The sequence below is a fragment of the Escherichia sp. R1 genome (assembly GCF_003000935.1).
Classification (GTDB): Bacteria; Pseudomonadota; Gammaproteobacteria; order Enterobacterales; family Enterobacteriaceae; genus Escherichia; species Escherichia coli.
This window is the reverse complement of the sequence record NZ_PSRU01000015.1, coordinates 1-57,107: the sequence shown is the minus strand read 5'-3', so window position 1 is coordinate 57,107 and position 57,107 is coordinate 1. Positions and strand designations below refer to the sequence as shown.

Sequence of the window (57,107 nt, the reverse complement as noted above, 5' to 3'; positions counted from 1 at the left end):
CGGAACCAGTTCAACACGCTTGCATTTTGAAATTCGTTACAAGGGGAAATCCGTAAACCCGCTGCGTTATTTGCCGCAGCGATAAATCGGCGGAACCAGGCTTTTGCTTGAATGTTCCGTCAAGGGATCACGGGTAGGAGCCACCTTATGAGTCAGAATACGCTGAAAGTTCATGATTTAAATGAAGATGCGGAATTTGATGAGAACGGAGTTGAGGTTTTTGACGAAAAGGCCTTAGTAGAAGAGGAACCCAGTGATAACGATTTGGCCGAAGAGGAACTGTTATCGCAGGGAGCCACACAGCGTGTGCTGGACGCGACTCAGCTTTACCTTGGTGAGATTGGTTATTCACCACTGTTAACGGCCGAAGAAGAAGTTTATTTTGCGCGTCGCGCACTGCGTGGAGATGTCGCCTCTCGCCGCCGGATGATCGAGAGTAACTTGCGTCTGGTGGTAAAAATTGCCCGCCGTTATGGCAATCGTGGTCTGGCGTTGCTGGACCTGATCGAAGAGGGCAACCTGGGGCTGATCCGCGCGGTAGAGAAGTTTGACCCGGAACGTGGTTTCCGCTTCTCAACATACGCAACCTGGTGGATTCGCCAGACGATCGAACGGGCGATTATGAACCAAACCCGTACTATTCGTTTGCCGATTCACATCGTAAAGGAGCTGAACGTTTACCTGCGAACCGCACGTGAGTTGTCCCATAAGCTGGACCACGAACCAAGTGCGGAAGAGATCGCAGAGCAACTGGATAAGCCAGTTGATGACGTCAGCCGTATGCTTCGTCTTAACGAGCGCATTACCTCGGTAGACACCCCGCTGGGTGGTGATTCCGAAAAAGCGTTGCTGGACATCCTGGCCGATGAAAAAGAGAATGGTCCGGAAGATACCACGCAAGATGACGATATGAAGCAGAGCATCGTCAAATGGCTGTTCGAGCTGAACGCCAAACAGCGTGAAGTGCTGGCACGTCGATTCGGTTTGCTGGGGTACGAAGCGGCAACACTGGAAGATGTAGGTCGTGAAATTGGCCTCACCCGTGAACGTGTTCGCCAGATTCAGGTTGAAGGCCTGCGCCGTTTGCGCGAAATCCTGCAAACGCAGGGGCTGAATATCGAAGCGCTGTTCCGCGAATAAGTAAGCATCTGTCAGAAAGGCCAGTCTCAAGCGAGGCTGGCTTTTTTTCTTTTGGTACATGGTACATGTTGAACTGTTATCGGATACAGCGTTAAAACTTTATCTGACTGACCAGGGGACGGCACTTTTTAGATGTAGAAGACCGGATAGACGCGTCAGCGTCACATTCGGCAATCATCATTTTAAGCGCGCAGTAATTGTCGCCACGCGTTCACCATATTTCACGGCTGTATCCAGATCGCCCGTAGGGATTTGGTCTGCACCCGCATCGGCTGGAGATTGCACCAGCAAACCGACTGAACCGCCCAGATTGTTTACATCTTCCCTGGTTGACGCAAGCACATTGGCAGGAGCCTGACCTAAACTCACCCACAGACCGCCATGCTGTGAAGCCAGCGTTTGCAGATAGATCAGCGTAACTTGTTTATCGCCATTCAGGCTGGCGCTGTTGGTGAAACCCCCGAAGACTTTATCCTGCCATTTACGTGTAAACCACGCTTTGGAACTGGCATCAGCAAATTTCTTGAATTGCCATGGCGCACCGCCCATATAGGTGGGAGCACCGAAGATAATGGCATCGGCTGCGTCCAGTTTTTCCCACTCCTGCTCAGTGATATTTCCTTCGTTATCAATCGAAATTAAATCTGCATGGGCGCCTTGTGCCACTTTTTCAGCAACCAGTTTAGTGTGACCATATCCTGAATAATAAACCACAGCTATGTTTTGCATATAAATATCCTTTTTACTAATGAATGATTTTTTGAGGCAGGTTTTAAAGATGTAGAGTATTATGCCTTGCAGATATTATTTAAACCATCAAATGATGAACATATTTTTTGAATGAGATAAACATAATATTCGAAGAAAAATGAATCTCCTAACGTAGTAATATCTAAAATAACAGTCTGTTCAGAGATGCTATAAATCAACAACACATTAATAAAGGACTACGTATGCAAGGCATTAAAATATATACAATTCTAGCCTCTTCTCTTATATCTGGTAGTGTTTTTGCTCAAACGGAAATTTCGACTGCAAATTCGTCTACAGTTAATGCAAGTTATGTTGAACCTTCAGCGGAAAAAATAATATCGCCAAGCGATAAACTCAATAACCTTTTTGAAAGAAATATGTCTCAGCCTTATATTTTACAAAAAATTGGCGAGAGAACTTATTATGTTCAACGCTATTTTTATTCCACTACGTTTTATGTCGGAGACAAAGGGGTTTTGCTGTTTGATGCTCCGGAGGGTCGCGGTAAATATTTATTACAGGCAATTCGTGATGTGACTCCATTACCCGTAACAGCGCTGGTTTATTCTCATTACCATGTGGATCACATTGGCGATAGTCCATTTTGGAACGATGAGGCGAAGAAAGAAGGCGTGAATCTGCGTATTATTGCCAGTAAAGCCACTGCTGAAAAAATGCAATTTATGAACAGTCGCTTACCCGTCGCCACTCAGGTTTTAAGTAAAAAAGATGACCAGTTTAAATTTGAAAAGCAGACCATTGAATTACACCGATTTGTTAAAGCAGGACATACCGACGACCATTCTGTATGGTTGCTAAAACAGGAAAAAGTAGCTCACAGCCCGGATCTCCTGAATCCTGACCAACTGCCGATGATGGGCTTCGCCGTATCGGATACGTTGGTTTACCATGACAGTAATTTGCGTCAGGTTGAAATGCTTGACTGGAAATATTTTATTGGCGGGCATGGTAATATTGGTTCACACGATGATTTTAAATTTCAACGCCAGTTTCTTAATGATCTTCGGGATACGACAATTAAAGTCAGAAAAGAAGAAAGTTTTGGTAAATTTATGAATAAAACGGCAAATAATCATGCTGATTTTGCGCGAGCCCAGCGCGAAGCAATTATTAAGAAAGTAACTGAAGTATTACGTCCGAAATATGGCCATATGTATGGCTACGACGCATCTATGCCTGCTAATATCGAAATGGCAATAAGATTGGTCGGTTCTTATTACTAAGATAAAATCAACTTGCAAGAGATTGTAATTATATTGCAAAGTGAAAATTAACCTCGGTAGCGAGATATTACCGAGGTTAATATTGGCATACATTACCCCCTTATCAGGCACTTAAACGATACATCATATCTTATCTGGATTATTAGATGACGAGCCATACGCACCAGGTAATTAAGAATCCGGTAAAACCGAGAATGGTCGTTAACACTGTCCAGGTTTTCAGACCGTCTGCTACCGACAACCCCAGATATTTGGTCACAATCCAGAACCCTGAGTCATTAATATGCGACGCGCCAAGCCCACCAAAGCAGGCTGCCAGCGTCACCAATACGCACTGAATCGGATTTAATCCCATCACCGCTTCTGAGAGTAACCCGCCGGTTGTCAGGATTGCTACGGTTGCTGACCCCTGCGATGCACGCAGCGCCAGTGAAATAATAAATGCGGCTGGTAACAGAGGCAGGTCAATCATTTGTAACATGTTGGCAAGGGCTTTACCGACGCCCGATTCCACCAGCACTTTACCAAATACCCCTCCAGCACCAGTAACCAAAATCACTACCGCCGCAGTGGGAAGGGCAGAGCCCATAATGTCGCTGGTGTGTTGTAAGCTCCAGCCGCGACGTAAAGCCAATAACCAGAATGCCAGCACCAGCGCAATCATTAGAGCTACCATTGGTGAGCCGATCAACTGTAGCGTACCAAGCAGGGGATGCGAAGGCGGCATCAGTGTTGCAGAAACCGTACCCGCCATGATAATCGCGATAGGAATAACAATTAGCGAGGTGACCAGCGCGACGCCCGGTGGATTTATTTTATCGCTTAATTTTGTCGCGCCTTCCTCACTGGCCGGAGCCAGTTGCATCTGTTCCAGTACCTCGACCGACATCGCATATTGGCGCTTATTGATTATTTTCGCTGCAAAATAGCCAACAATCCCTACGGGAATAGAAATCGCAATACCGATGATGGTTAGCCAGCCGATGTCTGCGTGGAGTAACCCCGCTGCGGCGACAGGGCCTGGATGCGGCGGTACCGCCACGTGAACAGTGAGCATGATCCCAGCGACAGGCAGGCCAAATTTGAGTGGTGATATTTTGGCAACCTTGGCAAAACCGTAAATGATTGGCGCAAGAATAATAAAGCCGACATCAAAGAAGACGGGAATACCGAGGAAGAACGCTGCCAGAGTCAGCGCAGCGATAGTTCGTTTGTCACCTAACTTGCGACTGAAATAATTAGCCAGTGACTCTGCACCACCAGAGTGTTCGATCATACGCCCCAGCATAGCGCCCAGACCAATAATAATAGTGACGGAACCAAGTACACCGCCCATCCCAGCGATCATCACTTTACCCACTTCGCCCGCCGGTATACCCGCCGCAAGTGCGACTAACAGGCTGACGAGGAGCAGAGCAACGAATGGTTGTACCTTTGCCTTGATGACCAGTAGCAACAGCATGATTACGCCAGCTAACGCAATGCATAACAATGTAATTGTGGACATGGGAAACCCTGTCTGAAAGTTATAGTTAACCTACCCCATCCGTAGATGGGGGGATGTATGGGTACGTTGTAATTAGGGATTGAGCGAATTAGCGCCAGGCGTCAAACCAGCCAAGCCCTTCTTCGGTGAGGCCACGAGGTTTGTATTCACAACCGATCCAGCCCTGATATCCCACTTCATCGAACAGGCGGAACAGCCACGGATAGTTGATTTCTCCATCGTCCGGTTCATGTCGATCAGGTAGTCCGGCAATTTGTGCGTGCGCATATTTCCCGGCGTAGTCGCGGATTAAATGTGTCAGGTTGCCATCTACTTTTTGCGCATGGAAAGTATCCAGTTGAATAAACACGTTATCTCGCGCAACCTCTTCAACAATAGCCAGTGCCTGATACTGGCTGGAGAAGAGATAATGAGGCTTAACGCCGGGGCTGAGTGCTTCAACCAATATTCGCTTGCCGTGTGGCGCAAAGCGGTCGGCAGCGTAGCGGAGATTATCAATAAATACTGCCCGGTACCGTTCAGCATCTTCGCCAGCGGGCACGACGCCTGCCATCACATGGACTTGTTCACAATTGAGCGCCAATGCATATTCCAGTGCCAGGTCGATGTCTGCGCGTGCTTCGTGCTCACGTCCGGGAAGGGCGGATAATCCCCATTCTCCCGCATTAATATCTCCGGGAGCGGTATTGAACAGCGCCAGTGTCAGATGGTTTTGCACCAGTTGCTGCTGGATTTGCTGGGTGGAGTAGTCATAGGGAAACAGAAACTCCACAGCATCGAACCCGGCTTTTCGCGCTGCGGCGAAGCGTTCAATAAAAGGCACTTCGATGAACATCATGGATAAATTAGCTGCAAAACGAGGCATTGCATTAACTCCTTAATTCCGCAATTTCACCTGCGGTCAGATAACGGATCGGGCGGTCACCGAGAATAAAAATCAGCTTTGCCGTTTCCTCCAGCTCTTCCATATTGTTGGCGGCTTCTTGCAGGCTTTCACCGCAAACCACTGGGCCATGATTTGCCAGTAAAAAAGCCTGATTGTCTGCTGCCAGTTCCGCCAGATCCTGTGCGATGCGTTTATCGCCCGGTCGGTAATAGGGCACCAGCGGGACATTACCCATCCGCATCACCACGTATGGTGTGAACGGCCGAATAACGTTATTGCTGTCCAGCCCTTCCAGGCAGGAAAGCGCCGTCGACCACGTACTGTGCAAATGCACTACCGCTTTACAGCGCGGATTGTTGCGATACAGCGCCAGATGAAAGAGCACCTCTTTCGAGGGTTTGTCACCACTTAACCATTCGCCATCCGCGGTGACTTTGGAAAGCCGCTGCGGATCGAGATTGCCCAGGCATGAACCTGTCGGTGTCGCCAGTAAATTCCCGTCAGGTAAAAGCAGCGACAGATTGCCAGCCGAACCGGTTGCATATCCGCGCTGAAAGAATGAACTGGCAATCCGCGTCATCTCCTCTCGCAAAGACTGCTCTACTTTTGCGAAATCGCTCATGATAAAAACTCTCTTTGGGCTCGTGAAAAAAAGGCTTCATCACCGAAGTTGCCAGATTTAAGGGCGAGTGAGACAGGCTTATCCAGTGCGTTTACCCACGGCACGCCGGGGGAAATGGTTGGGCCAATATGAAAACCTTTTATGCCCAGGCTCTGTGTGACTACGCCGGAGGTCTCACCGCCTGCGACAATAAAGCGTGTCACGCCTTCCGCTGCTAACCGCGCCGCTAGTTGAGAAAACAGAGTTTCTACTGCCTGACTGGCTTTTTGTGCACCGTATTGCTGTTGAATTGCTGCCAATGCGTCAGTGCTGGCGGTGGCAAAAACCAGTGGAGCAAGTACACTTTCCTGGCCCAGAACCCACTCTGCCAGCTCGTGTGCATAAGCGGCCAGAATTTCGGTTGAGAGGCAGCGTGCCACATCAACCTCACGGGCTGGTGCAATTTGACGGTAATGTGCCACCTGGCGGTTGGTCATTTGAGAGCATGAACCGGAGAGCACTACGCCGCGCCCAGCGAGCGGACGCCCTGCTTCGCGAGCCTGGTTACCGTTTTCTTGCGCCCACTGCCGGGCCAGGCCAATCGCCAGACCAGAACCGCCCGTTACCAGTGGGGCATCGCGCAAGGCTTCCCCCTGAATTTCCAGATGGTGTTCGGTCAGCGCATCAAGCACCGCGTAGCGATAGCCCTCTTGCTGTAAGCGAGCCAGCTCCTGACGAACGGCTTTCACACCTTGTTCGAAAACATGTGCTGAAACGACGCCGCAGCGCCCTGTGGATTGCGATTCAACCAGACGGGGAAGATAGCTGTCGGTCATGGGATTTACCGGGTGATGGCGCATCCCGGATTCGGCCAGCAGTTGATTCATTACGAACAAATACCCCTGATAAACCGTACGTCCGTTGACTGGCAGGGCCGGAGAGAAGACCGTAAACGGTGTGTCGAGAGCATCCATTAATGCATCGGTAACTGGGCCGATATTCCCTTTCGCCGTACTGTCGAAAGTAGAGCAGTATTTGAAATAGATCTGTTTGCAACCTTGCTGTTGCAACCAGCTCAGAGCCGCCAGCGATTGCTGTGTGGCTTCAACCACCGGACAGGAGCGCGTTTTCAGGCTGATCACCAGTGCGTCGATTGCTTCCGGCATTTTACCTGTTGGAACACCGTTAATTTGTACCGTTGGTAGACCGTTTTCCACCAGAAAACTGGCGATATCCGTCGCGCCGGTAAAATCATCGGCGATAACGCCAATCTTGATCATGATTTCGCTCCCGGTAGAGTGATGCCAGAGAAAATCTTGATAACTGCGCTATCGTCTTCTTTCCCGTAACCCGCGTTACTGGCGCTGGTGAACATATTCAATGCTGTTGAGGCCAATGGCAGCGGGAAGTGCAGGGCTTTGGCGGTATCGGCAACCAGACCAAGATCCTTAACAAAAATATCGACGGCTGAATGCGGGGTGTAATCGCCATCCACCACATGACGCATCCGGTTTTCGAACATCCATGAATTTCCGGCGGCATTGGTCACGACGTCATACATCACATCCAGCGGGATCCCCGCACGGGCTGCAAGCGCCATCGCTTCGGCTCCGGCAGCAATATGTACGCCCGCTAACAACTGGTGGATAATTTTTACGGTCGAACCCAGTCCCGGTTCTGCTCCGATGCGATAAACTTTTCCGGCAACGGCTTCCAGCACGGGTGCTAGTCGTTCAAAGGCAATATCGCTACCGGAGGCCATGACAGTCATTTCACCGTTAGCGGCTTTTACCGCACCACCAGAAACCGGCGCATCCAGCATTTCCAGACCGAATCCAGCCAGAGCGGTAGCAATTTCTTGCGCATCAGCACTGGCGATAGTGGAAGAAACCATTACTGCCGTACCGGGTTTCAGATGTTGTGCAACGCCTTTTTCACCAAACAGCACCTGTTTAACCTGGGTCGCATTGACCACCAGCACCAGCAGAGCGTCCAGTTTTTCGGCAAACGTCGCGGCGTTATCAGAAACTCCGCAAGCACCAGCCTCTTTCAACGTAGCGCAGGCATTGCTGTTCAGGTCTGCGCCCCAGGTAGAAAGACCCGCGCGGACACATGACAGTGCTGCTCCCATTCCCATTGACCCTAAGCCAACGATACCGACATGAAACTCCGATCCCGTTTTCATCTGCTCTCCTTGTTAATTTAAGTGATATTTTGTTTTGTGTTGTGAATATAAGCGCGGAAAGATAAAGATATGGTGAGCTTATTCACAAAAGTTAACATTGCGTGTTATTTTATGTGAACTAAGCGTTAGTTGCGCCGCGCACGTTTCGCAGGCAAATAGCGTAGAATGTCAGCAGGACAAAGGAAGGAGCAAAAGTTGATACCCGTAGAGCGTCGCCAAATCATCCTTGAGATGGTAGCTGAAAAAGGCATTGTTAGTATTGCTGAACTAACGGACAGAATGAATGTGTCACATATGACCATTCGTCGGGATTTACAAAAACTGGAGCAGCAGGGAGCCGTTGTGCTGGTGTCCGGGGGCGTCCAGTCTCCGGGACGCGTGGCGCATGAACCTTCTCATCAGGTAAAAACTGCGCTGGCAATGACGCAAAAAGCGGCTATTGGCAAGCTGGCGGCAAGTCTTGTTCAGCCGGGACGTTGTATCTATCTGGATGCGGGAACGACCACGTTAGCGATTGCACAGCATCTGACTCACATGGAGCCACTCACAGTGGTTACTAACGACTTCGTTATTGCGGACTACTTGCTCGACAACAGTAATTGCACAATTATTCACACTGGCGGCGCAGTGTGTCGGGAAAACCGTTCCTGTGTTGGGGAAGCCGCTGCGACCATGCTGCGTAGCCTGATGATTGATCAGGCTTTTATTTCTGCATCGTCATGGAGTGTGCGGGGGATCTCTACGCCAGCAGAAGATAAAGTCACGGTGAAACGGGCGATTGCCAGTGCCAGCCGCCAGCGAGTTTTGGTCTGTGATGCGACGAAATATGGACAGGTGGCGACATGGCTGGCGTTACCATTAAGCGAGTTTGATCAGATCATTACTGACGATGGTCTGCCGGAGAGTGCCAGCCGCGCGCTGGCGAAGCTGGATCTCTCTTTGCTGGTAGCGAAAAATGAATAATGACCTGCAATAACGCCGGGTTACTCATGCTTCACAGAAGAAGCATGAGACTACTTTATTTTATAAAATGACAGCCGCCCGCTTTTCGGCGATCCGGTATCTATATAAATCTGGTTAGCGAACGTCTGAATGTTATCAAACATCATATGACCAAATATAAAGAAGTCGGCACCGTTTATTTTTTGTAATTCGCTATTAAGTGATTTCTGCACACGATCAACAGGCCAGAGTAATTCATTCTCCGCTATTTCTTTGCCAAACTGATACTCCTTCCCCGGATAATCTGCATGTGCGATGACATATTTTATGGTGTCGTTAGTGATTTCAATAATATGTGGAAGGTGATGGAATTTCAGCAACAGATCTATTGCCTCTTGTTGCTCTGAATCATTTAAATCGAAAAACCAGTCACCACCGCTGGCAAGCCACATATTTCCATCGCCAGTTTCGAATGCATCAAGCGCCATCGCTTCGTGGTTGCCTTTGACGGAGATAAACCAGGGCTGGTTTAACAGGCGCAGCACGTTAAGACTCTCGGGCCCACGATCGATGTTATCGCCTACCGAAATAAGTAAGTCGGTTTCAGGGCAAAAAGAGAGTTGATGTAAGCGGGATTGTAATAATTGATAGTCACCATGAATATCACCAACGGTCCATATATGGCGATAGTGATGGGCGTTGATTTTTTGGTAGCGTGTAGATGGCATGGTTTTACCCTGTAAAATAAGTTTTCCTATTATACAGGGTATTTTTATTTGATTCGTCAGTTGTCGTTAATATTCCCGATAGCAAAAGGCTATCGGGAATTATTATTACACCAGACTCTTCAAGCGATAAATCCACTCCAGCGCCTGACGCGGAGTCAGTGAATCCGGGTCGAGGTTTTCCAGTGCCTCGACCGCAGGCGAAGTTTCTTCCGGTACGGACAGCAAAGACATTTGTGTACCATCCACTTGCGTAGCAGCGGCGTTCGGCGAAATGCTTTCCAGCTCACGCAGTTTTTGCCGTGCGCGCTTAATAACCTCTTTTGGCACGCCTGCCAGCGCTGCAACCGCCAGGCCGTAGCTTTTGCTCGCTGCGCCATCCTGCACGCTATGCATAAAGGCAATGGTGTCGCCGTGCTCCAGTGCATCGAGATGCACGTTGGCGACGCCTTCCATTTTCTCCGGTAACTGGGTCAGCTCGAAATAGTGGGTAGCAAACAGCGTCAACGCTTTGATCTTATTTGCCAGATTTTCCGCACACGCCCACGCCAGCGACAGACCATCGTAAGTGGACGTTCCACGCCCAATCTCATCCATCAACACCAGACTATATTCGGTGGCGTTATGTAAAATATTGGCAGTTTCGGTCATCTCCACCATAAAGGTTGAACGCCCGGAAGCCAGATCATCCGCGGCACCTACGCGGGTAAAGATACGGTCAATCGGGCCAATCTCGACTTTTTGCGCCGGTACGTAGCTGCCGATATACGCCATCAGCGCAATCAACGCGGTCTGGCGCATATAGGTACTTTTACCTCCCATGTTCGGACCGGTAATGATCAACATGCGATGCTGCGGCGACAGGTTCAGCGGGTTAGCGATAAACGGCTCATTCAGTACTTGTTCAACTACCGGATGGCGACCTTCGGTAATGCGAATGCCAGGTTTATCAATAAAGGTCGGGCAGGTGTAGTTCAGGGTATAGGCCCGCTCCGCCAGGTTCACCAGCACGTCGAGTTCCGCCAGCGCGCTCGCGCTCTGTTGCAACGCTTCCAGATGCGGCAACAGCAGGTCGAACAGCTCTTCATAAAGTTGTTTTTCCAGAGCCAGTGCTTTGCCTTTTGAGGTGAGAACTTTATCTTCGTACTCTTTTAGCTCTGGAATGATGTAGCGCTCGGCGTTTTTCAGCGTCTGGCGACGCATGTAGTTGATTGGTGCCAGATGGCTTTGCCCACGGCTGATTTGAATGTAGTAGCCGTGCACCGCATTAAAGCCAACTTTCAGCGTGTCCAGGCCGGTACGTTCACGCTCGCGGACTTCCAGACGCTCCAGATAATCGGTCGCGCCGTCAGCCAGCGCGCGCCATTCATCCAGTTCTTCGTTATAACCAGTCGCAATAACACCACCGTCGCGTACCAGCACCGGCGGCGTGTCGATGATTGCTCGCTCCAGCAGGTCGCGCAGTTCGGCAAACTCGCCCATCTTCTCACGCAGTGCTTGTACCGGGGCGCTATCGACACCTTCCAGTTGCGCGCGCAGTTCTGGAAGTTGCTGGAAGGCATGACGCATACGGGCCAGATCGCGCGGGCGAGCGGTACGCAACGCCAGACGCGCCAGAATACGTTCCAGGTCGCCGACCTGACGCAGTACCGGCTGTAGCTCAGCGGTGAAATCCTGCAATGCGCCAATAGTTTGCTGGCGCTCAAGCAACACGCGGGTATCGCGCACTGGCATATGCAGCCAGCGTTTCAGCATACGGCTGCCCATCGGCGTTACAGTGCAGTCGAGCACTGAAGCCAGCGTATTTTCCGCACCGCCGGCCAGGTTCTGAGTAATTTCCAGGTTACGACGCGTCGCGGCATCCATAATGATGCTGTCCTGCTGACGTTCCATAGTGATAGAACGAATATGCGGCAGGGTCGTGCGTTGGGTATCTTTCGCATACTGCAACAGACAACCGGCAGCACAAAGTCCGCGTGGTGCGTTCTCCACACCAAAACCGACCAGATCTCGGGTGCCAAATTGCAGGTTCAATTGCTGGCGAGCGGTGTCGATTTCAAACTCCCACAGCGGGCGACGACGCAGGCCGCGGCGACCTTCAATCAGCGACATCTCGGCGAAATCTTCCGCATACAGTAATTCCGCTGGATTCGTACGTTGCAGTTCTGCCGCCATCGTTTCGCGGTCCGCCGGTTCGCTCAGGCGAAAACGACCGGAACTGATATCCAGCGTTGCGTAGCCGAACCCTTTACTGTCCTGCCAGATAGCCGCCAGCAGATTGTCCTGGCGCTCCTGTAACAGTGCTTCATCGCTGATGGTGCCCGGCGTAACGATACGGACAACTTTGCGCTCGACCGGCCCTTTGCTGGTCGCCGGATCGCCAATCTGTTCACAAATAGCAACCGATTCGCCCTGATTCACCAGTTTGGCGAGGTAGTTTTCCACCGCATGGTAGGGAATCCCCGCCATCGGGATTGGCTCTCCCGCTGAAGCACCGCGTTTGGTCAGTGAAATATCCAGCAGTTGCGACGCCCGTTTTGCGTCGTCATAAAACAGTTCATAAAAGTCGCCCATCCGGTAAAACAGCAGGATCTCGGGATGCTGGGCTTTCAGCTTGAGATACTGCTGCATCATGGGCGTATGGGCGTCGAAATTTTCTATTGTACTCATGGGGTTAAGTCCGGCTCCCTGATGTTAAATGTAGTGTGATGGTTTTTATTTTCGTTGTAATCACATAAGGCGCACATGATACCGGAGTTAATCATTTCAGGGGAAGACGCGAAAGGTGAGTTCTTGATGTCGGTTCCGCGAAAAATGCTGCTTTACAGCTTTTGCGTGATGACGATGAAACAAGATCGCCAAATTCGTCGGTTGAAGAAACCTCCGCCTTCAGAGACATAGTCCCCTTTAAAATTAAGTTGTAATATAAATGCACCTTAAGAGTATGGAGGCAGCATGTCCGGCAAGCGTATCTCTCGTGAAAAACTGACGATTAAAAAAATGATCGATCTTTATCAAGCGAAATGCCCGCAGGCGTCAGCAGAGCCGGAGCATTACGAGGCGTTGTTTGCTTACGCGCAAAAGCGGCTGGATAAATGTGTGTTCGGCGAAGAGAAACCAGCCTGTAAGCAGTGTCCGGTGCACTGTTACCAGCCTGCAAAGCGTGAAGAGATGAAACAGATTATGCGTTGGGCCGGGCCGAGAATGCTGTGGCGTCATCCGATCTTAACCGTGCGTCATCTCATCGATGACAAGCGTCCGGTGCCGGAGTTGCCAGAAAAATATCGTCCAAAGAAATAAATCTGCCGGAGAGCCATACTCTCCGGCAAATACGGCGCTTACGCTTTGGTGGCAATCAGGATGGCTGATGCTTTGATCAATGCAATAATGCGCGAGCCAGTGGTGAGTTTCATTTCATCCTGACTTTCATTTGTTACCACTGCCACAATTTCAAAACCCGCATCCGTTTTGATATGGACAGTGGCGTTCACTGCGCCTTCGGTGATTGTCGACACGCTGCCAGCAAACTGGTTGCGAGCAGAGAATTTCAGTCCACAGTCTTCCGTTGCCAGCGTGACCCACGGGGCTTTAATCAGGGCAATCGCTTCTTTCCCTTTCGCCAGACCCAGCGCTTGCTGGCTGCTGTGAGTCACAATTGCCACCAGCTTTGCACCACCTGCCAGCGTCAGTTCTACTTCATCATTCACAGCGCCCATTGCTACTGTGCTAACTGTTCCGGTTAATTGATTTCTTGCTGAAACTGCCATACTGCCTCCTTTCATTGAATGTTGATCGAGTATAACCACATCTGTTAAATCAATGCCGATTTATCAATTCCCAGTCGCTTCATCCGTGACAGCAGAGTCGTGCGTTTCAGCCCCAGACGTTGCGCAGCGCCTTTAGGCCCGGCAACCACGCCGTTTGTTTCTTTCAGCACGCGAACAATCAACTGATATTCATCTTCGCCCTCCTGGGCGACAACCGTTGCGGCAGGCGGCGTTTCAGGTTCTGGTAAAGCAATATCTGGCAATGACAGCTGCAGCACGTTGCCGCGTGTTAGCAATACCGCGCGCTCAATGACGTTTTCCAGCTCACGCACGTTGCCCGGCCATTCCATGTTGCTCAGGATGCGCAGCGTCTCGGCAGGAATGCTGTCGATATTGCGCCCCAGACGACGGGCAATTTTGAAGGTAAAGGCTTTCGCCAGCAGCGGAATATCTTCCGGACGCTCGCGTAGTGGCGGCAGGTGGATCGGGAATACGTTCAGGCGGTAATAGAGATCGCTACGGAACTCTCGGTCGGCGACCATTTTTTTCAGATCGCGGTTAGTCGCGGCAATTAAACGTACGTCCGTCTGAATGATTTTGTTGCTGCCGAGACGTTCAAACTCCTGTTCCTGTAATACACGCAGCAACTTCGGCTGTAACTCCAGCGGCATATCGCCCACTTCATCGAGGAATAGTGAGCTTTTATCCGCCAGTTCAAAACGACCAATGCGCTGAGCGCTGGCACCGGTAAAAGCCCCACGCTCATGACCAAATAGATCGCTTTCCAGCAATCCGGCAGGCATCGCCGCGCAGTTCATTTTGACCATACGGCGATTATTACGCCCACTGAGATTATGGATCGCGCGGGCAATCAGCTCTTTACCTGTACCAGTTTCACCGAGGATCAGAACGGTACTGTCACTTTGCGCCACCATTTCCACTTGTTTAAGTACGCTGTACATGGCTTCGCTGCGGCCAATAATCTCGCCAAATTCACTATCAACATTGTTGAGCTGCTCGGTCAGGGCGAGGTTTTCATCAACCAGCCGTTCTTTCAGACGATGAATTTCCTGATAGGCGAGGGCGTTATCGACAGCGATTGCCACACGTTCGGCAATCTGGCGCAGTAAATTCAGATTGGTAGTGGTAAAGACTTTCTCTTCGCATTGCGCCAGTTTCAGTACGCCCAGCATGGTGTCGCCAGACATCAGCGGTAACAGGCACAAGGTTTGAATCTGATTGCCCCAGGTGTTGAACAACATGCGTTCATAGGGGGCTAAATCGTCCCGCTCGTGGAGATTAATCAACAGCATCTCTTTACTTTTGAAGACGCGTTCGGTGAGGGTTCCGGCTTCATCGACTTCGCTCTGTTCGTGAGCGGGATGCTGTTTATCAAGATAGTGAGTGGAGTAGATGTTGAGTTTGTTCTTACGGTGGCTGCGTAAGACGATGCTGATATCGTCAATGTCGAAATAGTAATGGATTTCTTTGGCGACTTCGCTGACCAGTTCGTCCATATCCAGGCGGGAAAGCACCGCGTTAGTGATGGCGACCAGGATGCGGAAGTTATCGCGTTCCCGGCATAACAACTCATAGTCGACATTGTTAACGACGCGGCTCTGGATTTGTTCGGTGACGACAGAAACGATCTGCGTAAATGTTTGCAGACGATTGAACTCTTTTTCGCTCCAGGGGCGATCGTCATAACGAATAAATTCACAGCCACCAAAAATATGCCCTTCCGCCGCCAGTGGCATCAGGCAATAGTGACCAAATTTGGGGTATAGCCCACCTGTGGCCAGCTGCGGCCAGGTTTCACAAAATTCTTCGTAACTGCAATGCAGCGTATCAGGGCGCGACAAAATGCTGCGTACCGGACCGTGTGCCAGAACAGTTTCGTCTTCATATTTAATGGGGGTGTCTTTTTCACGCGATGCGTAATAAGACGCACGTTGAGTCTGCGCTTGCCACAACACAATCGCCGCGTTGTCGGCGAGCGCAGAACGCTTTACCAGTTGCGAAAGAGCCTCACACAGCGAGGCCAGATCGGGCTGCTGCAATAGTGTCCGAGTGATGTCGAACAACCCTTGCTGTCCGAGATCACTCATCGGTGTATATGACATTTTGTTCTTCCAGGAAAGCACCGCAAAGCGGTGCAAAAGGTCATTGACTAACTATAGGAGATTTAGAATTTTATTAGCATATACGCGGAAGCGGTTCGGCGTGCGGTAGATCGAGGGTTCGTTTCACGCCATACAGACCGGCAAGACGAACACCTTTACGTTCTACTACTTCGCCAATCAGCGCCGCATCTTTTCCCAATGGATGGGAATGTAACGCCGCCAGCACTTGCTCTGCTGCGTTGCGTTCAACGGCGATCACCAGTTTGCCTTCGTTGGCAAAGTTAAGGGCGTCCAGTCCCAGCAGTTCGCAAACGCCGCGCACAGCAGGTTTAACCGGCAGTGCCGCTTCTGAAAGTTCAATACCACAACCGCAGGCTGCCGCGAACTCATGAACCACCGCGTTTACACCACCACGGGTGGCATCACGCAGCGCTTTCACGCCGGGAATGTCACGCAGCGTCTGAATAAGCGGCGTCAGCACCGCGCAGTCGCTGACCAGTTCTCCATCCAGCCCTAGTTGCTCACGCAGGTTAAGGATAGTCGCCCCATGGTCGCCGAGTGTACCGCTAACCAGCAATACATCGCCTGCGGTTAGCGTCTGTGCGCCCCAGTGAATATTCGCCGGAATTGCGCCCATGCCAGCGGTGTTGATAAACAGTTTATCTGCCGCGCCGCGCTGTACCACTTTGGTATCGCCAGTAACGATGGCAATGCCTGCCGCGCGGGCGGTTTCTGCCATGCTGGTCACTACGGCTTTCAGTGTCTCCATCGGCAATCCTTCTTCGAGGATAAAGCCACAGGAGAGATAGCGCGGAATTGCGCCACTGACCGCAACGTCATTGGCGGTGCCGCAAATCGCCAGCTTGCCGATATTACCGCCAGGAAAGAACAGCGGGTCAATGACGTAACTGTCGGTTGAGAACGCCAGACGGTCGCCTTCCGCTACCAGCTGCGCCAGATCAAGACGGGCCTGATCTTCCTGCTCTGCCAGCCACGGGTTGGCAAAGGCTTCCATAAACAGGCTGTTGATTAATTGCTGCATCGCCTGGCCGCCGCTACCGTGGGCGAGTTGGATATTATTCACGCTTCACTCTCCTGCTGACGATACTGATACCACGCGGCGCACGCTCCTTCGGAGGAAACCATCAGCGCACCAAACGCGGTTTGAGGATTACAGGTGTTACCAAACAGCGGGCATTGATGCGGCTTACATTTGCCCGTCAAGACTTCGCCACAACGCGCACGCGGGTCATCGCAGACCTGCTGCGGTGCCGGGCGGAAATGTGCTTCGGCATCGAATCGTTGATAATCCGGCGTCAGGTGCACGCCAGAAGATTCAATCACGCCTAAGCCGCGCCATTCACTGTCGCCGTTGACACAGAACACATCGGCAATCGCCTGTTGCGCCAGCAGGTTACCGGCATCCGGTACCACCCGACGATACTGATTCTCTACCTTGCTGTGGGCCGCTATTTTCTGCTCCACCAGCATCACCACGCCTTGAAGTAGATCAAGGGGTTCGAAACCAGCGACCACCAGCGGACGATGAAAAGCGCTGGCGATAAAATTATAGGCATCAGTGCCGATAACCATACTGACGTGGCCCGGCGCGAGGAACGCGTCGATACCGTTATCTGGCTGTTCCAGCAAACTGCGCAGTGTCGGGATAAGCGTAATGTGCTGGCAGAAGAAGTAAAAATTCTGCACATCGCGGGCTTTCGCCTGTTGCAGAGTGATGGCGGTGGTCGGCATGGTGGTTTCAAAACCTAAGCCGAAGAATACCACTTTACGAGTTGGATTCTCCTGCGCCAGTTTCAACGCATCCATTGGCGAGTAAACGATGCGCACATCGGCACCGCGTGCTTTTGCCTGCAACAGCGACCCCTGTTTCCCTGGTACGCGCATGGCATCGCCAAAGGTACAGAAGATGACTTCCGGATGGCTGGCAATCTCCACGCAGGTGTCGATTCTACCCATTGGCAGTACGCACACAGGGCAACCCGGACCGTGGATAAACTCAACGTTTTCCGGTAGCAACTGGTCGAGGCCGAATTTAAAAATGGCGTGGGTATGACCGCCACACACTTCCATAATCCGCAGAGGGCGTTCGGCGGTGTAAGAGAGATGTGAAGCACGTTCGCGCAGATGCTCAATTAACTGCATTACCTGTTCCGGCTCGCGATATTCATCAACAAAACGCATTATTTTTCCTCGCCATACAACAGCGCGCCGACATCTGGCTCAACGTCAAACATGTTTTGTAAGGCGTCGAGAGTGTCGCGTGCTTCGGCTTCATTAATTACGCTCATGGCAAAGCCAACGTGAACCAGTACCCACTGGCCCACGCGTGGCTGACCGTTTTCATCGCAGCTGCCGACTAACGTTAAATCGACATCGCGCTGAATGCCGCAGACGTCGACTTTCGCCTGGTTGCCGTCAATAGTGCGGATCTGGCCGGGAACGCCTATGCACATCGCTGTGTCTCCAGCCAGTTCAGCCACTGGTCCATCCCTTCGCCGCTGGTGGCGGAAATAAGGATGATTTCAATTTCTGGATTGACTTCACGGGCGCAGGCGATGCACTTCTCAACGTCGAAATTGAGATACGGCAGCAAGTCAACTTTGTTGAGCAGCATCAGCGAGGCGGCGGCAAACATGTGCGGATATTTCAGCGGTTTGTCTTCACCTTCGGTAACGGAAAGCACCGCCACTTTGTGTTTTTCACCGAGATCGAAGCTGGCCGGGCAAACGAGGTTACCGACGTTTTCGATAAACAGAATACCGTTATCGTCCAGTGGCAGGCGCGGCGCGGCGTCGGCAATCATCTGTGCGTCAAGATGGCAGCCTTTACCGGTGTTCACCTGAATCGCTGGGGTGCCGGTAGCGCGAATGCGTGCGGCATCGTTCACGGTTTGCTGGTCACCTTCAATAACCGCGCACGGAACGCTGTCTTTCAGGCGCATTAAAGTTTCCGTCAGCAGGGTGGTTTTACCGGAACCAGGGCTGGAAACCAGGTTGAGCACCAGTTGCTTGCGGGCAGCAAAGCGCGCGCGGTTGCGTTCAGCCAGACGGTTATTTTTGTCCAGCACGTCAATTTCGACTTCCAGCATCCGACGCTGGCTCATGCCCGGCGCGTGAGTGCCCGCTTCGCCATGACCGTAATGCAGGTCGCCTTCTTCAGTCTGGCTGGGGGTAAATTCAGGCGCTTTAATGCCGGTGATTTTCATCTTCGGGCGTGCCGCCGGGGCAAATGGCGCGCTACGAAACGCGGAATGAGGGTTATGTTCATCACCCTCGATATAGAGGTTGCCTTCACCGCAACCGCATGTTGTACACATCGCTCACTCCTGGTCTATTTCTATCCGCCGAATCTGTAAACCGTCGTCTGCCACAATCTGTAGCATGTCACCATGACACTGTGGACAGCGGCGGACGCGCTGGGTCAGTAGCGTCACATACTGTTGGCATGTTTCACACCAGCATTCGGCCTCTTGTTCTTCGAGGTGCAGTTTACAACCTTCCGCCACGCTGCCGCGGCAAACCAGATCAAAACAAAAGGCAAGAGAGCTGGTTTCGACACAAGAAAATGCGCCAATTTTGAGCCAGACCCCAGTTACGCGTTTTGCGCCGTGTTTTGCGGCCTGCTGTTCGATCAATTCCAGTGCCCGTTGGCAGAGGGTTATTTCGTGCATATCGCCTCCCATTAACTATTGCCAGCTACAAGCAATAATTGTGCCAGTGTTGATTATCCCTGCGATGAATAATGTCGATGATGTCGAAATGACACGTCGACACGGCGACGAAATTCATCTTTAGCTTAGAAATCGCTTTAATAACAATGAATTAAAAGTTGGCACAGAAAATGCTTAAAGCTGGCATCTCTGTTAAACGGGTAACCTGACAATGACTATTTGGGAAATAAGCGAGAAAGCCGATTACATCGCACAGCGGCATCGTCGCCTACAGGACCAGTGGCACATCTACTGCAATTCGCTGGTTCAGGGGATCACGTTATCGAAAGCGCGCCTGCATCACGCCATGAGCTGCGCGCCGGACAAAGAACTCTGTTTCGTCCTTTTTGAACATTTTCGCATTTACGTCACCTTGGCGGATGGCTTTAACAGCCACACCATCGAGTATTACGTCGAAACAAAAGATGGCGAAGACAAACAGCGGATTGCGCAGGCGCAGTTGAGCATTGACGGCATGATTGATGGCAAGGTCAACATCCGCGATCGCGAACAAGTTCTGGAACACTATCTCGAAAAAATCGCTGGCGTTTACGACAGCTTATATACCGCCATTGAAAACAATGTGCCGGTGAATTTAAGCCAACTGGTAAAGGGACAAAGCCCGGTAGCATGAGCTGAGGCTTTGCCCGTTTTGCAGGCGTTACGCCTGTTTGGGGATGGGCGTGTCGATGAGTGTCGAAAATGACATTTCATCGGCATGTTTTCGTCAAAAATGACAATCACCTGAGGAATGCCTGGTGAATCGTTTTGTAATTGCTGACTCCACGCTCTGTATCGGCTGCCACACTTGTGAGGCTGCCTGTTCAGAGACGCATCGCCAGCACGGCCTGCAATCAATGCCGCGCCTGCGAGTGATGCTAAATGAAAAAGAATCTGCGCCGCAGCTCTGTCATCACTGTGAAGATGCACCCTGCGCGGTGGTCTGCCCGGTTAACGCCATCACTCGTGTTGATGGTGCTGTGCAGTTGAATGAAAGTCTGTGCGTAAGCTGCAAACTGTGTGGTATCGCCTGCCCGTTTGGCGCAATTGAATTTTCCGGCAGCCGTCCGCTGGATATTCCGGCAAACGCCAATACCCCGAAAGCGCCACCGGCACCGCCTGCTCCGGCGCGTGTCAGCACATTGCTTGACTGGGTGCCAGGTATTCGCGCGATCGCCGTCAAATGTGACCTTTGTAGCTTTGATGAACAAGGTCCGGCCTGCGTGCGGATGTGCCCGACTAAAGCCCTGCATCTGGTGGATAACACCGATATCGCCCGCGTCAGCAAACGTAAGCGTGAGCTGACTTTTAACACGGACTTTGGCGATCTCACCTTGTTTCAGCAGGCTCAAAGTGGAGAGGCTAAATGAGCGCAATTTCCCTGATCAATAGCGGCGTGGCGTGGTTTGTCGCCGCCGCTGTTCTGGCATTTCTCTTTTCTTTTCAAAAAGCGCTAAGTGGCTGGATAGCCGGAATTGGCGGCGCGGTGGGTAGCCTGTATACGGCAGCCGCGGGCTTCACTGTGCTGACTGGCGCGGTTGGCGTGAGCGGTGCGCTGTCGCTGGTAAGCTACGATGTGCAAATCTCTCCGCTTAATGCGATTTGGCTGATTACACTCGGCCTATGCGGTCTGTTTGTCAGCCTCTACAACATTGACTGGCATCGCCACGCGCAGGTGAAATGCAACGGCTTGCAGATCAATATGTTGATGGCTGCCGCCGTCTGTGCCGTCATCGCCAGCAACCTCGGCATGTTCGTGGTAATGGCCGAAATCATGGCCCTGTGTGCGGTGTTCCTCACCAGCAACAGCAAAGAGGGCAAACTGTGGTTTGCGCTGGGGCGTCTTGGCACTCTGCTGCTGGCGATTGCCTGCTGGCTGCTGTGGCAGCGTTACGGCACGCTGGATCTGCGCCTGCTGGATATGCGTATGCAACAGCTGCCGCTCGGTTCCGATATCTGGCTGCTCGGTGTGATTGGCTTTGGCCTGCTGGCCGGGATTATTCCGCTGCACGGCTGGGTGCCACAGGCACATGCCAACGCCTCTGCGCCAGCTGCCGCGCTGTTTTCCACGGTAGTCATGAAAATTGGCCTGCTGGGCATTTTAACTCTGTCACTACTGGGCGGTAATGCACCGCTGTGGTGGGGGATCGCGCTGCTGGTGCTCGGTATGATCACCGCATTCGTCGGCGGTCTGTATGCGTTGATGGAACATAATATCCAACGTCTGCTGGCTTACCACACCCTGGAGAATATCGGCATTATCCTGCTGGGGCTGGGCGCTGGCGTAACGGGTATCGCGCTCGAACAACCGGCGCTGATTGCCCTTGGTCTGGTTGGTGGTCTGTACCATCTGCTTAACCATAGCCTGTTCAAGAGCGTACTGTTCCTTGGTGCGGGGAGCGTCTGGTTCCGTACCGGTCATCGCGATATCGAAAAACTCGGTGGTATTGGCAAGAAAATGCCGGTTATCTCCATCGCCATGTTAGTCGGGCTGATGGCAATGGCTGCGCTGCCGCCGCTGAACGGTTTTGCCGGGGAATGGGTTATCTATCAATCCTTCTTCAAACTGAGCAATAGTGGCGCGTTTGTTGCCCGTCTTCTCGGGCCGCTGCTCGCCGTGGGGCTGGCAATTACCGGTGCGCTGGCGGTGATGTGTATGGCGAAAGTTTATGGCGTTACTTTCCTTGGCGCGCCGCGTACCAAAGAGGCCGAAAACGCCACCTGTGCGCCGCTCCTGATGAGCGTAAGCGTAGTGGCACTGGCGATTTGCTGCGTAATTGGCGGTGTTGCTGCGCCGTGGCTACTGCCGATGCTCTCTGCTGCTGTACCTCTGCCGCTGGAGCCTGCTAACACCACCGTTTCTCAACCGATGATCACGTTGCTGCTGATTGCCTGCCCGCTGCTGCCATTCATCATTATGGCGATTTGCAAAGGCGATCGTTTGCCGTCGCGTTCCCGCGGCGCGGCCTGGGTGTGCGGCTACGATCATGAAAAATCAATGGTGATTACCGCTCACGGTTTTGCCATGCCGGTGAAACAGGCGTTTGCGCCGGTGCTGAAACTACGCAAATGGTTGAATCCGGTGTCGCTGGTGCCGGGCTGGCAGTGCGAGGGGAGTGCGTTGCTGTTCCGCCGGATGGCGCTGGTTGAACTGGCGGTGCTGGTGGTGATTATTGTTTCACGAGGAGCCTGAGAATGAGTGTTTTATATCCGTTAATTCAGGCGCTGGTGCTATTTGCCGTTGCGCCGCTGCTCTCCGGTATTACCCGTGTGGCGCGTGCCCGTCTGCATAACCGTCGCGGGCCGGGCGTGTTGCAGGAGTATCGCGACATTATCAAACTGCTGGGCCGCCAGAGCGTTGGCCCGGATGCCTCCGGCTGGGTGTTCCGCCTGACGCCGTATGTGATGGTGGGCGTCATGCTGACTATCGCCACTGCGCTGCCGGTGGTGACCGTCGGTTCTCCGCTGCCGCAACTTGGCGATTTGATCACCTTACTGTATCTCTTCGCCATCGCGCGTTTCTTCTTTGCCATTTCTGGTCTGGATACTGGTAGCCCGTTTACCGCTATCGGCGCGAGCCGTGAAGCGATGCTTGGCGTGTTGGTTGAACCGATGTTGCTGCTTGGTCTGTGGGTCGCCGCACAGGTTGCCGGTTCCACCAACATCAGCAACATCACCGACACCGTTTATCACTGGCCACTGAGCCAGAGCATCCCGCTGGTGCTGGCGCTTTGTGCCTGTGCGTTCGCCACCTTTATCGAAATGGGCAAACTGCCGTTCGACCTGGCGGAAGCCGAGCAGGAGTTGCAGGAAGGTCCGCTCTCTGAGTATAGCGGCAGCGGCTTTGGCGTCATGAAATGGGGCATCAGCCTGAAACAGCTGGTGGTGTTGCAGATGTTCGTCGGGGTGTTTATTCCGTGGGGACAAATGGAAACCTTCACCGTCGGTGGGCTGCTGCTGGCGCTGGTGATTGCCATCGTCAAACTGGTGGTTGGCGTCCTGGTTATCGCGCTGTTCGAAAACAGCATGGCCCGTCTGCGTCTTGATATTACTCCGCGCATTACCTGGGCCGGGTTTGGCTTTGCATTTTTAGCGTTCGTCTCCTTGCTGGCGGCGTGATTAAAGAGAGTTTGAGCATGTCTGAAGAAAAATTAGGTCAACATTATCTCGCCGCGCTGAATGAGGCATTTCCTGGCGTCGTGCTGGACCACGCCTGGCAGACCAAAGATCAGCTAACCGTCACCGTGAAGGTGAACTACCTGCCGGAAGTGGTGGAGTTTCTCTACTACAAACAAGGGGGTTGGCTGTCGGTGCTGTTTGGTAACGACGAACGCAAACTGAATGGTCATTACGCCGTTTATTACGTGCTGTCGATGGAGAAGGGCACCAAGTGTTGGGTAACGGTTCGCGTCGAAGTTGACGCCAACAAACCGGAGTATCCTTCCGTGACGCCGCGCGTTCCGGCGGCGGTGTGGGGCGAGCGTGAAGTGCGCGATATGTACGGTTTGATTCCGGTTGGTCTGCCGGATGAACGTCGTCTGGTGCTGCCGGATGACTGGCCGGATGAACTTTATCCTCTGCGTAAAGACAGCATGGATTATCGTCAGCGTCCGGCACCGACTACCGATGCTGAAACCTACGAGTTCATCAACGAACTGGGCGACAAGAAAAACAACGTCGTGCCGATTGGTCCCCTGCACGTCACTTCTGACGAACCGGGTCACTTCCGTCTGTTCGTCGATGGTGAAAACATTATCGACGCCGACTACCGCCTGTTCTACGTCCATCGCGGCATGGAAAAACTGGCGGAAACCCGTATGGGTTACAACGAAGTGACCTTCCTCTCTGACCGTGTGTGCGGGATCTGCGGCTTTGCTCACAGCACCGCCTATACCACGTCGGTGGAAAACGCGATGGGTATTCAGGTGCCAGAACGCGCGCAGATGATCCGCGCCATTCTGCTGGAGGTAGAACGCCTGCACTCGCATCTGCTCAATCTCGGCCTGGCCTGTCACTTTACCGGCTTCGACTCCGGCTTTATGCAGTTCTTCCGCGTGCGTGAAACCTCCATGAAAATGGCAGAGATCCTTACCGGTGCACGTAAAACCTACGGCCTGAACCTGATCGGCGGGATTCGTCGCGATCTGCTGAAAGACGACATGATCCAGACCCGCCAGCTGGCACAACAGATGCGTCGTGAAGTGCAGGAGCTGGTGGATGTGCTGCTGAGCACACCGAACATGGAACAACGCACCGTCGGCATTGGTCGTCTGGACCCGGAAATCGCTCGCGACTTCAGTAACGTTGGCCCGATGGTTCGTGCCAGCGGTCACGCCCGTGATACCCGTGCCGATCACCCGTTTGTTGGTTATGGCCTGCTGCCAATGGAAGTCCACAGCGAGCAGGGCTGCGACGTTATTTCCCGTCTGAAAGTGCGTATCAACGAAGTCTATACCGCGCTGAATATGATCGATTACGGTCTGGATAACCTGCCGGGCGGCCCGCTGATGGTGGAAGGCTTTACCTACATTCCGCACCGTTTCGCGCTGGGCTTTGCCGAAGCGCCGCGCGGCGACGATATCCACTGGAGCATGACCGGCGACAACCAGAAGCTGTACCGCTGGCGCTGCCGTGCGGCGACCTACGCGAACTGGCCGACCCTGCGTTATATGCTGCGCGGCAACACCGTTTCCGATGCGCCGCTGATTATCGGTAGCCTGGACCCTTGCTACTCCTGTACCGACCGCATGACCGTGGTCGATGTACGTAAGAAGAAGAGCAAAGTGGTGCCGTACAAAGAACTTGAGCGCTACAGCATTGAGCGTAAAAACTCGCCGCTGAAATAAGGAATCGCCATGTTTACCTTTATCAAAAAAGTCATCAAAACCGGCACGGCGACTTCGTCTTATCCGCTGGAGCCGATTGCGGTTGATAAAAACTTCCGTGGTAAGCCAGAGCAGAACCCGCAGCAGTGCATTGGCTGTGCGGCTTGCGTCAATGCCTGCCCGTCAAACGCCTTAACGGTTGAAACCGACCTCGCCACTGGTGAGCTGGCGTGGCAGTTTGACCTTGGGCGCTGCATCTTCTGTGGGCGCTGCGAAGAAGTCTGCCCGACAGCGGCGATTAAGCTGTCGCAAGAGTACGAACTGGCGGTGTGGAAGAAAGAAGACTTCCTGCAACAGTCCCGCTTCGCGCTGTGCAACTGCCGCGTCTGCAATCGTCCTTTCGCCGTCCAGAAAGAGATCGACTACGCCATTGCGCTGCTTAAGCACAACGGTGACAGCCGCGCGGAAAACCACCGCGAAAGCTTTGAGACTTGCCCGGAATGTAAGCGCCAGAAATGCCTGGTGCCGTCCGACCGTATTGAACTGACTCGCCATATGAAAGAGGCCATCTGATGAGCAATTTATTAGGCCCCCGTGACGCCAACGGCATTCCGGTCCCGATGACGGTGGATGAATCCATCGCCAGCATGAAGGCGTCGTTACTGAAAAAAATCAAACGTTCTGCCTACGTTTATCGCGTGGACTGCGGCGGCTGTAACGGTTGCGAAATCGAAATTTTCGCCACGCTTTCGCCGCTGTTCGATGCAGAACGCTTCGGCATTAAAGTCGTTCCGTCACCGCGTCATGCGGATATTTTACTGTTTACCGGCGCGGCCACCCGTGCAATGCGATCCCCTGCGCTGCGTGCGTGGCAGTCCGCGCCGGACCCGAAAATCTGTATCTCCTACGGTGCCTGCGGTAACAGTGGCGGGATCTTCCACGATCTCTACTGCGTGTGGGGCGGTACGGATAAAATCGTTCCAGTGGATGTTTATATCCCTGGCTGCCCGCCAACGCCTGCCGCCACGCTGTACGGCTTTGCGATGGCGCTCGGCCTGCTGGAGCAGAAAATCCACGCCCGTGGGCCGGGTGAGCAGGATGAACAACCGGCGGAGATCCTGCATGGCGATATGGTGCAGCCGCTGCGCGTGAAAGTGGATCGCGAAGCACGCCGCCTGGCGGGTTATCGTTACGGTCGCCAGATTGCCGATGATTTCCTGACGCAATTAGGGCAGGGCGAAGAACAGGTTGCACGCTGGCTGGAAGCGGAAAACGATCCGCGTCTGAACGAGATTGTCAGCCATCTGAATCATGTTGTTGAAGAGGCGCGTATCCGATGAGTGAAAAGGTGGTGTTCAGTCAACTGAGCCGTAAATTCATTGATGAGAACGATGCTACGCCCGCCGAGGCGCAGCAGGTGGTCTATTACAGCCTGGCGATTGGTCACCACCTTGGGGTTATCGATTGCCTGGAAGCGGCGCTTACCTGCCCGTGGGATGACTATCTGGCATGGATTGCCACTCTGGAGGCGGGCAGCGAAGCCCGCCGCAAAATGGAAGGCGTGCCGAAATATGGTGAGATCGTCATCGACATTAACCATGTGCCGATGCTGGCCAACGCATTCGATAAAGCCCGGGCAGCGCAAACTTCGCAGCAGAAGGAATGGAGTACAATGCTGTTAAGTATGCTGCATGATATTCATCAGGAAAACGCCATCTATTTGATGGTGAGGAGACTGCGTGACTGACGTTTTACTCTGTGTTGGCAATAGCATGATGGGTGATGATGGCGCAGGCCCGCTACTGGCGGAAAAGTGCGCTGCCGCGCCGAAAGGTAACTGGGTAGTGATTGACGGCGGTAGCGCACCGGAAAACGACATTGTCGCTATCCGCGAACTGCGCCCGACACGGCTGCTTATTGTCGACGCCACGGATATGGGGCTAAACCCTGGCGAGATCCGCATCATCGACCCGGCTGACATCGCCGAGATGTTTATGATGACTACCCATAACATGCCGCTGAACTATCTTATCGACCAGTTGAAAGAAGATATTGGCGAAGTGATTTTCCTTGGCATCCAGCCGGATATCGTCGGCTTTTACTACCCGATGACTCAGCAGATTAAAGATGCGGTGGAAACGGTGTATCAGCGGCTGGAAGGCTGGGAAGGAAATGGCGGCTTCGCGCAGTTAGCGGCGGAAGAAGAGTAGTTTTTCAGTAAGGAATTCAGGGAATTGAACATCAGAACAGGGATGTGCGCTTTTTTATTGAGCTTAGTGCTGCCTGCACAGGCCACCAGCTTTACCGAATATCTGCCGATGAGTGACAGCGAATACGCGCAAAAGCGGGCGCTGAAACCTCTCCTGACCATGCCTTATGATGCCGAGCAAAACTGGCATTTTAGAAAAGTTGGCGTTGCTGGCGTGACGCTTGAAAAGATGCCAAATGATGATAGTGAATGGCAATTGAACGGTAAAGATCGCGCCGGTAAATCCGGGTCTGTGCCTGTGGGGGTGCTGCAAAATATGGCGGGTAATGCGCAACTTTACCGTGCCGATCTTGATCGTAACGGCATTCAGGATCTGGTTATCTGGCGGGGTATTTCAGGAAATGGTCTGGCACCTAACGCGTTTTTGATTCTGATGACCTTTAATCAGCAAGGTCGCCCGTGTGTTTTTCAGTCCGATAGTTTTTATACCGCAAGTGAAACTGGCATTGATGATTTGCTGGATTTACAAAGGAATGGCCACACGCAATTGCTGGATATGCAGTTTGATTCCGGTTACTGGATAACCAGTCTGTATCAGGTAAAAGACGCCAAATGGCAGCGTGTTCACGGCTGGTTTGGCAAGTTAAGCTATCCCGCGCTCACGCGTTTTACTTATACCCCCAACCGTAAACTCGTCCTCAAACCCATCGCCGGGCGCGACCCGCAATCGGAAGATCTGGTGCTGACGCAGCGTTGCTTGATAAAGGGGGATGTTCTTGATGGGGTGAACCAGCTCTGACTTTTGGCAGAGTAGCTATGAGGGGGATTATGTGTAGACAGATGTCACGTTACTACAGAGAGAACAAAGAATGACTGCTAATGCTGCACGCGCTGTTAAAGCAACAAGAGAACTGGTCAATGCAGTCCCCTTTCTGGGAGGCAGTGACTCAGAAGATGATTATCGTGAAGCACTGGAACTGGTCGAATATTTGATTGAAGAAGATGACACCAATCCACTTATCGACTTTCTGGCGAGCCGCATTGCAGAATATGAAAACAATAACGAAAAGTTTGCAGAGTTCGACAAAGCCGTTGCAGCAATGCCGGTTGGCGTGGCGTTACTTCGTACGCTGATTGATCAACATAATCTGACCTATGCGGATTTGAAGAACGAAATCGGCTCTAAATCCCTGGTCAGCCAGATCTTGTCTGGACAACGATCCCTGACGATATCCCACATTAAGGCACTTTCAGCCCGATTTGGCGTTAAGCCGGAATGGTTTCTTTGATTTTTGACTGATGCCAAACCCAAGATTGCCCGATGCGCAACGCTTATCGGGCCTTGTAGGCCGGATAAGGCGTTCACGCCGCATCCGGCACGGTTACTTACTCTAAATCTTCACCATTACTGGCAATCACTTTTTTATACCACCAGAACGATTTCTTACGCGTGCGCGTCAGCGTGCCGTTGCCTGCGTCGTCACGGTCTACGTAGACAAAACCGTAGCGTTTGCTCATTTCACCCGTAGAGGCGGAAACTAAATCAATACAGCCCCATGTGGTGTAGCCCATCAGCGGAATGCCGTCTGCAATCGCTTCGCCCATTGCGCGGATATGTTCGCGTAAATAGCTGATGCGATAGTCGTCGTTAATTTCGCCATTGGCAGCAAATTCATCTTTTGCGCCCAGGCCGTTTTCCACCAGAAACAGTGGCTTCTGATAACGGTCGTACATCATATTCATGGTGATACGCAGACCGAGTGGATCAATACCCCAGCCCCAGTCGCTCACTTGCAGATACGGGTTACGCAGCGATTTCACCACGTTCGCCGCACTGCAGTTGTTGGCGTTCATCTCCGCCGAGGCGCAGCGCGAGGCGTAATAGCTGAAAGAGACAAAATCGACGGTGTTTTTCAGGATCTCATCATCGCCCGGTGCTTTGTCGATGGTTACCCCTTTTTCGCGGAATACGCGGGCAGAGTAAGCCGGATACGCGCCCCGCGCCTGCACATCGATAAAAAACAGGTTTTCCCGATCTTTCTCCAGCGCCGCCCAGACATCTTCCGGCTTGCAGCTGTAAGGGTAGAAGTTACCGCCCGCCAGCATACAACCCACCTGATTTTGCGGGTTAACCTCATGGGCGATTTTGGTGGCTAGCGCACTGGCAACCAGCTGGTGATGCGCAGCCTGATATTTCATCTGATCCTGATTTTCCCCTTCTTCAAACACCAGACCCGCGCCGGAGAACGGGCTATGCAACATAATGTTGATTTCATTGAAGGTAAGCCAGTATTTCACCAGACCATCAAATGCTTCAAAGCAGGTTCTGGCGTAGCGGCTGAAAAACTCCACCAGCTTGCGGTTACGCCAGGAGCCATATTCGGTGACCAGATGCATCGGCACATCGAAGTGGCACAACGTGACCAGCGGTTCGATACCGTACTTTTTACACTCTTCAAAGACAGAACGATAAAAAGCAATGCCCTGCTGATTGGGCGTGATTTCATCGCCCTGCGGAAAGAGACGGCTCCAGGCAATTGAGGTACGGAAAACCTTGAATCCCATCTCTGCCATCAGGGCGATATCTTCTTTATAACGATGATAAAAATCCGTCGCCTCATGGCTGGGATAAAACTCGTCATCTCGCAACTGAAAACGTTTTTCCAGCCCCAGTTTCACCGCCATTCGATGCTCGCCGTGTGGGATCATATCGACAGTGGTCAGACCTTTGTCACCTTCACGGAACGCACCTTCAGACTGGTTGGCGGCAAGCGCGCCGCCCCATAAAAAACTTTCTGGAAATACTGACATTTTCATCCTCAATTAAGACTTACTTCTTTGGCGACGGTCGGTTGTACGCTCTGATACTTTCGCGCCTGGGCAGCCGCTTCCTCAACAGGAATATCCTCAAAGCCGAGCAACAGTGTGAGGATAAACGACAGCACCACCGCCAGCGCCATGACCGCGAACACCCAGACGATGCTCATTGGATTCGCCGGATCGAAGAACTGCACGCTGGTAAATAGCCCCGGCGCTGCCATTGAGTGGCTGGCAAGCCCCGCCATACCGGCAACCGCGCCGCAAATAAAACCGCTGATAAGACTGGCGATAAGCGGACGTTTCAGGCGGATCGCCACGCCATATAACGCCGGTTCGGAAATCCCCGCCATAATGGCTGATGCCGCCGCAGCCAGCGCCGTCTGACGCAGTTCCGGGTTTTTCGTTTTCCACGCCACTGCCAGTGATGAACCGCCCAGCGACAGGTTAGCGCCGATCTCTGACGGCATGACCATCCCTTCTTTGCCGGTTTCGGCAATGGTCTGAATGATGGTTGGCGTAAAGACGCGGTGCATCCCGGTCATTACCAGCAGAGGCCACAGCGCGCCCATAATGGCGACTGAAAGCCAGCCCAGATAACCATGAATGGTGTAAACCAGCGCCGAAATGGCGCTACCGATCCAGATACCAATCGGGCCAATCAGCAGGATTGCCAGCGGTGCGGCAATCAACACAATCAGCATTGGTTTGAGGAAGTTTTTGGTCACCGCCGGTGTAATGCTGTCCACCCAGCGTTCGATATATGACAGGCACCAGGTCATCACCAGCGCCGGGATCACCGTGTAGGTGTATTTCACCGCGGTGACCGGAATCAGGGCAAATTCGACATGTTCACCCTGGGCCGCTTTCGCCATCAGTTCAATAAAACTCGGATGTACCAGCACACCCGCGATGGCAATCGCCAGCGACATATTGGTTTTAAATTTGATGGCGGCAGATGCCGCGACCATCAGCGGCAGGAAGAAGAAAGCACCGTCACCAATCACATTCAGAATGGTTAAGGTCGGCGATCCTTTTGTCAGCACGCCGCTCATCTCGAGGATCATTGCCAGCAGTTTGACCATCGATCCGCCGATAATCGCCGGGATCAGCGGTGACATGGTGCCGATCAGCGCATCGAGGATCCCCGCACCAATGCGACGTAGCGTGAGTTTGGGTTTACCCACGGGCTGTGCGGGCTGCATATCTCCCGGCAGCAGGCTGACGACTTCCTGAAAGGCTTGTGAAACGGTATTGCCGATAATCACCTGACACTGGTTGTCACTACGTACCACGCCGAGCACGCCGGGGATGGTTTTTAACGTCGGGCTGTCGATAAGTGCATCATCTTTGATAACAAAGCGCAACCGCGTCATACAGTGCGTGACCGCCGAGATGTTATCAACGCCGCCCAGTGCCGCTATCACCGAGCGTGCCAGCGCCGCATAATTTTTGGCCATCGGATTTTATCCTGTTATCAGTAGGGTAGATGTAGTTGTTATCAGTCGACGTGACGGAAAAATGCCGATGCTGAAACGGAATTAAGAAACCGGTTTCACAAAATCATGAATAGTTGTCACTAAATAAGCAAGAGAGTGAATTGTTCATTTTTTATATTTGTGAAACCGGTCACCTGAATATTTTTCCCGCCGATTGTGCAAGGACAATCGGCAAACGGTGCAGTACACTGCGTTGATTGCGTGTAAAGGGATGAAAATGATGACGACGATGCTGGAAGTGGCGAAGCGCGCCGGGGTTTCAAAAGCGACCGTTTCCCGCGTGCTTTCAGGTAATGGCTACGTCAGCCAGGAGACTAAAGATCGCGTGTTTCAGGCGGTAGAAGAGAGCGGTTACCGTCCAAACTTGCTGGCGCGCAATCTGTCGGCGAAGAGTACTCAGACGCTGGGGCTGGTAGTGACCAACACGCTTTACCACGGCATTTATTTTAGTGAATTACTCTTTCATGCCGCGCGAATGGCGGAAGAGAAAGGGCGGCAGTTGCTATTGGCAGATGGTAAACACAGCGCAGAAGAAGAGCGCCAGGCGATTCAGTATCTGCTGGATCTGCGCTGCGACGCGATCATGATTTACCCGCGTTTTTTAAGCGTGGATGAGATCGATGACATCATTGACGCGCACAGTCAGCCGATAATGGTGCTTAATCGCCGCCTGCGCAAAAACAGCAGCCATAGCGTCTGGTGCGATCATAAACAGACCAGTTTTAACGCCGTGGCAGAGTTGATAAACGCCGGGCATCAGGAGATTGCTTTCCTTACCGGCTCGATGGATTCCCCCACCAGCATTGAACGTCTTGCCGGGTATAAAGACGCGCTGGCGCAGCATGGTATTGCGCTCAATGAAAAACTTATCGCTAACGGTAAATGGACGCCTGCCAGCGGGGCCGAAGGGGTAGAAATGTTGCTCGAACGTGGGGCTAAATTTAGCGCGTTAGTTGCCAGTAACGACGATATGGCGATAGGTGCGATGAAAGCGTTACACGAGCGCGGCGTAGCGGTGCCAGAGCAGGTGTCAGTTATCGGATTCGATGATATCGCTATTGCCCCCTACACCGTTCCGGCGCTCTCCAGCGTAAAAATTCCGGTGACTGAGATGATTCAGGAAATTATTGGACGGCTGATTTTTATGCTCGATGGCGGGGATTTCTCACCGCCGAAAACCTTCAGCGGAAAACTGATCCGCCGCGACTCACTCATTGCTCCTTCGCGATAAACATTGTCATCACATGTCATCGTCACTAGTGTCGATGACATCGTTTTTCCTGCATTACAGAAATTAATTTCCTTAAATAACAGTAAATTAAAAACTGGCATGATTTGTGAATGTATCGGCGCATTAACTGTCATTGCTGGAGAATTTGATGAACCGTTTCATCATTGCTGACGCGAGTAAATGTATTGGTTGCCGTACCTGTGAAGTAGCGTGCGTGGTTTCTCATCAGGAAAATCAGGACTGTGCATCGCTGACCCCGGAAACTTTTTTACCGCGTATCCATGTCATTAAAGGTGTGAACATTTCCACGGCGACAGTTTGCCGTCAGTGTGAAGATGCACCGTGCGCTAACGTCTGCCCGAATGGTGCTATCAGCCGTGATAAAGGGTTTGTTCATGTGATGCAGGAACGTTGCATTGGTTGCAAAACCTGCGTTGTGGCTTGCCCATATGGTGCGATGGAAGTGGTGGTACGTCCGGTGATCCGCAACAGCGGCGCGGGTCTGAATGTACGGGCTGACAAAGCCGAAGCCAATAAATGCGACCTGTGCAACCATCGTGAAGACGGCCCGGCGTGTATGGCGGCTTGCCCGACTCATGCGCTGATTTGTGTCGATCGTAATAAACTTGAACAACTGAGCGCAGAAAAACGCCGCCGTACGGCGCTGATGTTCTAAAAATCTTACAGAACTGTTCTGGTATCAAAGGAATTCCCGGAAATATTCGTAGAATACGGAGCGGGCGGTATCGCCGACCTGTGACTGCCGGATGCGACGCTGTCGTGTCCGGCAGGGCGGGTTACGCAATTCATGATGGCGGGAATAACTCAATGGCAAAAAACACATCTTGCGGTGTCCAACTGCGTATTCGTGGCAAAGTGCAGGGCGTCGGTTTTCGTCCGTTTGTCTGGCAGCTGGCACAGCAATTAAATCTTCACGGCGATGTCTGTAATGACGGCGATGGCGTAGAAGTCCGGCTGCGGGAAGACCCGGAAACGTTTCTTGTTCAATTGCATCAGCACTGCCCGCCGCTGGCGCGTATTGATAGCGTCGAGCGTGAGCCGTTTATCTGGTCACAACTGCCCACCGAGTTCACTATACGCCAGAGCACAGGCGGCACCATGAATACGCAAATTGTTCCCGATGCCGCTACTTGCCCTGCTTGCCTTGCCGAAATGAATACCCCAGGCGAACGGCGTTATCGTTATCCGTTTATCAACTGTACCCACTGCGGCCCGCGTTTCACCATTATTCGCGCCATGCCTTACGACCGCCCGTTTACCGTGATGGCGGCGTTTCCGCTATGTCCGGCCTGTGACAAAGAGTACCGTGACCCGCTCGATCGTCGCTTCCACGCCCAGCCGGTGGCCTGCCCGGAGTGTGGCCCGCATCTTGAATGGGTAAGTCATGGTGAACATGCGGAACAAGAGGCGGCATTACAGGCAGCTATCGCACAGTTAAAAATGGGCAAAATTGTCGCCATCAAAGGGATTGGCGGATTTCATCTTGCCTGCGATGCACGTAACAGTAACGCGGTGGCGACACTTCGGGCGCGCAAACATCGCCCGGCGAAACCGCTGGCGGTCATGTTGCCAGTGGCTGACGGTTTACCAGACGCTGCGCGCCAGTTGCTTACCACGCCCGCCGCGCCGATTGTGCTGGTGGATAAAAAATACGTTCCTGAGCTTTGTGATGATATCGCCCCTGACCTTAACGAAGTCGGGGTAATGTTGCCTGCGAACCCGCTCCAGCATTTGCTGTTACAGGAACTGCAATGCCCGCTGGTGATGACCTCCGGCAACCTGAGCGGTAAACCACCAGCTATCAGCAACGAACAGGCGCTGGCGGATTTGCAGGGCATTGCCGACGGATTCTTGATACATAACCGCGACATCGTGCAGCGGATGGATGATTCGGTGGTGCGCGAAAGCGGCGAAATGCTGCGCCGTTCGCGGGGGTATGTGCCGGATGCGCTGGCTTTGCCTCCGGGCTTTAAAAATGTTCCGCCTGTGCTGTGTCTCGGCGCGGATCTGAAAAATACCTTCTGCCTGGTGCGCGGTGAACAAGCGGTGTTGAGTCAGCATCTGGGCGATTTAAGTGACGATGGCATCCAGATGCAGTGGCGCGAAGCGTTACGCCTGATGCAAAACATCTACGATTTTACCCCGCAATACGTTGTGCATGACGCGCATCCGGGCTATGTCTCCAGCCAGTGGGCGCGTGAAATGAATCTGCCGACGCAAACGGTACTGCATCATCATGCCCATGCAGCGGCGTGTCTGGCAGAGCATCAGTGGCCGCTGGATGGCGGTGATGTCATTGCTTTGACGCTCGACGGTATCGGTATGGGGGAGAACGGCGCTTTGTGGGGCGGCGAGTGCCTGCGGGTGAACTATCGCGAATGTGAGCACCTGGGCGGCTTGCCTGCAGTGGCGCTTCCGGGTGGCGATTTGGCAGCGAAGCAGCCGTGGCGAAACCTGCTGGCGCAGTGCCTGCGCTTTGTGCCGGAGTGGCAGAATTACTCTGAAACAGCAAGTGTGCAACAGCAAAACTGGAGCGTGCTGGCGCGGGCCATTGAGCGTGGAATTAACGCGCCGCTGGCGTCATCGTGTGGGCGTTTTTTCGATGCAGTGGCGGCGGCACTGGGCTGTGCGCCAGCCACGTTAAGTTATGAAGGTGAAGCGGCTTGTGCTCTGGAGGCGCTCGCAGCCTCATGCCACGGAGTGACGCATCCGGTGACAATGCCGCGGGTGGACAATCAACTGGATCTCGCCACTTTCTGGCAGCAGTGGCTGAACTGGCAGGCACCGGTTAATCAACGCGCGTGGGCGTTTCATGATGCGCTGGCGCAGGGTTTTGCCGCGTTGATGCGTGAGCAGGCCACGATGCGTGGTATCACTACGCTGGTATTTAGCGGCGGGGTTATTCATAACCGTTTGCTGCGTGCACGTCTGGCGCATTATCTCGCTGATTTCACATTGCTCTTTCCACAGAGTTTACCGGCGGGTGATGGCGGTTTGTCTCTGGGGCAGGGGGTTATTGCTGCGGCGCGTTGGTTAGCGGGTGAAGTCCAGAACGGATAAAACGTGTTGCATTTGGACACCATTGCCGGATGCGGCGTAAACGCCTTATCCGGCCTACACATGCGTCCCCGTAGGTCGGATAAGACGCGCCAGCGTCGCATCCGACATTTTAGGCACAGTAGCCCACCTACATCGGCAATGTTTTCAACAATCCAAATGCCTCTTTCATCCGATCCTCACTGACCACAAAGGCGCGAAGCTGGTCAGCATCGTCAACGCCGCGCGCCACCATTCCCTGGCGTTCGGTATTAATTTGCCAGCGTAAATCCTGACGCTGGGTTTCGCCTGCCAGATGCAGCGGTAATTCCGGCGTTTTGATTTTCACCAGCATCGCCGGGAGTTTCAGCGGCGTGTTATTGCCGAGAAGATTTTTTGCCAGCACCATCGCGCTAAGTTGAATCGGCTGGAGGAACGGCAATACCTGACCGTTAATTTCCGCGCAATCGCCCAGCGCGTAAATATCGGTATTACTGGTTTGCAGATAACTATCGACGCAAACGCCGCGATTAATCGTCAGCCCGGCGCGTCGTGCCAGGGCGGTTTCCGGGCGCAGTCCGGTGGCGGCAATTACCGCATCCACTTCGATATTGCGCTGGCGGTCCAGCGTTGCCTGAATGCCAGAATCCGTTTTTTCCAGCCCCTGTAACTGAGATTTCAACAGCAGATGAACGCCCATCTCCGTCAACCGATGCTGCAAGCGGCTGCTGACTTCCGGTGGCATTAACGACGCCAGAATACTGGCAGCGTTGTCGATTAGCGTGACCGCTTTGCCTGCACGACAAAAATCCATCGCCAGTTCGCTACCAATCAAACCACCGCCAACAATCAACACGCGTCGGGCATCCCGCAGTTGCGTTTCACAGGCGCGATACTCTTGCTGACTATTTAACGTCAGCATTAACTCACGCCCAGGCACAGGCGGGACAAAGGCACTGGCACCGGTTGCCAGTACTAGCTTGTCGTATTGCCACTGATTATTCTGGCTTTTCACCACACGGGCTTCGGCATCGATATCCGTCACCCAGGTTTGTGGAAACAGGTGCAGATTAAACTGCTCGGCAAATTCACCCGCCGTCTGGCGGGTAAGGTCATCGGCACGTTGCCCCTGACTGATAACATGGCTGAGGTCAGGTTTGTTGTACTCATCCATGCTGTCGGCGGCAATCAGGGTTAATGGAATAGTGGCGTCCTGTTTGCGAATATTTTTCACCAGTTGGCGGGCGGCGAAGCCCGAACCGATGATCACAATGCCGTTACTCATTTTGCCTCCGATGCCAGTTCTTCAAAGACGTCTTTGCCGAGGGAGCATTCCGGGCAGAGGAAGTTATCCGGGACTTCACTCCACGGCGTTCCTGGCGCAACGTCCTGCATTGGCTCGCCTTTTGCCGGATCGTAAATCCACTGGCAGACGCTGCACTGCATCCGTGGGCCGAGGTCAGCCGTCGTGGTGGCAGAGGTTTCTTCTTTAACTACCGTATTCACCGTGCTCTGCGGCAGCGGCGCGAGCGCCCACTGACGGGCGATTTCGCGACCGTGTTCACGGCATAACTTCAGAGCGTCCTGGTCTGGTCGCCATTTCGCTTTCAGGCTAAGCGACATTTCGAAACCCGCATCCTGCAGGCGCGTGGAAAGACGATCCACCGCACCGCCGCTCCAGCCGTGAGAGCCGAAAGCACTGGCGCGTTTGTTACGGAAGCGTAAACCAGTCATCTCCTCCACCAGCCCGGCGATTTTCGGCATCATCACGTTATTCATCGTCGAAGTGCCGACCAGCACGCCTTTTGAGCGGAAGACATTAGTCAGGATTTCGTTTTTATCGCTTCGGGCGACGTTGAAAATTTTCACCGCCACGCGTGGGTCGGTTTCCGCAATCCCCTGGGCGATAGCGTCAGCCATCATGCGGGTGTTATTCGACATGGTGTCGTAGAAAATGGTGATTCTGTCTTCCTGATAATCAGCCGCCCATTTCAGGTACAGCTCGACAATTTGCGTCGGGTTATCGCGCCATACCACGCCGTGGGAAGTGGCTATCATATCGACTGGTAAGTTAAAGCCCAGGATCTCGGTAATTTTCGGTGTTACCAGGCGGCTGAACGGCGTCAGGATATTGGCGTAGTAACGCTGGCACTGCTCGAAAAGCTCCGTCTGATCCACTTCATCGTTGAACAGATGCTCGTCGCAGTAGTGTTGACCGAAAGCATCGTTACTGAACAGCACCGCGTCGCCTGTCAGGTAAGTCATCATGCTGTCCGGCCAGTGCAGCATTGGTGTTTCGACAAAAATGAGCTGTTTGCCGTTGCCGATATCCAGCGTGTCGCCAGTTTTCACCACATTAAAATTCCACTCCGGATGATGGTGATGACCATTTATCGAGTCGATAGCGTTGGCTGTACAGTAGATCGGCGTATCGGGAATTTGTGCCATCAGTTCGGTCAGCGCCCCAGCGTGGTCCTCTTCTGCATGGTTAATCACGATGTAATCGATATCCGCCAGATCGATTTCATTACGCAGGTTCTGCACAAATTCGCGGCTGAATTTATGGTCGACGGTGTCGATCAGCACGTTTTTTTCTTCGCGGATGAGGTAGCTATTGTAGCTGCTGCCGCGCAGCGTTTTATATTCCGTGCCGTGAAAATCACGCACTTCCCAGTCACGTTGACCAACCCAATGAATGTTATTTTTCACCACAATAGACATAGCAACCTCAATTTATTCAGCGTGTTCTAAAAAGATGTCTTGCTAATTGCAGATTGCGTGCCAGTTTTTTATCTGATTGTTTTTACTCTATAAATAAAATTATGCCCATTAATGAGTAGTCAAAATGACTATCAATCAAATGGTCGATATGACAATATCTATAGTCAAATTGACAGTGAGGCAAAGATGAGTTTTTCCGTTGATGTGCTGGCGAATATCGCCATCGAATTGCAGCGTGGGATTGGTCACCAGGATCGTTTTCAGCGCCTGATCACCACGCTACGTCAGGTGCTGGAGTGCGATGCGTCTGCGTTGCTACGTTACGATTCGCGGCAGTTTATTCCGCTTGCCATCGACGGTCTGGCAAAGGATGTACTCGGTAGACGCTTTGCGCTGGAAGGGCATCCACGGCTGGAAGCGATTGCCCGCGCCGGGGATGTGGTGCGCTTTCCCGCAGACAGCGAATTGCCCGATCCCTATGACGGTTTGATTCCTGGGCAGGAGAGTCTGAAGGTTCACGCCTGCGTTGGTCTGCCATTGTTTGCCGGGCAAAACCTGATCGGCGCACTGACGCTCGACGGGATGCAGCCCGATCAGTTCGATGTTTTCAGCGACGAAGAGCTACGGCTGATTGCTGCGCTGGCGGCGGGAGCGTTAAGCAATGCGTTGCTGATTGAACAACTGGAAAGCCAGAATATGCTGCCAGGCGATGCCACGCCGTTTGAAGCGGTGAAACAGACGCAGATGATTGGCTTGTCCCCTGGCATGACGCAACTGAAAAAAGAGATTGAGATTGTGGCGGCGTCCGATCTCAACGTCCTGATCAGCGGTGAGACTGGAACCGGTAAGGAGCTGGTGGCGAAAGCGATTCATGAAGCCTCGCCACGGGCGGTGAATCCGCTGGTCTATCTCAACTGTGCTGCACTGCCGGAAAGTGTGGCGGAAAGTGAGTTGTTCGGGCATGTGAAAGGAGCGTTTACTGGCGCTATCAGTAATCGCAGCGGGAAGTTTGAAATGGCGGATAACGGCACGCTGTTTCTGGATGAGATCGGCGAGTTGTCGTTGGCATTGCAGGCCAAGCTGCTGAGGGTGTTGCAGTATGGCGATATTCAGCGCGTTGGCGATGACCGTTGTTTGCGGGTCGATGTGCGCGTGCTGGCGGCGACTAACCGCGATTTACGCGAAGAGGTGCTGGCAGGGCGATTCCGCGCCGATTTGTTTCATCGCCTGAGCGTGTTTCCACTTTCGGTGCCGCCGCTGCGTGAGCGGGGCGATGATGTCATTCTGCTGGCGGGGTATTTCTGCGAGCAGTGTCGTTTGCGGCAGGGGCTCTCCCGCGTGGTATTAAGTGCCGGAGCGCGAAATTTACTGCAACACTACAGTTTTCCGGGAAACGTGCGCGAACTGGAACATGCTATTCATCGGGCGGTAGTTCTGGCGAGAGCCACCCGCAGCGGCGATGAAGTGATTCTTGAGGCGCAACATTTTGCTTTTCCTGAGGTGACGTTGCCGACGCCAGAAGTGGCGGCGGTGCCCGTTGTTAAGCAAAACCTGCGTGAAGCGACAGAAGCGTTCCAGCGTGAAACTATTCGTCAGGCACTGGCACAAAATCATCACAACTGGGCTGCCTGCGCGCGGATGCTGGAAACCGACGTCGCCAACCTGCATCGGCTGGCGAAACGTCTGGGATTGAAGGATTAAATAATCCCGGCCTGATAGAAATCCTGCAGGTTTATTGCGCCGGTGAGTTTGCCGTTTTCATCCACCACCGGTGCGGCAGTGATTTTGCGCTTCATCAGGATCTCTTTGGCGTCGATGGCGCGACTTTGCGATTGCAACGTGGTGCCGCCGACCGTCATCGCTTCATTGACTGGCGTGGTGAGTGCGCCGCCGCCAACCAGCCAGCGACGTAAATCGCCGTCGGTAAAGACGCCTTGTACCTGTTGTTGAGCGTCACATACCGCCACCAGCCCCAGACCGGTGCGGCTGAGTTCCAGCATCGCATCCATCACGCTGGCGGTTAACGCCACCTGTGGGATGGCATCGTCACGGCGCATCAGATGATGCACTTTATTCAGCAAGCGAGCGCCCAGTGCCCCGGCTGGGTGGGAGCGGGCAAAATCTTCTTCATTAAATCCGCGCGCCTGCATGACAGCCATCGCCAGCGCGTCACCCATCATCAGGGTATTGACGGTGCTGGAGGTCGGCGCAAGGTGCATCGGGCAGGCTTCGCGTTCTACGGAGATATCCAGCACCGCTTTTGCCGCCAGGCTCAGCGGTGACGTCGGTTTGCCGGTCATCGCCAGCAGCGCGATAGATTTATCTTCCAGACGCGGAATAATCAGATCCAGTTCCTTCGCGCCACCGGAGTAAGAGATAAACAGCATCACATCGCGGCTTTCGATCATCCCCAGATCGCCGTGCAGCGCTTCTGCCGGATGGACAAAAAAAGCCGGAGTGCCGGTACTGGCAAGCGTTGCGGCGATTTTCTTACCAATGTGGCCCGATTTGCCAATTCCCGAAACCACCACTTTGCCTTCACAGTGCAGGATGATATTGGCGGCGCGAACAAAATCATCGCCCAGACGTTCCGGTAAACGGCTTGCTTCCTGCAACTCCAGCATTAACGTCTGACGTCCCGCGTTCAGTAGTGCTTCACTCATTGCTCTCTCCGGTTATGATCACATCGATCCCTTTCTCTTCCAGCGCCTGACGAAACGCCGGATCGATACCTGCGTCGGTAATCAGCTTATCGACGCTTTCAAGACTGCAAACTACGTTGGGGCTTTTACGGCCAAACTTTGATGAGTCCGCCATCAAAATCACTTCGCGCGCGGCATTGCACATTGCCTTACTGACGGTATAAACCTCGTTAAAGGTGGTTACGCCCGCATTGAGATCGATGCCGTCGGTGCCCATAAACAATTTATCGAAGGTGAAATGCTCGAAGGCATTCTCTGCCAGTTGCCCGTGAAATGAGGCCGATTTTTTGCGAAACGTTCCGCCTGGCATCAGGATAGTTTGTTCGTTATCCAGTTCGGATAGCGCATTGACGATATGCAGGCTGTTGGTCATCACCGTGATGTTATTAAAGCGCGAGAGCAGGGGAACCATCTGCAAAACGGTACTGCCAGCATCAAGAATGATCGAATCGCCATCATGGATAAAACTAACGGCAGCTTCTGCAATCAGCTCTTTCTTGTGGGTGTTGATGAGTGTTTTATGATCGATAGGCGGATCGGATTCCTCTTTATTCAACACCACTCCGCCATAAGTACGAATGACGGTTCCGGCATGTTCCAGAATGACCAGATCTTTGCGAATGGTTGTGCCTGTGGTGTCAAAGTATTGCGCCAATTCTTCAACCGAGCATTTACCCTGCTTTTGCAGATACTCCAGAATGGCGGCCTGACGCTGACGAGGTTTCATGGGCGTGATTACCTGATTTAGGTTTCAAAATGATAACTTCGCAAGCAAGTAACATTCACAACGAAATTATCCACGTTTCAGTTTAAGCGCCAATGATAGAGCATTCTGTGATAGTGGATCATGGGGAAAGATCACATCGGGCTGTAAATCACCCGCATGCATACCGGTAATTGCGGGAATTTTTTGCGGTCGGGCGAAGACGGTCAGTCCTTTCATAAACAAGGTGTCGACGATGCGCTGCTGATCGTCCAGCGCGATGGCGACCACGACCCGCGGTTTAAAGCGCCCGCTGGAACGGCCCACGCCAACCCGCCCTTGCTGGCATAGTGTGTCGAAGGCACGGTTAAAACGAGAAATTTGCCAGCCGCCTAAGGCCAGTTGCGCACACCAGGCGATAACGGCGACGGTGATGAGTGCGGATACCATAACTTTTCCTTAATGTAGTGGCGGAAGTCCTGTATGCCTGATGAGCGTAGCGCATCAGGCATTCTATAGTCTCACGGAGATCCTTAATGGATCTCCGCTGTTGATCAGAACATCACCTGACCGCCGGTGACATTGATCGACTGTCCGGTGCAGTACGACGCCTTAGGACTGGCGTAGAACAGCAGCATATTCAGCACATCTTGATAATCGCAGCCGCGTTTGAGCGGTACTTTGTCGATGTAATACTGCTCGACTTGATCCGGTTTGATACCCAGCTTGGTCGCGTATTGTGGCAACAGTGACTGGAACATCGGCGATTTCAGCAGGTTACCGAGCATCAGTGAATGCACCGTAATGCCGTACTCCGCCAGATCCAGCGCCAGTGATTGAGTCAGCCCGACGCCACCAAATTTCGCTGCGCTGTAGCCAGAGTTGTGTTTGCTGCCCACTTTGCCGGATTTCGAGTTGATCTGAATAATGCGCCCCTGAATCCCGTCGCGGATCATCAAACGCGAAAATTCACGCGCACACAGGAAATAACCCACCAGATTCACCTGTAGCGAACGGTCAAAATCGCCGAGCTGGAAGTCGCTGATAAAGGCTGCTTTTGCTATTCCGGCGCTGTAGACCAGCAAATCCACGCGACCAAAGATTTCATCTACCCCACGAGAGAGCGCCAGAACGCTTTGCTCGCTAGTGGCGTCAGCACCAAAACCGTACGCCATACTTTCACCATATTCGGCGTTAATTTCTTGTGCCACATTTGCGGCTTTGTCGCTCTGAATATCGACAACCGCCACGCGATACCCCTCGGCAGCCAGACCGTGGCACAGGAACGCGCCTAAGGTTTGCCCACCACCGATGACAACGGCAACCTGATTCATTTTTTACTCCTTAACAGATTCAAACTTCAAAACCGATCCCGGCGCGATATCGTCGGGTACAGGGCCTGCCACATGGACAGTGCCCGGAAATTCCGCTTCGCTTAAACCATCGAAGCGCAGGGTGACATGACCCAGTTCGCGAAGGTTGTCTTCCGCCACGCTGCCAACGGCGGTCACCGGATAGCGATGCCGCCCGAGAGAAAATTGCAAACCGGGATGGAGTGCACCTTTTAACTCGCCGTGGCAATGAATGAAGCAATACTCTTCGAGATCCGCAGGCGCGCCTTCACGAAAGGTGATGAGCATCTGGTCGCTGAGGGCGTCAGTGGCACTCGCGCCAATACGGGTGATGGTGGTCTGATAAATAACGGTCATGTTTCAGCCTCTATTGATAGATAAAACCGGAGACAAACCAGGCGATCAGTACAGTTGGCGCGCCGGTTAAAAAGCGGCTCACCAGAACAGAAGGGACACCGACGCGAACCGTGTCCTGACGAGCTTCCGCCAGCGACAAACCGACCGGGATGAAGTCGCAGGCCGCCTGCGCGTTGATGGCAAACAGTGCAGGTAAAGCCAGATGCGGCGGAATATTGCCGAGACCAATCTGCACGCCAATCAATACGCCGATAACCTGTGCGATAACTGCGCCTGGGCCGAGGAAAGGTGAAAGCAGCGGGAAGGAGCAGATGAGCGCCAGCATGACCAGACCCAGTGGATGGCTCGCCAGCGGAGCAAGACCGTGGGCAATCCAGTTACCAAGGCCAGAAGCCATAATGATTCCGATAAGCGCCGAGACGAACGCCATAAACGGCAGAATGGTTTTTAATACAGTGTCGATGGTGTCACGGCCAGACTGGAACAGCACGGCAACGGCAGAACCCATACCCATTCCCACCTTCGCCAGTAAACCATCGCTTTGTTCGGTGATTTTCTTGCTGGTGTCATAGTCACGGCCCACGGAAGAGGGTTGTGGTGTCGCATCACCCACTACAGTGATGTTTTCTTCTTTTACGCCAGAGACATAAATATCTTCCACAATGTACTGCGCCAGCGGGCCGGACTTGCCCGTCGAGTGGATATTAATGGTGGGAATACGCCGTTTCGGATAGATGCCGCAGCGTAATGTGCCGCCACAGTCGATTACCGCGACACCAATTTCCGCCTCCGCGGGTTCACCTTCTTTAAATCCGTCGATAGCTTGCCAGCCAGTAAGCTGTGCCAGTTTGTCAACAATCGCAGGTCGGGTACCGGCGGTGATATAGACGATTTTTTTGCCCGGCGTGGCTTCCAGCTCAAGCGGGCCGCCCCAGCCACCCGTTCCTTTTTCGATCCGAATGCGTATCATGATGTTGCTCCTGCCAGACGAACTTTTTGTTCAAGTTGAATGCCCATCTTTTTCTCGAAAATGGCGGTGGTCAGATCGGTTACCCAGCCGCGGAAGAAGTTGGTGACCAGACCAACCAGCAGATAGCTCACCGCCAGTGGGCCAAGTGGCAGATTCAGCGTCGTCAGACCGCTGGCAATGCCAAGATAAACAAACAGTTCGCCAGGGTTGATATGAGGGAAGAGGCCATTCATTGAGTGGCAGCTATAAGAGGCCGCTGCGTAGTAGCTGGGTTTGTATTTTTCCGGCATAAAGCGACCAAGACTTAAGGTCATCGGGTTACAAAAGACAAACGTACCAATGCACGGTAGCAGCAGGTAACGGGAAACAGGGTTACCGGCGCAACGTTGAGCAAATCGTTCAATACGATGCTGACCGATAAAATTAATCAATGCGTTCATGATAACCAGCAGGCTAATTAACAGCGGAAGAATGCCGGTTACCATCCCGGTAAACACTTCTCCGCCTTTCTGGAACAGCCCGATGAACCACTCTGCGCCATGAGTAATGGTTTCTATCATTGTTCTCTCCTTCAGTATTTATTGTTTTATTACCAAACGGCAATCTAATCTAATCAGATTGAAAGATTTAAAAGTGTTATTTTGATCGCAAAATGAAAGATAAATATTTTATTTTGAAAGTTTGTATAAAGAAGGTAGTGAGGAGAATGAGTTGATTATGTAAAGTCCGTATCGGGCAGTGACTACCGCTTCCTTGTGCGGGGCGGGATGCTTTACCATACTTGCCCCTGGTTGAATCTGTTAAATGGACCCCTCATGTTCAAGCGTCGTTATGTAACATTGCTTCCCCTTTTTGTGTTGCTTGCCGCCTGTAGCAGCAAGCCAAAACCTACTGAGACTGAAACGACCACCGGAACGCCGTCTGGCGGCTTCCTGCTTGAGCCGCAGCACAATGTGATGCAGATGGGCGGTGACTTCGCCAATAACCCGAATGCCCAGCAGTTCATCGACAAAATGGTGAACAAACACGGTTTCGATCGTCAGCAGTTGCAGGAAATTCTCTCCCAGGCGAAACGTCTGGATTCGGTACTGCGGCTGATGGATAACCAGGCACCAACCACATCGGTGAAACCGCCATCAGGTCCGAACGGCGCATGGCTGCGTTATCGCAAAAAATTTATTACGCCGGACAACGTGCAGAACGGTGTGGTTTTCTGGAATCAGTATGAAGATGCGTTGAATCGCGCGTGGCAGGTGTATGGTGTACCGCCGGAAATTATCGTCGGGATTATCGGCGTTGAAACCCGCTGGGGGCGCGTGATGGGGAAAACTCGCATCCTCGATGCGCTGGCAACGCTGTCATTTAACTACCCACGCCGCGCGGAGTATTTTTCTGGCGAGCTGGAAACCTTCCTGCTGATGGCGCGCGACGAGCAGGACGATCCGCTCAATCTGAAAGGTTCCTTTGCCGGGGCGATGGGCTACGGACAGTTTATGCCGTCGTCTTACAAACAATATGCGGTAGATTTCAGCGGCGACGGGCATATCAACCTGTGGGATCCGGTTGATGCGATCGGTAGCGTGGCGAATTATTTCAAAGCGCACGGCTGGGTGAAAGGCGATCAGGTCGCGGTAATGGCAAACGGTCAGGCGCCAGGCTTGCCAAATGGCTTCAAAACCAGGTACAGCATTTCGCAGCTTGCCGCGGCAGGTTTAACGCCACAGCAGCCGCTGGGCAACCATCAACAAGCCAGCCTGCTGCGTCTGGATGTCGGTACCGGTTACCAGTACTGGTACGGTCTGCCGAACTTCTACACCATTACCCGTTATAACCACAGCACCCATTACGCAATGGCGGTCTGGCAGTTAGGACAAGCCGTGGCGCTGGCGCGCGTGCAGTAACTATTTGCCAGAGGGGGGCGTGAGCTTCCCTCTGGCTAATCAGCTTTTTTCTGAATCCTCCTCGTAAAATTGCAACGCCAACACCATCTTCCTGACGAAAGTGCTATCTTGTCCGGCATAAATTTATGACTGACAGAGGTTGTGATGACTGACAGTGAACTGATGCAGTTAAGCGAACAGGTTGGGCAGGCGCTGAAAGTCCGTGGCGCAACCGTAACAACTGCTGAGTCTTGTACCGGCGGTTGGGTAGCGAAAGTGATTACCGATATTGCCGGTAGCTCCGCCTGGTTTGAACGCGGATTTGTCACCTACAGTAACGAAGCCAAAGCGCAGATGATCGGCGTGCGCGAAGAGACGCTGGCGCAGCATGGCGCGGTGAGTGAACCCGTCGTGGTGGAAATGGCGATAGGCGCACTGAAAGCGGCTCGTGCTGATTACGCCGTGTCTATTAGTGGTATCGCCGGGCCGGATGGCGGCAGTGAAGAGAAGCCTGTCGGCACCGTCTGGTTTGCTTTTGCCACTGCCCGTGGTGAAGGCATTACCCGGCGGGAATGCTTCAGCGGTGACCGTGATGCGGTGCGTCGTCAGGCTACTGCGTATGCATTGCAGACCTTGTGGCAACAATTTCTACAAAACACTTGATACTGTATGAGCATACAGTATAATTGCTTCAACAGAACATATTGACTATCCGGTATTACCCGGCATGACAGGAGTAAAAATGGCTATCGACGAAAACAAACAGAAAGCGTTGGCGGCAGCACTGGGCCAGATTGAGAAACAATTTGGTAAAGGCTCCATCATGCGCCTGGGTGAAGACCGTTCCATGGATGTGGAAACCATCTCTACCGGTTCGCTTTCACTGGATATCGCGCTTGGGGCAGGTGGTCTGCCGATGGGCCGTATCGTCGAAATCTACGGACCAGAATCTTCCGGTAAAACCACGCTGACGTTGCAGGTGATCGCCGCAGCGCAGCGCGAAGGTAAAACCTGTGCGTTTATCGATGCTGAACACGCGCTGGACCCAATCTACGCACGTAAACTGGGCGTCGATATCGACAACCTGCTGTGCTCCCAGCCGGATACCGGCGAGCAGGCACTGGAAATCTGTGACGCCCTGGCACGTTCTGGCGCAGTAGACGTTATCGTCGTTGACTCCGTGGCGGCACTGACGCCGAAAGCGGAAATCGAAGGCGAAATCGGCGACTCTCACATGGGCCTTGCGGCACGTATGATGAGCCAGGCGATGCGTAAGCTGGCGGGTAACCTGAAGCAGTCCAACACGCTGCTGATCTTCATCAACCAGATCCGTATGAAAATTGGTGTGATGTTTGGTAACCCGGAAACCACTACCGGTGGTAACGCGCTGAAATTCTACGCCTCTGTTCGTCTCGACATCCGTCGTATCGGCGCGGTGAAAGAGGGCGAAAACGTGGTGGGTAGCGAAACCCGCGTGAAAGTGGTGAAGAACAAAATCGCTGCGCCGTTTAAACAGGCTGAATTCCAGATCCTCTACGGCGAAGGTATCAACTTCTACGGCGAGCTGGTTGACCTGGGCGTGAAAGAGAAGCTTATCGAGAAAGCAGGCGCGTGGTACAGCTACAAAGGTGAGAAGATCGGTCAGGGTAAAGCGAATGCGACTGCCTGGCTGAAAGATAACCCAGAAACCGCGAAAGAGATCGAGAAGAAAGTACGTGAGTTGCTGCTGAGCAACCCGAACTCAACGCCGGATTTCTCTGTAGATGACAGCGAAGGCGTAGCAGAAACTAACGAAGATTTTTAATCGTCTTGTTTGATACACAAGGGTCGCATCTGCGGCCCTTTTGCTTTTTTAAGTTGTAAGGATATGCCATGACAGAATCAACATCCCGTCGCCCGGCATATGCTCGCCTGTTGGATCGTGCGGTACGCATTCTGGCGGTGCGCGATCACAGTGAGCAAGAACTGCGACGTAAACTCGCGGCACCGATTATGGGCAAAAATGGCCCGGAAGAGATTGATGCCACGGCAGAAGATTACGAGCGCGTTATTGCCTGGTGCCATGAACATGGCTATCTTGATGACAGCCGATTTGTTGCGCGCTTTATCGCCAGCCGTAGCCGCAAAGGTTATGGACCTGCGCGTATTCGTCAGGAACTGAATCAGAAAGGTATTTCCCGCGAAGCGACAGAAAAAGCGATGCGTGAATGTGACATCGACTGGTGCGCACTGGCGCGCGATCAGGCGACGCGAAAATATGGCGAACCTTTGCCAACTGTCTTTTCAGAAAAAGTTAAGATCCAGCGTTTTCTGCTCTATCGTGGCTATCTGATGGAAGATATCCAGGATATTTGGCGAAATTTTGCCGACTGAACGCATACGGGATTTTACTTCCCAGTCAAGAAAACTTATCTTATTCCCACTTTTCAGTTACCAGCCGGGCGGTTAACGACACGCAACGGCTGGTAGCGATATTTCGTTAGCTTGATTTCAGGATAATTATGAGCAAGAGCACCGCTGAGATCCGTCAGGCGTTTCTCGACTTTTTCCATAGTAAGGGACATCAGGTAGTTGCCAGCAGCTCCCTGGTACCCCATAACGACCCAACTCTGTTGTTTACCAACGCCGGGATGAACCAGTTCAAGGATGTGTTCCTTGGGCTCGACAAGCGTAATTATTCCCGCGCTACCACTTCCCAACGCTGCGTGCGTGCGGGTGGTAAACACAACGACCTGGAAAACGTCGGTTACACCGCGCGTCACCATACCTTCTTCGAAATGCTGGGCAACTTCAGCTTCGGCGACTATTTCAAACACGATGCCATTCAGTTTGCATGGGAACTGCTGACCAGCGAAAAATGGTTTGCCCTGCCGAAAGAGCGTCTGTGGGTTACCGTCTATGAAAGCGACGACGAAGCCTACGAAATCTGGGAAAAAGAAGTAGGGATCCCGCGCGAACGTATTATTCGCATCGGCGATAACAAAGGTGCGCCATACGCATCTGACAACTTCTGGCAGATGGGTGACACTGGTCCGTGCGGCCCGTGCACCGAAATCTTCTACGATCACGGCGACCACATTTGGGGCGGCCCTCCGGGAAGTCCGGAAGAAGACGGCGACCGCTACATTGAGATCTGGAACATCGTCTTCATGCAGTTCAACCGCCAGGCCGATGGCACGATGGAACCGCTGCCGAAACCGTCTGTAGATACCGGTATGGGTCTGGAGCGTATTGCTGCGGTGCTGCAACACGTTAACTCTAACTATGACATCGACCTGTTCCGCACGTTGATCCAGGCGGTAGCGAAAGTCACTGGCGCGACCGATCTGAGCAATAAATCGCTGCGCGTAATCGCTGACCACATTCGTTCTTGTGCGTTCCTGATCGCGGATGGCGTAATGCCGTCCAACGAAAACCGTGGTTATGTACTGCGTCGTATCATTCGTCGCGCAGTGCGTCACGGCAATATGCTCGGCGCGAAAGAAACCTTCTTCTACAAACTGGTTGGTCCGCTGATCGACGTTATGGGCTCTGCGGGTGAAGACCTGAAACGCCAGCAGGCGCAGGTTGAGCAGGTGCTGAAGACTGAAGAAGAGCAGTTTGCCCGTACTCTGGAGCGCGGTCTGGCGCTGCTGGATGAAGAGCTGGCAAAACTTTCTGGTGATACGCTGGATGGTGAAACTGCTTTCCGCCTGTACGACACCTACGGCTTCCCGGTTGACCTGACGGCTGATGTTTGTCGTGAGCGCAACATCAAAGTTGACGAAGCTGGTTTTGAAGCAGCAATGGAAGAGCAGCGTCGTCGTGCGCGCGAAGCCAGCGGCTTTGGTGCCGATTACAACGCAATGATCCGTGTTGACAGTGCATCTGAATTTAAAGGCTATGACCATCTGGAACTGAACGGCAAAGTGACCGCGCTGTTTGTTGATGGTAAAGCGGTTGATGCCATCAATGCAGGCCAGGAAGCTGTGGTCGTGCTGGATCAAACGCCATTCTATGCGGAATCCGGCGGTCAGGTTGGTGATAAAGGCGAACTGAAAGGCGCTAACTTCTCCTTCGCGGTGGAAGATACGCAGAAATACGGCCAGGCGATTGGCCACATCGGTAAACTTGCTGCGGGTTCTCTGAAAGTGGGCGACGCTGTGCAGGCTGATGTTGATGAGGCTCGTCGCGCCCGTATTCGTCTGAATCACTCCGCAACGCACCTGATGCACGCTGCGCTGCGCCAGGTTCTGGGTACTCATGTATCGCAGAAAGGTTCACTGGTTAACGACAAAGTGCTGCGCTTCGACTTCTCACACAACGAAGCGATGAAACCAGAAGAGATTCGTGCGGTCGAAGACCTGGTGAACGCACAGATTCGCCGTAACTTGCCGATCGAAACCAACATCATGGATCTCGAAGCGGCGAAAGCGAAAGGTGCGATGGCGCTGTTTGGCGAGAAGTATGATGAGCGCGTACGCGTGCTGAGCATGGGCGATTTCTCCACCGAGCTGTGTGGCGGTACTCACGCCAGCCGCACTGGTGATATTGGTCTGTTCCGCATCATCTCTGAATCGGGTACTGCTGCAGGCGTTCGTCGTATCGAAGCGGTGACCGGAGAAGGCGCTATCGCCACCGTTCATGCAGACAGCGATCGCTTAAGCGAAGTCGCGCATCTGCTGAAAGGCGATAGCAATAATCTGGCTGATAAAGTGCGTTCAGTACTGGAACGTACGCGTCAGCTGGAAAAAGAGTTACAACAGCTTAAAGAACAAGCTGCCGCACAGGAGAGCGCAAATCTTTCCAGTAAGGCAATTGATGTTAATGGTGTTAAGCTGTTGGTTAGCGAGCTTAGCGGTGTTGAGCCGAAAATGTTGCGTACCATGGTTGACGATTTAAAAAATCAGCTGGGGTCGACAATTATCGTGCTGGCAACGGTAGCCGAAGGTAAGGTTTCTCTGATTGCAGGCGTATCTAAGGACGTCACAGATCGTGTGAAAGCAGGGGAACTGATTGGTATGGTCGCTCAGCAGGTGGGCGGCAAGGGTGGTGGACGTCCTGACATGGCGCAAGCCGGTGGTACGGATGCTGCGGCCTTACCTGCAGCGTTAGCCAGTGTGAAAGGCTGGGTCAGCGCGAAATTGCAATAATATAAGCGTCAGGCAATGCCGTGGACTCGCTTCACGGCATTCGCATTAACGCTATCGACAACGATAAAGTCAGGTTGAAGTTGTGTATATCGGCTAAACTTAGGTTTAACAGAATGTAATGCCATGACTGCTTAGATGTAATGTGTTTGTCATTGCTTACTTTTTGGCGTTATATGATGGATAATGCCGGGATACAGAGAGACCCGACTCTTTTAATCTTTCAAGGAGCAAAGAATGCTGATTCTGACTCGTCGAGTTGGTGAGACCCTCATGATTGGGGATGAGGTCACCGTGACAGTTTTAGGGGTAAAGGGCAACCAGGTACGTATTGGCGTAAATGCCCCGAAGGAAGTTTCTGTTCACCGTGAAGAGATCTACCAGCGTATCCAGGCTGAAAAATCCCAGCAGTCCAGTTACTAATCTTTCCGCGTCTCATCTTTATCGGTGAGACGCACCCTCAAAATTTCTCTTTCACTCCATTGTCTTTTCGCTTTACTCCCGTTCATTCAACTTAAGTCTCCATTTTTTTGCATTACTGCTATCTGTCAGACCTCCGTTTTTCTGTTGATAAAACACTCTTTTTGACGTTTTTACAGACTAATTGAGCATGAAGTGTGCAAACGATAAAAGTGTGGGAAAAATTGTTTGACTTATAAGTCTCAGAAAGTAATATGTGCGCCACGCAGCGACGATGAGCGATAAACAAGTTCTTCGAAGCACTCGTAAGAGGCGTGTGGTGAGGTGGCCGAGAGGCTGAAGGCGCTCCCCTGCTAAGGGAGTATGCGGTCAAAAGCTGCATCCGGGGTTCGAATCCCCGCCTCACCGCCATTTGCATCCGTAGCTCAGCTGGATAGAGTACTCGGCTACGAACCGAGCGGTCGGAGGTTCGAATCCTCCCGGATGCACCATCTCTTACTTGATACGACTTTAGTGGCGGTATCAAAAAATCTGCAGTAAAGTAAGTTTCCCGATGCATCCGTAGCTCAGCTGGATAGAGTACTCGGCTACGAACCGAGCGGTCGGAGGTTCGAATCCTCCCGGATGCACCATCTCTTACTTGATATGGCTTTAGTGGCGATATCAATATCAGCAGTAAAATAAATTTTCCCGATGCATCCGTAGCTCAGCTGGATAGAGTACTCGGCTACGAACCGAGCGGTCGGAGGTTCGAATCCTCCCGGATGCACCATCTCTTACTTGATATGGCTTTAGTAGCGATATCAATATCAGCAGTAAAATAAATTTTCCCGATGCATCCGTAGCTCAGCTGGATAGAGTACTCGGCTACGAACCGAGCGGTCGGAGGTTCGAATCCTCCCGGATGCACCATATTCTCCGTAACCTTCAGCAATGAAGGTATCGAAGAGGTAGCGGTATTAACCGCAGGCACCAGGGAGGATAACGTTGCGCCAGCAGCGGCCCGAAGGGCGAACGCCAGTGAGTCATCCTCCCGGATGCACCATCTTCTCAAAAAAATTTCCTTCAAAAATATCTCATTTCTAAATAACTACTTTATCCATTTCCTGAATTTTCTTCTCCTTCTCCATCAGCGACAAAATCAAGCAATTACGCTAAAGTAGCGTCATATTTTTCTACTTGCGAGAAGACCATGTACGAGCGTTATGCAGGTTTAATTTTTGATATGGATGGCACCATCCTGGATACCGAGCCTACGCACCGTAAAGCGTGGCGCGAAGTATTAGGGCACTACGGTCTTCAGTACGATGTTCAGGCGATGATTGCGCTTAATGGCTCGCCCACCTGGCGTATTGCTCAGGCGATTATTGAGCTGAATCAGGCCGATCTCGACCCGCATGCGTTAGCGCGTGAAAAAACAGAAGCAGTAAGAAGTATGCTGCTGGATAGTGTCGAGCCGCTTCCTCTTGTTGAAGTGGTGAAAAGCTGGCATGGTCGTCGCCCAATGGCTGTAGGAACGGGGAGTGAAAGCGCCATCGCTGAGGCATTGCTGGCACACCTGGGATTACGCCGTTATTTTGACGCCGTCGTCGCTGCCGATCACGTCAAACACCATAAACCCGCGCCAGACACATTTTTGTTGTGCGCGCAGCGTATGGGCGTGCAACCGACGCAGTGTGTGGTCTTTGAAGATGCCGATTTCGGTATTCAGGCGGCCCGTGCAGCAGGCATGGACGCCGTGGATGTTCGCTTGCTGTGAGTGAAGCGTTATCGCTTTTCTCGTTGTTTGCCAGTAGTTTTCTCAGCGCTACACTATTACCCGGCAACTCCGAAGTCGTGCTGGTGGCAATGTTGCTTTCCGGAGTGAGTCATCCCTGGGTTTTAGTTTTAACAGCAACAATGGGTAATAGCCTTGGAGGGTTAACTAACGTTATCCTTGGGCGTTTCTTTCCATTGCGTAAAACATCGCGCTGGCAAGAGAAAGCTACCGGCTGGCTGAAACGCTATGGTGCAGTCACGCTATTATTAAGCTGGATGCCCGTGGTTGGCGATTTACTGTGTCTGTTAGCGGGATGGATGCGCATCTCGTGGGGACCGGTAATCTTTTTTTTGTGCCTTGGTAAAGCGTTACGCTATGTTGCAGTTGCAGCAGCGACCGTTCAGGGCATGATGTGGTGGCACTAATTGTAGGCCTGCACATATGGTCACCATTACAGTTATGCTAATTAAAACGATTTTGACAGGCGGGAGGTCAATTTGATCCCGGACGTATCACAGGCGCTGGCCTGGCTGGAAAAACATCCTCAGGCGTTAAAGGGGATACAGCGTGGGCTGGAGCGCGAAACTTTGCGTGTTAATGCTGATGGCACACTGGCAACAACAGGTCATCCTGAAGCATTAGGTTCTGCACTGACCCATAAATGGATTACTACCGATTTTGCGGAAGCATTGCTGGAATTTATTACACCAGTGGATGGTGATATTGAACATATGCTGACCTTTATGCGCGATCTGCATCGCTATACGGCGCGCAATATGGGCGATGAGCGGATGTGGCCGTTAAGTATGCCATGCTATATCGCAGAAGGTCAGGACATCGAACTGGCACAGTACGGCACTTCTAACACCGGTCGCTTTAAAACGCTGTACCGTGAAGGGCTGAAAAATCGCTACGGCGCGCTGATGCAAACCATTTCCGGCGTGCACTATAATTTCTCTTTGCCAATGGCATTCTGGCAAGCGAAGTGCGGTGATATCTCGGGCGCTGATGCCAAAAAGAAAATTTCTGCGGGCTATTTCCGCGTTATCCGCAATTACTATCGTTTCGGTTGGGTCATTCCTTATCTGTTTGGTGCGTCTCCAGCGATTTGTTCTTCTTTCCTGCAAGGAAAACCAACGTCGCTGCCGTTTGAGAAAACCGAGTGCGGTATGTATTACCTGCCGTATGCGACCTCTCTTCGTTTGAGCGATCTTGGCTATACCAATAAATCGCAAAGCAATCTTGGTATCACCTTCAATGATCTCTACGAGTACGTGGCGGGCCTTAAACAGGCAATCAAAACGCCATCGGAAGAGTACGCGAAGATTGGTATTGAGAAAGACGGTAAGCGGCTGCAAATCAACAGCAACGTGCTGCAGATTGAAAACGAACTGTACGCGCCGATTCGTCCAAAACGCGTTACCCGCAGCGGCGAGTCGCCTTCTGATGCGCTGTTACGTGGCGGCATTGAATATATTGAAGTCCGCTCGCTGGACATCAACCCGTTCTCGCCGATTGGTGTAGATGAACAACAGGTGCGATTCCTCGACCTGTTTATGGTCTGGTGTGCGCTGGCTGATGCACCGGAAATGAGCAGTAGCGAACTTGCCTGTACACGCGTTAACTGGAACCGGGTGATCCTCGAAGGTCGCAAACCGGGCCTGACGCTGGGTATCGGCTGCGAAACTGCGCAGTTCCCGTTACCGCAGGTGGGTAAAGATCTGTTCCGCGATCTGAAACGCGTCGCGCAAACGCTGGATAGCATTAACGGCGGCGAAGCGTATCAGAAAGTGTGTGATGAACTGGTCGCCTGCTTCGATAATCCTGATCTGACTTTCTCTGCCCGTATCTTAAGGTCTATGATTGATACTGGTATTGGCGGAACAGGCAAAGCGTTTGCTGAAGCGTACCGTAATCTGCTGCGTGAAGAGCCGCTGGAAATTCTGCGCGAAGAGGATTTTGTCGCCGAGCGCGAGGCGTCTGAACGCCGTCAGCAGGAAATGGAAGCCGCTGATACCGAACCGTTTGCGGTGTGGCTGGAAAAGCACGCCTGACAGAAAAGAAAAAGGCCACTCGTGAGTGGCCAAAATTTCATCTCTGAATTCAGGGATGATGATAACAAATGCGCGTCTTTCATATACTCAGACTCGCCTGGGAACAAAGAGTTCAGAAAATTTTTAAAAAAATTACCGGAGGTGGCTAAATGCCGTTGTTAGATAGCTTCACAGTCGATCATACCCGGATGGAAGCGCCTGCAGTTCGGGTGGCAAAAACAATGAACACCCCGCATGGCGACGCAATCACCGTGTTCGATCTGCGCTTCTGCGTGCCGAACAAAGAAGTGATGCCAGAAAGAGGGATCCATACCCTGGAGCACCTGTTTGCTGGTTTTATGCGTAACCATCTTAACGGTAATGGCGTAGAGATTATCGATATCTCGCCAATGGGCTGCCGCACCGGTTTTTATATGAGTCTGATTGGTACGCCAGATGAGCAGCGTGTCGCTGATGCCTGGAAAGCGGCAATGGAAGACGTGCTGAAAGTGCAGGATCAGAATCAGATCCCGGAACTGAACGTCTACCAGTGTGGCACTTACCAGATGCACTCGTTGCAGGAAGCGCAGGATATTGCGCGTAACATTCTGGAACGTGACGTGCGCATCAACAGCAACGAAGAACTGGCGCTGCCGAAAGAGAAGTTGCAGGAACTGCACATTTAGTCAGTAAACTATCTTCACAATTAATTGAATAAATATCCTCCGGCATAGCCGGAGGTTTTTCAAATGCGCCTATAAGGCTCTCTTACCAGCCGCGCCCTAACAGGCGCACACGATCTGACATTTGCATCCAACTTCGTTACTTACGGCCCGTAAA

56 protein-coding genes and 5 tRNA genes (1 of these 61 running past the window's edge) are annotated in these 57,107 nt (G+C 52.6%); 35 read left to right on the top strand and 26 right to left on the bottom strand.

Features of this window, described 5'->3' with window-relative positions:
• Window positions 1-85, top strand: the 3' portion of a protein-coding gene (gene nlpD, locus C4F37_RS18010; RefSeq protein WP_306174120.1) for a murein hydrolase activator NlpD. It extends 1,010 nt beyond the left edge of the window; only the last 85 of its 1,095 coding nucleotides appear in the window; its start codon lies off the left edge, out of view; its stop codon occupies window positions 83-85.
• 62 nt (window positions 86-147) lie between these two features.
• Entirely contained in the window at window positions 148-1,140 is a 993-nt protein-coding gene (gene rpoS / locus C4F37_RS18005; RefSeq protein WP_000081550.1) for an RNA polymerase sigma factor RpoS, read from the top strand.
• A gap of 177 nt (window positions 1,141-1,317) precedes the next feature.
• On the opposite strand, the gene C4F37_RS18000 is transcribed toward rpoS, so the two are convergent.
• The gene (locus tag C4F37_RS18000; RefSeq protein WP_001179442.1) at window positions 1,318-1,869 is read right to left on the bottom strand and encodes a flavodoxin family protein; all 552 of its coding nucleotides are present in this window, start codon (window positions 1,867-1,869) and stop codon (window positions 1,318-1,320) included.
• A gap of 224 nt (window positions 1,870-2,093) precedes the next feature.
• On the opposite strand from C4F37_RS18000, the gene C4F37_RS17995 reads away from it, so the two are divergent.
• Complete coding sequence (locus tag C4F37_RS17995; protein ID WP_001161578.1) at window positions 2,094-3,137, top strand: MBL fold metallo-hydrolase; 1,044 nt, start codon at window positions 2,094-2,096, stop codon at window positions 3,135-3,137.
• 142 nt (window positions 3,138-3,279) lie between these two features.
• Here C4F37_RS17995 and C4F37_RS17990 read toward each other — a convergent pair whose 3' ends face one another.
• The 5 genes from C4F37_RS17990 to ltnD form a co-directional block, all read right to left on the bottom strand.
• Window positions 3,280-4,644, bottom strand: coding sequence for a GntP family transporter (locus C4F37_RS17990; protein WP_000104433.1), 1,365 nt, complete (start codon window positions 4,642-4,644; stop codon window positions 3,280-3,282).
• An 88-nt stretch (window positions 4,645-4,732) separates the two neighbouring features.
• Window positions 4,733-5,509: an HPr family phosphocarrier protein gene (locus C4F37_RS17985; RefSeq protein ID WP_001539449.1), complete on the bottom strand. Its 777-nt coding sequence runs from the start codon at window positions 5,507-5,509 to the stop codon at window positions 4,733-4,735.
• A gap of 4 nt (window positions 5,510-5,513) precedes the next feature.
• A complete protein-coding gene (gene otnC / locus C4F37_RS17980) occupies window positions 5,514-6,152 on the bottom strand; it encodes a 3-oxo-tetronate 4-phosphate decarboxylase (RefSeq protein ID WP_001279001.1) in 639 nt (212 codons plus the stop codon).
• Window positions 6,149-7,411 carry a 3-oxo-tetronate kinase gene (otnK, locus tag C4F37_RS17975; RefSeq protein WP_001539448.1) on the bottom strand — a complete coding sequence of 421 codons (1,263 nt, stop codon included), beginning with the start codon at window positions 7,409-7,411 and terminating at the stop codon, window positions 6,149-6,151. Before otnK ends, otnC begins: the two co-directional genes overlap by 4 nt.
• A complete protein-coding gene (gene ltnD / locus C4F37_RS17970) occupies window positions 7,408-8,316 on the bottom strand; it encodes an L-threonate dehydrogenase (protein ID WP_000847997.1) in 909 nt (302 codons plus the stop codon). The genes otnK and ltnD overlap by 4 nt, the downstream gene beginning before the upstream one ends.
• 195 nt (window positions 8,317-8,511) lie before the next feature.
• Between ltnD and ygbI the strand changes: the two genes are divergently transcribed.
• Window positions 8,512-9,279, top strand: coding sequence for a DNA-binding transcriptional repressor YgbI (gene ygbI / locus C4F37_RS17965; protein ID WP_001298167.1), 768 nt, complete (start codon window positions 8,512-8,514; stop codon window positions 9,277-9,279).
• 50 nt (window positions 9,280-9,329) lie between these two features.
• On the opposite strand, the gene pphB is transcribed toward ygbI, so the two are convergent.
• Together pphB and mutS are read right to left on the bottom strand one after the other, a co-directional pair.
• Entirely contained in the window at window positions 9,330-9,986 is a 657-nt protein-coding gene (pphB, locus tag C4F37_RS17960) for a protein-serine/threonine phosphatase (protein ID WP_001141302.1), read from the bottom strand.
• Window positions 9,987-10,091: 105 nt separating this feature from the next.
• On the bottom strand, window positions 10,092-12,653 hold the full coding sequence (mutS, locus tag C4F37_RS17955; RefSeq protein WP_001539446.1) for a DNA mismatch repair protein MutS: 2,562 nt from the start codon (window positions 12,651-12,653) through the stop codon (window positions 10,092-10,094).
• Between the two features lie 285 nt (window positions 12,654-12,938).
• On the opposite strand from mutS, the gene C4F37_RS17950 reads away from it, so the two are divergent.
• Entirely contained in the window at window positions 12,939-13,283 is a 345-nt protein-coding gene (locus C4F37_RS17950; protein ID WP_000015482.1) for a nitrous oxide-stimulated promoter family protein, read from the top strand.
• A 38-nt stretch (window positions 13,284-13,321) separates the two neighbouring features.
• Here C4F37_RS17950 and C4F37_RS17945 read toward each other — a convergent pair whose 3' ends face one another.
• The 7 genes from C4F37_RS17945 to hypA form a co-directional block, all read right to left on the bottom strand.
• Window positions 13,322-13,750: a TOBE domain-containing protein gene (locus C4F37_RS17945; protein WP_001539442.1), complete on the bottom strand. Its 429-nt coding sequence runs from the start codon at window positions 13,748-13,750 to the stop codon at window positions 13,322-13,324.
• Window positions 13,751-13,794: 44 nt separating this feature from the next.
• Window positions 13,795-15,873 carry a formate hydrogenlyase transcriptional activator FlhA gene (gene flhA, locus C4F37_RS17940; RefSeq protein WP_000122674.1) on the bottom strand — a complete coding sequence of 693 codons (2,079 nt, stop codon included), beginning with the start codon at window positions 15,871-15,873 and terminating at the stop codon, window positions 13,795-13,797.
• Between the two features lie 73 nt (window positions 15,874-15,946).
• Window positions 15,947-16,957, bottom strand: a complete 1,011-nt coding sequence (gene hypE, locus C4F37_RS17935) for a hydrogenase maturation carbamoyl dehydratase HypE (RefSeq protein WP_001059916.1) — start codon at window positions 16,955-16,957, stop codon at window positions 15,947-15,949.
• Window positions 16,954-18,075 carry a hydrogenase formation protein HypD gene (gene hypD, locus C4F37_RS17930; protein ID WP_001539441.1) on the bottom strand — a complete coding sequence of 374 codons (1,122 nt, stop codon included), beginning with the start codon at window positions 18,073-18,075 and terminating at the stop codon, window positions 16,954-16,956. Before hypD ends, hypE begins: the two co-directional genes overlap by 4 nt.
• Window positions 18,075-18,347 (bottom strand): hydrogenase 3 maturation protein HypC, encoded by a 273-nt coding sequence (hypC, locus tag C4F37_RS17925; protein ID WP_000334881.1) that lies wholly within the window; start codon window positions 18,345-18,347, stop codon window positions 18,075-18,077. The genes hypD and hypC overlap by 1 nt, the downstream gene beginning before the upstream one ends.
• Complete coding sequence (hypB, locus tag C4F37_RS17920; protein WP_000337665.1) at window positions 18,338-19,210, bottom strand: hydrogenase nickel incorporation protein HypB; 873 nt, start codon at window positions 19,208-19,210, stop codon at window positions 18,338-18,340. Before hypB ends, hypC begins: the two co-directional genes overlap by 10 nt.
• Before the next feature lie 3 nt (window positions 19,211-19,213).
• The gene (gene hypA, locus C4F37_RS17915; protein ID WP_001299100.1) at window positions 19,214-19,564 is read right to left on the bottom strand and encodes a hydrogenase maturation nickel metallochaperone HypA; all 351 of its coding nucleotides are present in this window, start codon (window positions 19,562-19,564) and stop codon (window positions 19,214-19,216) included.
• A 211-nt stretch (window positions 19,565-19,775) separates the two neighbouring features.
• On the opposite strand from hypA, the gene hycA reads away from it, so the two are divergent.
• From hycA to C4F37_RS17860, 11 genes are all read left to right on the top strand, one after another.
• On the top strand, window positions 19,776-20,237 hold the full coding sequence (hycA, locus tag C4F37_RS17910) for a formate hydrogenlyase regulator HycA (protein WP_000158058.1): 462 nt from the start codon (window positions 19,776-19,778) through the stop codon (window positions 20,235-20,237).
• A gap of 124 nt (window positions 20,238-20,361) precedes the next feature.
• Window positions 20,362-20,973 (top strand): formate hydrogenlyase subunit HycB, encoded by a 612-nt coding sequence (hycB, locus tag C4F37_RS17905; protein ID WP_001079186.1) that lies wholly within the window; start codon window positions 20,362-20,364, stop codon window positions 20,971-20,973.
• Window positions 20,970-22,796, top strand: coding sequence for a formate hydrogenlyase subunit 3 (hycC, locus tag C4F37_RS17900; RefSeq protein WP_001274388.1), 1,827 nt, complete (start codon window positions 20,970-20,972; stop codon window positions 22,794-22,796). The genes hycB and hycC overlap by 4 nt, the downstream gene beginning before the upstream one ends.
• A 2-nt stretch (window positions 22,797-22,798) precedes the next feature.
• The gene (gene hycD / locus C4F37_RS17895) at window positions 22,799-23,722 is read left to right on the top strand and encodes a formate hydrogenlyase subunit HycD (RefSeq protein WP_000115226.1); all 924 of its coding nucleotides are present in this window, start codon (window positions 22,799-22,801) and stop codon (window positions 23,720-23,722) included.
• Between the two features lie 17 nt (window positions 23,723-23,739).
• Entirely contained in the window at window positions 23,740-25,449 is a 1,710-nt protein-coding gene (hycE, locus tag C4F37_RS17890) for a formate hydrogenlyase subunit HycE (RefSeq protein WP_001288134.1), read from the top strand.
• A gap of 9 nt (window positions 25,450-25,458) precedes the next feature.
• Entirely contained in the window at window positions 25,459-26,001 is a 543-nt protein-coding gene (hycF, locus tag C4F37_RS17885) for a formate hydrogenlyase subunit HycF (protein WP_000493797.1), read from the top strand.
• Complete coding sequence (gene hycG, locus C4F37_RS17880; RefSeq protein WP_001774027.1) at window positions 26,001-26,768, top strand: formate hydrogenlyase subunit HycG; 768 nt, start codon at window positions 26,001-26,003, stop codon at window positions 26,766-26,768. The genes hycF and hycG overlap by 1 nt, the downstream gene beginning before the upstream one ends.
• Complete coding sequence (gene hycH / locus C4F37_RS17875; RefSeq protein ID WP_001291913.1) at window positions 26,765-27,175, top strand: formate hydrogenlyase assembly protein HycH; 411 nt, start codon at window positions 26,765-26,767, stop codon at window positions 27,173-27,175. The genes hycG and hycH overlap by 4 nt, the downstream gene beginning before the upstream one ends.
• Window positions 27,168-27,638 (top strand): hydrogenase maturation peptidase HycI, encoded by a 471-nt coding sequence (hycI, locus tag C4F37_RS17870; RefSeq protein ID WP_000132956.1) that lies wholly within the window; start codon window positions 27,168-27,170, stop codon window positions 27,636-27,638. The genes hycH and hycI overlap by 8 nt, the downstream gene beginning before the upstream one ends.
• Before the next feature lie 42 nt (window positions 27,639-27,680).
• Window positions 27,681-28,436 carry a hypothetical protein gene (locus tag C4F37_RS17865; protein WP_023151096.1) on the top strand — a complete coding sequence of 252 codons (756 nt, stop codon included), beginning with the start codon at window positions 27,681-27,683 and terminating at the stop codon, window positions 28,434-28,436.
• A 70-nt stretch (window positions 28,437-28,506) separates the two neighbouring features.
• Window positions 28,507-28,926: a helix-turn-helix domain-containing protein gene (locus C4F37_RS17860; RefSeq protein ID WP_000126294.1), complete on the top strand. Its 420-nt coding sequence runs from the start codon at window positions 28,507-28,509 to the stop codon at window positions 28,924-28,926.
• Between the two features lie 97 nt (window positions 28,927-29,023).
• Here the strand turns inward: C4F37_RS17860 and ascB are convergent, their stop codons facing one another.
• Entirely contained in the window at window positions 29,024-30,448 is a 1,425-nt protein-coding gene (gene ascB, locus C4F37_RS17855; protein WP_001774026.1) for a 6-phospho-beta-glucosidase AscB, read from the bottom strand.
• An 8-nt stretch (window positions 30,449-30,456) separates the two neighbouring features.
• Window positions 30,457-31,914 carry a PTS cellobiose/arbutin/salicin transporter subunit IIBC gene (ascF, locus tag C4F37_RS17850; RefSeq protein ID WP_001107828.1) on the bottom strand — a complete coding sequence of 486 codons (1,458 nt, stop codon included), beginning with the start codon at window positions 31,912-31,914 and terminating at the stop codon, window positions 30,457-30,459.
• 259 nt (window positions 31,915-32,173) lie between these two features.
• Between ascF and ascG the strand changes: the two genes are divergently transcribed.
• The 3 genes from ascG (at window position 32,174) to hypF (ending at window position 36,265) form a co-directional block, all read left to right on the top strand.
• Entirely contained in the window at window positions 32,174-33,184 is a 1,011-nt protein-coding gene (gene ascG / locus C4F37_RS17845) for a DNA-binding transcriptional regulator AscG (protein ID WP_001394680.1), read from the top strand.
• Between the two features lie 148 nt (window positions 33,185-33,332).
• Entirely contained in the window at window positions 33,333-33,860 is a 528-nt protein-coding gene (gene hydN, locus C4F37_RS17840; protein WP_001078777.1) for an electron transport protein HydN, read from the top strand.
• 152 nt (window positions 33,861-34,012) lie between these two features.
• Window positions 34,013-36,265: a carbamoyltransferase HypF gene (gene hypF / locus C4F37_RS17835; RefSeq protein ID WP_001774025.1), complete on the top strand. Its 2,253-nt coding sequence runs from the start codon at window positions 34,013-34,015 to the stop codon at window positions 36,263-36,265.
• A gap of 127 nt (window positions 36,266-36,392) precedes the next feature.
• Here the strand turns inward: hypF and norW are convergent, their stop codons facing one another.
• Together norW and norV are read right to left on the bottom strand one after the other, a co-directional pair.
• Entirely contained in the window at window positions 36,393-37,526 is a 1,134-nt protein-coding gene (gene norW, locus C4F37_RS17830; protein ID WP_000064752.1) for an NADH:flavorubredoxin reductase NorW, read from the bottom strand.
• On the bottom strand, window positions 37,523-38,962 hold the full coding sequence (gene norV / locus C4F37_RS17825; protein WP_000029634.1) for an anaerobic nitric oxide reductase flavorubredoxin: 1,440 nt from the start codon (window positions 38,960-38,962) through the stop codon (window positions 37,523-37,525). The genes norW and norV overlap by 4 nt, the downstream gene beginning before the upstream one ends.
• Before the next feature lie 186 nt (window positions 38,963-39,148).
• Between norV and norR the strand changes: the two genes are divergently transcribed.
• Window positions 39,149-40,663: a nitric oxide reductase transcriptional regulator NorR gene (gene norR / locus C4F37_RS17820; protein WP_000010749.1), complete on the top strand. Its 1,515-nt coding sequence runs from the start codon at window positions 39,149-39,151 to the stop codon at window positions 40,661-40,663.
• On the opposite strand, the gene gutQ is transcribed toward norR, so the two are convergent.
• The 7 genes from gutQ to srlA all read right to left on the bottom strand — a co-directional run bounded on the left by gutQ (window position 40,660) and on the right by srlA (window position 45,606).
• Window positions 40,660-41,625, bottom strand: coding sequence for an arabinose-5-phosphate isomerase GutQ (gutQ, locus tag C4F37_RS17815; protein ID WP_001774024.1), 966 nt, complete (start codon window positions 41,623-41,625; stop codon window positions 40,660-40,662). The genes norR and gutQ overlap by 4 nt on opposite strands.
• Entirely contained in the window at window positions 41,618-42,391 is a 774-nt protein-coding gene (srlR, locus tag C4F37_RS17810) for a glucitol operon DNA-binding transcriptional repressor SrlR (RefSeq protein ID WP_000804550.1), read from the bottom strand. The genes gutQ and srlR overlap by 8 nt, the downstream gene beginning before the upstream one ends.
• A gap of 66 nt (window positions 42,392-42,457) precedes the next feature.
• Window positions 42,458-42,817: a transcriptional regulator GutM gene (gutM, locus tag C4F37_RS17805; protein ID WP_000252908.1), complete on the bottom strand. Its 360-nt coding sequence runs from the start codon at window positions 42,815-42,817 to the stop codon at window positions 42,458-42,460.
• 104 nt (window positions 42,818-42,921) lie between these two features.
• Window positions 42,922-43,701: a sorbitol-6-phosphate dehydrogenase gene (srlD, locus tag C4F37_RS17800; protein ID WP_001077358.1), complete on the bottom strand. Its 780-nt coding sequence runs from the start codon at window positions 43,699-43,701 to the stop codon at window positions 42,922-42,924.
• 3 nt (window positions 43,702-43,704) lie between these two features.
• Window positions 43,705-44,076 carry a PTS glucitol/sorbitol transporter subunit IIA gene (srlB, locus tag C4F37_RS17795; protein ID WP_000216207.1) on the bottom strand — a complete coding sequence of 124 codons (372 nt, stop codon included), beginning with the start codon at window positions 44,074-44,076 and terminating at the stop codon, window positions 43,705-43,707.
• Between the two features lie 10 nt (window positions 44,077-44,086).
• Window positions 44,087-45,046, bottom strand: a complete 960-nt coding sequence (gene srlE / locus C4F37_RS17790) for a PTS glucitol/sorbitol transporter subunit IIB (RefSeq protein WP_001539421.1) — start codon at window positions 45,044-45,046, stop codon at window positions 44,087-44,089.
• Entirely contained in the window at window positions 45,043-45,606 is a 564-nt protein-coding gene (srlA, locus tag C4F37_RS17785) for a PTS glucitol/sorbitol transporter subunit IIC (protein ID WP_000573324.1), read from the bottom strand. Before srlA ends, srlE begins: the two co-directional genes overlap by 4 nt.
• A gap of 255 nt (window positions 45,607-45,861) precedes the next feature.
• On the opposite strand from srlA, the gene mltB reads away from it, so the two are divergent.
• The 15 genes from mltB (at window position 45,862) to luxS (ending at window position 56,953) form a co-directional block, all read left to right on the top strand.
• Entirely contained in the window at window positions 45,862-46,947 is a 1,086-nt protein-coding gene (gene mltB / locus C4F37_RS17780) for a lytic murein transglycosylase B (protein WP_000476837.1), read from the top strand.
• A 144-nt stretch (window positions 46,948-47,091) separates the two neighbouring features.
• A complete protein-coding gene (gene pncC, locus C4F37_RS17775; RefSeq protein ID WP_000132236.1) occupies window positions 47,092-47,589 on the top strand; it encodes a nicotinamide-nucleotide amidase in 498 nt (165 codons plus the stop codon).
• A gap of 79 nt (window positions 47,590-47,668) precedes the next feature.
• The gene (gene recA, locus C4F37_RS17770) at window positions 47,669-48,730 is read left to right on the top strand and encodes a recombinase RecA (protein WP_000963143.1); all 1,062 of its coding nucleotides are present in this window, start codon (window positions 47,669-47,671) and stop codon (window positions 48,728-48,730) included.
• A 68-nt stretch (window positions 48,731-48,798) separates the two neighbouring features.
• A complete protein-coding gene (gene recX, locus C4F37_RS17765; RefSeq protein ID WP_000140506.1) occupies window positions 48,799-49,299 on the top strand; it encodes a recombination regulator RecX in 501 nt (166 codons plus the stop codon).
• Between the two features lie 128 nt (window positions 49,300-49,427).
• Window positions 49,428-52,058 (top strand): alanine--tRNA ligase, encoded by a 2,631-nt coding sequence (gene alaS / locus C4F37_RS17760; RefSeq protein WP_000047170.1) that lies wholly within the window; start codon window positions 49,428-49,430, stop codon window positions 52,056-52,058.
• Window positions 52,059-52,292: 234 nt separating this feature from the next.
• On the top strand, window positions 52,293-52,478 hold the full coding sequence (gene csrA, locus C4F37_RS17755) for a carbon storage regulator CsrA (RefSeq protein WP_000906486.1): 186 nt from the start codon (window positions 52,293-52,295) through the stop codon (window positions 52,476-52,478).
• Window positions 52,479-52,793: 315 nt separating this feature from the next.
• Window positions 52,794-52,886: transfer RNA gene (locus tag C4F37_RS17750), tRNA-Ser, on the top strand.
• Window positions 52,887-52,889: 3 nt separating this feature from the next.
• Window positions 52,890-52,966, top strand: a tRNA-Arg gene (locus C4F37_RS17745).
• A gap of 64 nt (window positions 52,967-53,030) precedes the next feature.
• Window positions 53,031-53,107: transfer RNA gene (locus tag C4F37_RS17740), tRNA-Arg, on the top strand.
• A gap of 63 nt (window positions 53,108-53,170) precedes the next feature.
• Window positions 53,171-53,247 (top strand) — tRNA-Arg (locus tag C4F37_RS17735).
• A 63-nt stretch (window positions 53,248-53,310) separates the two neighbouring features.
• Window positions 53,311-53,387 (top strand) — tRNA-Arg (locus C4F37_RS17730).
• 280 nt (window positions 53,388-53,667) lie between these two features.
• Window positions 53,668-54,234: a fructose-1-phosphate/6-phosphogluconate phosphatase gene (gene yqaB, locus C4F37_RS17725; RefSeq protein WP_000273309.1), complete on the top strand. Its 567-nt coding sequence runs from the start codon at window positions 53,668-53,670 to the stop codon at window positions 54,232-54,234.
• On the top strand, window positions 54,231-54,659 hold the full coding sequence (locus C4F37_RS17720; RefSeq protein ID WP_001287462.1) for a YqaA family protein: 429 nt from the start codon (window positions 54,231-54,233) through the stop codon (window positions 54,657-54,659). Before yqaB ends, C4F37_RS17720 begins: the two co-directional genes overlap by 4 nt.
• Before the next feature lie 72 nt (window positions 54,660-54,731).
• Complete coding sequence (gshA, locus tag C4F37_RS17715; RefSeq protein ID WP_001539417.1) at window positions 54,732-56,288, top strand: glutamate--cysteine ligase; 1,557 nt, start codon at window positions 54,732-54,734, stop codon at window positions 56,286-56,288.
• Window positions 56,289-56,437: 149 nt separating this feature from the next.
• On the top strand, window positions 56,438-56,953 hold the full coding sequence (gene luxS / locus C4F37_RS17710; RefSeq protein WP_001130208.1) for an S-ribosylhomocysteine lyase: 516 nt from the start codon (window positions 56,438-56,440) through the stop codon (window positions 56,951-56,953).
• The last annotated feature ends 154 nt before the right edge of the window (window positions 56,954-57,107 follow it).

Excerpts from the sequence above, each read along its gene's own strand:
- alaS (WP_000047170.1), top strand. The coding sequence starts at position 49,428 with ATGAGCAAGAGCACCGCTGAGATCCGTCAGGCGTTTCTCGACTTTTTC.
- ltnD (WP_000847997.1), bottom strand. The coding sequence starts at position 8,316 with ATGAAAACGGGATCGGAGTTTCATGTCGGTATCGTTGGCTTAGGGTCA.
- yqaB (WP_000273309.1), top strand. The coding sequence starts at position 53,668 with ATGTACGAGCGTTATGCAGGTTTAATTTTTGATATGGATGGCACCATC.
- gutQ (WP_001774024.1), bottom strand. The coding sequence starts at position 41,625 with ATGAGTGAAGCACTACTGAACGCGGGACGTCAGACGTTAATGCTGGAG.
- ascB (WP_001774026.1), bottom strand. The coding sequence starts at position 30,448 with ATGTCAGTATTTCCAGAAAGTTTTTTATGGGGCGGCGCGCTTGCCGCC.
- norR (WP_000010749.1), top strand. The coding sequence starts at position 39,149 with ATGAGTTTTTCCGTTGATGTGCTGGCGAATATCGCCATCGAATTGCAG.
- pncC (WP_000132236.1), top strand. The coding sequence starts at position 47,092 with ATGACTGACAGTGAACTGATGCAGTTAAGCGAACAGGTTGGGCAGGCG.
- C4F37_RS17995 (WP_001161578.1), top strand. The coding sequence starts at position 2,094 with ATGCAAGGCATTAAAATATATACAATTCTAGCCTCTTCTCTTATATCT.
- hypF (WP_001774025.1), top strand. The coding sequence starts at position 34,013 with ATGGCAAAAAACACATCTTGCGGTGTCCAACTGCGTATTCGTGGCAAA.
- mltB (WP_000476837.1), top strand. The coding sequence starts at position 45,862 with ATGTTCAAGCGTCGTTATGTAACATTGCTTCCCCTTTTTGTGTTGCTT.
- otnK (WP_001539448.1), bottom strand. The coding sequence starts at position 7,411 with ATGATCAAGATTGGCGTTATCGCCGATGATTTTACCGGCGCGACGGAT.
- srlE (WP_001539421.1), bottom strand. The coding sequence starts at position 45,046 with ATGATACGCATTCGGATCGAAAAAGGAACGGGTGGCTGGGGCGGCCCG.
- hycD (WP_000115226.1), top strand. The coding sequence starts at position 22,799 with ATGAGTGTTTTATATCCGTTAATTCAGGCGCTGGTGCTATTTGCCGTT.
- hypA (WP_001299100.1), bottom strand. The coding sequence starts at position 19,564 with ATGCACGAAATAACCCTCTGCCAACGGGCACTGGAATTGATCGAACAG.
- hycE (WP_001288134.1), top strand. The coding sequence starts at position 23,740 with ATGTCTGAAGAAAAATTAGGTCAACATTATCTCGCCGCGCTGAATGAG.
- ascF (WP_001107828.1), bottom strand. The coding sequence starts at position 31,914 with ATGGCCAAAAATTATGCGGCGCTGGCACGCTCGGTGATAGCGGCACTG.
- gutM (WP_000252908.1), bottom strand. The coding sequence starts at position 42,817 with ATGGTATCCGCACTCATCACCGTCGCCGTTATCGCCTGGTGTGCGCAA.
- hypB (WP_000337665.1), bottom strand. The coding sequence starts at position 19,210 with ATGTGTACAACATGCGGTTGCGGTGAAGGCAACCTCTATATCGAGGGT.
- csrA (WP_000906486.1), top strand. The coding sequence starts at position 52,293 with ATGCTGATTCTGACTCGTCGAGTTGGTGAGACCCTCATGATTGGGGAT.
- srlA (WP_000573324.1), bottom strand. The coding sequence starts at position 45,606 with ATGATAGAAACCATTACTCATGGCGCAGAGTGGTTCATCGGGCTGTTC.
- flhA (WP_000122674.1), bottom strand. The coding sequence starts at position 15,873 with ATGTCATATACACCGATGAGTGATCTCGGACAGCAAGGGTTGTTCGAC.
- hycF (WP_000493797.1), top strand. The coding sequence starts at position 25,459 with ATGTTTACCTTTATCAAAAAAGTCATCAAAACCGGCACGGCGACTTCG.
- srlR (WP_000804550.1), bottom strand. The coding sequence starts at position 42,391 with ATGAAACCTCGTCAGCGTCAGGCCGCCATTCTGGAGTATCTGCAAAAG.
- C4F37_RS18000 (WP_001179442.1), bottom strand. The coding sequence starts at position 1,869 with ATGCAAAACATAGCTGTGGTTTATTATTCAGGATATGGTCACACTAAA.
- rpoS (WP_000081550.1), top strand. The coding sequence starts at position 148 with ATGAGTCAGAATACGCTGAAAGTTCATGATTTAAATGAAGATGCGGAA.
- norV (WP_000029634.1), bottom strand. The coding sequence starts at position 38,962 with ATGTCTATTGTGGTGAAAAATAACATTCATTGGGTTGGTCAACGTGAC.
- srlB (WP_000216207.1), bottom strand. The coding sequence starts at position 44,076 with ATGACCGTTATTTATCAGACCACCATCACCCGTATTGGCGCGAGTGCC.
- otnC (WP_001279001.1), bottom strand. The coding sequence starts at position 6,152 with ATGAGCGATTTCGCAAAAGTAGAGCAGTCTTTGCGAGAGGAGATGACG.
- pphB (WP_001141302.1), bottom strand. The coding sequence starts at position 9,986 with ATGCCATCTACACGCTACCAAAAAATCAACGCCCATCACTATCGCCAT.
- ascG (WP_001394680.1), top strand. The coding sequence starts at position 32,174 with ATGACGACGATGCTGGAAGTGGCGAAGCGCGCCGGGGTTTCAAAAGCG.
- C4F37_RS17990 (WP_000104433.1), bottom strand. The coding sequence starts at position 4,644 with ATGTCCACAATTACATTGTTATGCATTGCGTTAGCTGGCGTAATCATG.
- norW (WP_000064752.1), bottom strand. The coding sequence starts at position 37,526 with ATGAGTAACGGCATTGTGATCATCGGTTCGGGCTTCGCCGCCCGCCAA.
- C4F37_RS17945 (WP_001539442.1), bottom strand. The coding sequence starts at position 13,750 with ATGGCAGTTTCAGCAAGAAATCAATTAACCGGAACAGTTAGCACAGTA.
- hypD (WP_001539441.1), bottom strand. The coding sequence starts at position 18,075 with ATGCGTTTTGTTGATGAATATCGCGAGCCGGAACAGGTAATGCAGTTA.
- recA (WP_000963143.1), top strand. The coding sequence starts at position 47,669 with ATGGCTATCGACGAAAACAAACAGAAAGCGTTGGCGGCAGCACTGGGC.
- hydN (WP_001078777.1), top strand. The coding sequence starts at position 33,333 with ATGAACCGTTTCATCATTGCTGACGCGAGTAAATGTATTGGTTGCCGT.
- C4F37_RS17985 (WP_001539449.1), bottom strand. The coding sequence starts at position 5,509 with ATGCCTCGTTTTGCAGCTAATTTATCCATGATGTTCATCGAAGTGCCT.
- hypC (WP_000334881.1), bottom strand. The coding sequence starts at position 18,347 with ATGTGCATAGGCGTTCCCGGCCAGATCCGCACTATTGACGGCAACCAG.
- luxS (WP_001130208.1), top strand. The coding sequence starts at position 56,438 with ATGCCGTTGTTAGATAGCTTCACAGTCGATCATACCCGGATGGAAGCG.
- C4F37_RS17860 (WP_000126294.1), top strand. The coding sequence starts at position 28,507 with ATGACTGCTAATGCTGCACGCGCTGTTAAAGCAACAAGAGAACTGGTC.
- hycC (WP_001274388.1), top strand. The coding sequence starts at position 20,970 with ATGAGCGCAATTTCCCTGATCAATAGCGGCGTGGCGTGGTTTGTCGCC.
- mutS (WP_001539446.1), bottom strand. The coding sequence starts at position 12,653 with ATGAGTACAATAGAAAATTTCGACGCCCATACGCCCATGATGCAGCAG.
- hycG (WP_001774027.1), top strand. The coding sequence starts at position 26,001 with ATGAGCAATTTATTAGGCCCCCGTGACGCCAACGGCATTCCGGTCCCG.
- recX (WP_000140506.1), top strand. The coding sequence starts at position 48,799 with ATGACAGAATCAACATCCCGTCGCCCGGCATATGCTCGCCTGTTGGAT.
- C4F37_RS17865 (WP_023151096.1), top strand. The coding sequence starts at position 27,681 with ATGTGCGCTTTTTTATTGAGCTTAGTGCTGCCTGCACAGGCCACCAGC.
- hycA (WP_000158058.1), top strand. The coding sequence starts at position 19,776 with ATGACTATTTGGGAAATAAGCGAGAAAGCCGATTACATCGCACAGCGG.
- srlD (WP_001077358.1), bottom strand. The coding sequence starts at position 43,701 with ATGAATCAGGTTGCCGTTGTCATCGGTGGTGGGCAAACCTTAGGCGCG.
- hycH (WP_001291913.1), top strand. The coding sequence starts at position 26,765 with ATGAGTGAAAAGGTGGTGTTCAGTCAACTGAGCCGTAAATTCATTGAT.
- C4F37_RS17950 (WP_000015482.1), top strand. The coding sequence starts at position 12,939 with ATGTCCGGCAAGCGTATCTCTCGTGAAAAACTGACGATTAAAAAAATG.